We start from the raw sequence: 54,343 nt of genomic DNA on the forward strand, positions 1-54,343 counted from the left end.
CGCAGATCATCCAGACCAACGGCAACGAGCACGACCCCTTCGGCACCGGCGGCACCTGCTTCGGTGACTCGGGCGGGTCGCTGTGGCTCAACGGGAAGGTCGTCGCGGTGACGTCGTACGGCTACACGGACAACTGCCGCTACATCGACGGCTACCAGCGCATCGACATCCCCGTCGTCGCGGACTGGCTGGCGGGTTTCCTCGCGGACTGATCCGCCTCGATCCACGCGCGCGGGCCCACCGGGAACAATCCGGTGGGCCCGTGTCGTTGGGGCCCAGTAGACTCGTGCTGTTCACAACTCAAGAGGGGCTGATCGGTTTCGACTTGGGACGTTAGTTCCAGGGGAAGCGGGTCGAGAAGCCAGCGTCATCTCGTAAACGATCGCTGGAAACCAATAACTGCCAACGCTAAGCGCAGTTCCTTCGCTCTCGCTGCCTGAGCAGTGATCGAAGCGTCTGACCGGGCATCCGTCTCCGTCCCGGACCCAGGCGTCATCCAGGAGACTTGCTGATCCGCTGCTGTCAGGGTGGCTGATCGGGACTCAAACCTGACTGGGCCTGTCGGCGACGTGTCAGTGCGAGCGCCGGGGCCGAGAACACGCCAGCACTGACTGCACCCGGAGAAGACCTGGATCGACGCTCGAGGACCGGGGTTCGATTCCCCGCAGCTCCACCAGCGAGGTCGTCGCAGATGAGCGGAGATTCTTCGCATAATCGACGGCCGTTGCGGTGCTACCGCAGCGGCCGTCGCGCTGTCAGGGGTCCCCCGTACATCCGTCGGGGGGCCGCCGATAATCTCCCAGTGTGAAGGCCAGAGATCTGGCTCAAGGTCGGGCCACTCTCTAGACGCGCGGCGAGCCAACTTCTCGCTATCTGTGGGCAGTTCCGCGCAGCGATCTTCGGGCTGGTGCGCCCGGCGTACATCCCAACGGTTTCGACGAGATCGAACAGGAGGGCGTGGCCCTCAGCAAGGGTCGGACCGTGCACATGGAGCTCGACCCCTCGTCTTCAGAGCACGTTAGGGGCGTGGTGCTCGTCGGCGAGGTGAAGTACAAGGTCACCGGTTCCGGCATCGCCCGCAACGCCGATTATCGCCAGGTCCCCGCCTGCGCGACCGTCGGGAACCTCGAGCCGGGCATACTCATTGACCGCTAGGCTGACGAGGCGCCAGCGAAGCCATCACGATCGAGACGACGCCCGACGGCTGACTTGTCGCCGTGGTGTGCCGGGGGGGCTGGTCCCACGTCAGCAGCGGGGTCGTTCGGTCGATTCTGTTGGTCTACCTCCGGTCAGTTCTTGGCGCGCGCCCGACATCCACGATCGGCCCGCCAGGTCGACGTGGTCTGTGGACTGGCATGCCCAGCTAGCGATTATTGGCCTCCGTCGCCCGTCAGAGTCGGCGGTTCTAGCACGGACTTGCCCAGCAGGTGGCAAAGTGCGGTTGGGTCCGCGGCCGGGGGCATCGCGCGAAGGTCAAGAGGAGGCTTAACGTTGAGCGACAATCAAGGTCGGGTTTCGTTCGTGCCAGTCGAGCGAATGAAAGAACGTGCCCGCCTTGCGCGGGACGAGTCGGATACTTCGTACTTCTTCGACCTTCTGTACATGGGTGAGATGCTCTTGAAGGTCATCGTTGCGGATCTGGTTGCCGCAGTCGACGACGACCGAGATCACAACAGATATGCGCTCGAGTGCAGACTTGTCCGCGCCGATGGAATCGGTGAGTGGGCGGAGGTTCTCGACGAGGTTCTAACAGGACCACCAAGCCAACTCCTAATACCTGCTGCGCGCGAGACCCAGCGGGAGTTGAGTATGAATGTCGGGCCGCGGGCTGACAGTTGGCAACGGCGAGCCGTTGATCGTCTCAACGATGCTTGCCGTTGCCTCGACGATGCGATCGCCGAAACAGCGACGCAGAAGACATCGTTTCGTCAGTGGGGGCGAAGCTTCGCGTGGCTTCGCAATCGGACGCGGGGCCACGGTGCTCCGAAGGCCGCAACACTGTCGAGCGTCTGTCCCGCTCTGGCTGAGTCGCTGGATGCGGTCATCGAGGGTGTGCCGACCTTCGCGCGGGACTGGGTCCACTTGTCTCAAACGTTGTCTGGCAAGTACCGCGTTGCTTGTTTCGGGGGCCAGCGCGAGCCCTTTTCCCATTTGTCGCGAGAAGTTGGTCATTCGTTCCGCGATGGCGTCTACGTAGCCCTTCCCGCACCCCGCCACGTCACTTTGCTCCTCACCGACGCCGACCTAAGCGACTTCCTTCTCCCAAATGGGAACTTCCGAAAGCAGCGCTATGAAGCGATCTCGTACATCACCGATGAGACCCGGGCACAGGACGGGACCGAGTGGGCCATGCCGCTCGAGGCGCGGCCGCTGAGCGAGACGAGCGCGCAGCCCGACCTTGACGTCCTGGGTCACGTTTTCTCGAACATGCCCCCCAAGCGTGACGGTTACGTCTCGCGCCCTGCGCTTGAGAACGACCTACGAGTTGTACTCACCGACGAACGAAATCCTGTGGTCACGCTTCAGGGGCGGGGCGGAGTTGGTAAGACCTCTCTTGCGTTGGAGGTTCTCCATGGCCTCGCGAACATGCAGGAGTTCTTCGCTGTCGTGTGGTTTAGCGCACGGGACATCGACCTGCTGCAGGAGGGACCGAAGGTGGTCCGCGCCGACATCCTTTCGACTGAAGATGTTGCAAAGGAGTTCGCTGGACTTATGAGGCCGGGCGAGAATCTGAAGCCTTCTGAGGCACTGCAGTACTTCACGGACTGCTTGGCAGGACAGGCGGCCGACGGACCGTTCCTCTTCGTTTTCGACAATTTCGAGACGATTCGAGAACAGGCGAGCCTGTACGAATACGTCAACAATGCGATCCGCCTGCCGAACAAGGTCCTCATCACCACCCGAACCCGCGACTTCAAAGCCGATTACCCGATCGGCGTCGCGGGAATGGCGCGGGACGAGTTTCACGCGCTGGTCACGGAGACCGCCTCCGACCTGGGAGTCCGAGATCTCATCACGGCGGCATACGAGGACCAACTATACGAAGAATCAGACGGCCATCCGTACATCACCAAAGTTCTTCTTGGGGATAGCGCACGCGAGAACCGCAAGGTATCACTAAAGAGCGTTGTGGCAACGAAGGATGCGTTGCTAGATGCCCTGTTCGATCGCTCCTTTGCGTCGTTGTCGCTAGCGGCCCAGCGGGTGTTCCTCACCCTCTGCAGTTGGCGATCGTACGTTCCGAGGCTGGGACTCGAGGCCGTACTCTTGCGTCCCGGAAACGAGCGGCTAGATGTTGACGGTTCCATTGCGGAGCTCGAACGAGCTTCACTCGTCGAGGTCATCGAGGACGTCGAAGGGCAGACGTCATTCGTCTCGGTTCCGCTGGCTGCGGCTCTCTTCGGTAAGCGGAAGCTAGTTACCTCTCCGCTGAAAGTTGCCATTGACGCAGACTTGGAGCTCGTGCGGCATTTTGGACCGGTCAAGGCCGCTGACGTCGCGCTCGGTCTCGCCCCGCGGCTCGATCGGCTCACGAGGGCTGTCGCAAAGCGCCAGGCGGATGGCGTGGATGTCGGTCAGGAGATCGCTGTCCTCGAGTACATCGCGTCCGGATACCCGCCGGCATGGCTCAATCTTGCGCGTCTGCAACAGGAGATGGGTGAAACTCAGGGTGCACTGGTCTCCGTCAATCGCTACCTCGAGTCAGCGCCGGACGACCGAAGTGCGTGGCGAAGTCTTGTCACTCTCTACAGACGGCTCGGTGAGCCGCTCGGGGAGATGCACGCTCGCCTACAGCTTGCCGAACTGCCGGCCTCCGACTTCGAGGACCTGAGCAACGCGGCGGCACGACTCAACGGCCTCATCTCTCGTCGCGAGATCTCCTTGGACGCCGATGAGCGCCGCCTGATGTGCCAGCGGCTCCGGCGACTGATGGAATCACGATCGGCTGAAGCCGATGCCACGGATCTCTCGCGGCTGGCTTGGCTGTGCATGAACCTCCAAGACGTCGAGGCAGCTTCCCGCTGGGTCGACGCGGGGCTAGGCATTGATGAGGCCAACGAGCATTGCGTCAGCTTGCACGACCGTCTGGCAAGCCAGGATGCGTAGGGTTTGACGCGGCGGGACGACCTGAGCTCGGTGAGCTCACATAGGCCAACTCCTCTCGGCAAGCGCGTAGGCCCACGTGTCACAACCGCGATTCTCGATGTCGCCTGGAAGGAAGGGTCCCTGGTCCTCGAGGCACCTGCTGCCCGGGCTCGAGGGCCTGACGTCTGAACCGTCTATTGGTCTCTGGGCCTGGCGTCCTGGGCGTCGGGCGCTCGCGCCGACGGTTCGCAGCATGAATCGGACTTGCTTTGCCGGTCTCCGCCGACACCATGGGCGCGCGCCACTGGTGGCGGGGTGCTGATTCCGGCGGTGATCGGTGCGCGGCTAGGCCGCCCTTCGCAGAATGCAAGTTCGAGCGTGTTCGGCGACGCGACTTGAGCTCAAATCCTGGCGACCGCGTATCCGTTCGGGGCCGTTGTCAATCCCCGAACACCCCGCCAGCCACACCCTTAGGTGACGCAGCAGAGCCGCCCGTCGGGGCTGCTGCATTTCGTGACGTGGTCGGTCCGTGGCCAGTCCGTGGCCAGACCGCCGTCCGGCGGGCGTGGCCCATCGCGAGCAGGGACACCAGGTCGTAGGCGACGTGCGCGGCGGCGACGCCGGTCATCTCCGCGTGGTCGTACGCCGGCGCGACCTCGACGACGTCGCCGCCGACCACGTCGAGGTCGGCGAAGCCGCGCAGGATCTCCAGCAGCTCGCGGCTGGTGAGGCCGCCGGCCTCCGGCGTGCCCGTGCCCGGTGCGTGGGCCGGGTCGAGGACGTCGATGTCGATGGACAGGTAGACCGGCCGGTCGCCCACGCGCGCGCGGAGCCGGTCGACGACCTCGTCGACCCGCAGCCGGTAGACGTCGGCGGCGGTGACGATGCCGAAGCCGAGGCGGCGGTCGTCCTCGAGGTCCCGGGGTCCGTAGAGCGGGCCGCGGGTGCCGACGTGGCTGAGCGCCTCGGTGTCGAGGATCCCCTCCTCGACGGCGCGGCGGAACGGCGTGCCGTGGGTGTACTCGGCGCCGAAGTAGGTGTCCCACGTGTCCAGGTGGGCGTCGAAGTGGACCAGCGCGACGGGTCCGTGACGCTCGGCCGCGGCCCGCAGGAGCGGCAGGGAGATGGTGTGGTCGCCTCCCACGACGACCAGGCGCGCGCCGTCGGCGGTCAGCGCCGCCGCCCCGGCCTGCACCGACTCGACCGCCTCGTCGATGCGGAACGGGTTGGCGACGATGTCGCCCGCGTCCGCGACCTGCGCGACCTCGAACGGCGAGACGCCGAGGCCCGGGTGGTAGGGGCGCAGCAGGCGCGAGGACTCCCGCACGTGCGCGGGGCCGAACCGTGCGCCCGGGCGGTAGGAGACCCCGCTGTCGAACGGGACGCCGGCGACGACGATGTCGGCGGCGGGCACCTCGTCGATGCGGGGCAGCCGGGCGAAGGTCGCCGGGCCGGCGAAGCGGGGGACGAGCGAGCTGTCGGTGGGACCGATGGTGGTCACGGGTACCTCTCTGGATCGGCTGTGGATCGGCTCTGGATCAGGTCTGGGTCAGGCGACGGCGACGGCGGGGCCGTCCGCGGCGACGATGGGCGTCGCGCCGGCGGTCCCGGTGGGGACCAGGCGCGGACCGTCGGGGCCGAAGGCGTCCTCCGGCTCCGGGAAGATCCACAGCAGCGCCGGGTAGAGCAGCGCGGCGAGGCCGAGACCGACCGGGATGCTCAGGTCGACGCCGTTGGCGAGGTCGCCGAGTGGGCCGACGAACTGGCCGGGCACGTTGACGAAGCAGATGCTGAGCGCCGCGGGCACCAGCCAGCCGACCAGGCCCCGGAAGTTCCAGCCGTGCGCGAACCAGTAGTGGCCCCCGCGCTGGCGGCGGTTGAACACCTGGAGCGAGTCGGAGTCGTACCAGCCGCGGCGCACGACCCAGCCGATCGTCATCACGACCATCCACGGGACCGTGCAGGTGATGATCAGGATCGCGAAGGTGGAGATGCTCTGGACGACGTCGAGTGCGAACCGGCCCACGAAGATGAACGCGATCGCGAACACGCCGATGAAGACGGTCGCCTGGACGCGGGTGAACCGCGGGAACACGCTGGAGAAGTCGAGCCCGGTGCCGTAGAGCGACGTGGTCCCGGTCGACATGCCGCCCACCAGCGCGATCAGGCACACGGGGACGAAGTACCACTCGGGCGCGACGGCGAGCAGCCCGCCGACGTAGTCGCCGGCCGTGATGTAGTCACCGGCGTCGGTCGCGATCACGGTCGCGGTGACGAGGCCGAAGCCGAACGGGACCAGGGTCGCGAGCTGGGCGAGCACGGTCGCGAGCATCACCCTGCTGCGCGGGGTCTCCCGCGGGATGTAGCGCGACCAGTCGCCGAGGAAGGCGCCGAAGGAGACGGGGTTCGACATCACCACCAGCGCCGCTCCGACGAAGGAGGGCCAGTAGAGCGCGTTGGTCGCGGCGTCCGCGCCGGGACCGTAGATGCCCGCGTAGCCCGGGTCGAAGGCCCCGCCGAATGCGACGATCCCCAGCAGGAAGAGTGCCGTGGCGGCGGCCACGGCCACCTTGTTGACGAGCAGCATGAAGCGGAAGCCGTAGATGCAGACCACGAGGACCAGCACGGCGAAGATGCCGTAGGCGATCGCGAGGACGGCGTCGTTGACCGGTACGCCGACGGCGCGGTTCGCTGCGCCGACGAGGACGTCGCCCGACGACCAGACGGAGATCGAGAAGAACGCGAGCGCCGTCAGCAGCGACAGGAACGAGCCGACGACCCGGCCGTGCACGCCGAGGTGGGCCGAGGACGAGACCGCGTTGTTGGTGCCGTTGCGCGGCCCGAAGACCGACATCGGCGCCAGGATCAGCGCGCCGACGCCGAGGCCCAGCAGCGTGGCGAGCAGGGCGTCGCGGAAGCTGAGGCCGAACAGGATCGGAAAGCTGCCCAGCACGACGGTCGCGAAGGTGTTGGCGCCGCCGAAGACGAGCCGGAACAGGTCGAGCGGGCGGGCGCTGCGCTCGGCGTCGGGGATGGCGTCGACGCCGTGCGTCTCGACCTCGGTGGCCTTCGGGGGCGCTGCGATCTCGGACATCGGGTTCCTTCCTACGCCACCGGGCAGGGTGACAGGTGCTCGTGGACGCCGACCACGCGGTCGCCGTCGAGGACGAAGACGATGGACTCGCGCTCGTCGGTCTCGGTGCGCTCGCCGTCGACGACCGTCACGGTGTGGACGCGGTGGGTCAGGACGCCGGTGTCCCCGTGGACCTGGACCAGCCGGTCGGTGCTGGTGCACGACTCCACGCGCCAGCCGTCGGCCAGCCAGCCCGCCCACAGCCGTTCGTACGCCGCCCGGTCGTCGAGCCGGTCGGGCTCGGGGTGGAACACGAAGGTGGCCGACGGCGCGAAGCAGTCGAAGTAAGCGGCCGTGTCGGTCGCCGCGAACGCGGCCACCAACCGGTCGGTCGCCGCGAGCACCTGCTCGGTGGTCAGTGCCGCCATCGTTCCTCCGTCGTCCTCGGTCGTCGTGGTGGCCGCACCGTAGGCGTGATCTGGGACACCCGGCAAGCACTACGTGCGTTACAGAGCCGCAACATGTCACGATCGTCCAAGGCTCCGGCCTACTATGACGACAACGGCTTCGCGTGAGTGGTCAGTGGTGATCGAAACGCCACCGTGGGAAGTCCGAAAGAAGTCGGAAAAATCTTCGAGGGGCGAGACGGTGGACGAGGTCGACGAGGCGATCGTGGAGCTGCTCGAGCACGACGGCCGGATGTCGCACCCGGCGATCGCCCGGGCGGTCGGCACCTCGCGGTCGGGAGCCGCCGCCCGGGTGCAGCGGCTGCTCGGGTCGGGCCAGGTCGAGGTGCGCGGGGTGGTCCACCCCGCGGTCCTCGGCCAGGGCGCCCTCGCCTACGTCACGCTGACCGTCCAGGGTCCGGTGGCACCGGTCGCCGCCTGGGTCGCCGAGCGCGAGGACGTGCCCTTCGTCTCCCTGCCCACCGGGCGGCAGGTCGTGCTGGTGGAGGTGCGGGCCGGGTCGACGCAGGACGTCGACCGCGCGGTCACCGAGCTGCGCTCCCACCCGTCGGTGCGCGCCGTCGAGGTGCTGACCTACGTCGAGGTCGTGCGCGACGTGGTCGGCCCCACGGGGGACGTCGACGGTGACGTCGACGAGACCGACCTGACGCTGCTCCGCGCACTCGAGGAGGACGGGCGGGCGTCGTACGTCGACCTCGCGCGGCTGGTCCGCCTCTCGCCCGCAGGGGTGCGCCGCCGCGTGCTGCGGCTGCTCGACGACGGGCTGGTCCGGGTCGGGGCGATCGTGCGGCACTCAGGCCGCGACCGGCAGCCCACGATGGGCCTGGGCCTGCGACTCTGCGGCGATCCCGCGCCCGTCGTGGACCGGCTGGCCGGCGACCGCGAGGTCATCTTCCTCGCCCGGACGCTGGGTCGGTTCGACCTGCTGCTGACGCTGCGGGCCCATGCCGGCGCCGACCTCGCCGAGCGGATCGACCGCGTGCGGTCCCTGCCCGGCGTGGAGGACGTCGAGTGCTGGAGCCACCTGCACATCGTCAAGGAGACCTACGCGGCGGTCCGGGTCGGCGGCGCGCCGCGTTCCTGACCCGGCGACCGGCCCGCCGCCGGCCGCCGCTCTGGCAGGATCGCCGCATGGAGCCGACGGTGGACCTCTTGCCCAAGCTGCGCGGCAGTCTCGCGACCGGTGCGACGGCCTACGGCGCGACCGCGATCGGGGCGGCGGCGCTGGGTGCCCTGGCGATCGGCGCCGTCGCCGTGGGTGCGGTCGCGATCGGGCGACTCACCCTGGGGGAGGGCCGGATCAGCCGGCTCGTCATCGACGAGCTCGAGGTGAAGGTGCTGCGGGTCGGCTCGGTCGAGCCGCTCGACTGACGGGGCGTCTGGTCCACGCGGTCGGGGGTACCTCCCGGAGATCCCACTCCGCGTGGGCGAAAGAAAGGAACCGCCATGGGTACGCTCCTGTGGATCGCCGCAGTCGTCCTCGTCATCGCCGGAATCGTCACGTTGATCCAGGGCAGCATCCTGCTCGGCATCGTGCTGATCGTCGTGGGGCTCCTGGTGGGGCCCGGAGGTGTCTCCATCTTCAACGGGCGCGGCAACACCGTCTGACCGCAGCACGCTGACCGGGAGAGCCCTCTAGGCTCGGGCGGCGGCGTCCAGCGCTTCGTCGAGCGGGACGTCGCCGCCCACCAGGTTCCACTGCTGGCCGACCGTGTCGGGACGGTCGAGCACGGCCGCGAGGACGGCGGCCACGTCGGCCCGGGTCACCGGGCCGCGCGGGACGTCCGGTCCGATCGCCACGTGCCCGGTCGCCGGGTCGTCGGTGAGCCGGCCCGGACGCAGGATCGTCCAGGCGAGGTGGCTCGCGCGCAGGGCCGCGTCGGAGTCGCGCTTGGCCGCGACGTACGCCGCCCAGACCTCGCCCGCATCGGGAGCGACCGGCTCGTCGACGTCGATCGCGGAGACCTGCACGAAGCGGCGGATGCCCAGACGGGTCGCCGCCTCGATCGACTTCAGCGAGCCCTCGAGGTCGACGGTGCGCTTGCGCTCGATGTTGCCGTCGGGTCCGCCGCCCGCGCTGAACACGACGGCGGAGCAGCCCTCGAAGGCCGCGGCGAAGTCGTCGACGCCGGCGTTCTCGATGTCGAGCAGGCGCACCTCCGCCCCGAGCTCCTCCAGCGCGGCGCGCTGCTCCTCCGAGCGGACGAGCGCGACGGGCGTGTGGCCCTGGGCGACGACGAGGGGGTGCAGCAGCCGGGCGATCTGGCCGTTGCCTCCGACGATGGCGACGAGCATGCACCCAATCTACGTGCGACCCCCACGGCCCCTACGGGCGCACCGTCAGGGTCTGCGCGATCGTGCCGAGCGGCCCGTCCTCGTCGTGCATCTTCGAGCTGGTGACGCCGATGCCGCCGGGGCCGTACGACTGGGTCGTGTCGAGCCCGAGCCAGCCCTCGGCCGGGGCGTGCAGGAAGTGGGCGGTCAGGTCGAGGTTGGGGAAGGCCACCTCGCCGGGGTCGGCGCGCACCGCGATGCCGTTCGTGACGTCGACCAGCCCCGCGACCGCGGCCAGCCGGCTGACCGGCTCGTCGGCGACCAGCGCGTGCGGCGTGCGGACCCAGACCATCGACCGGCCGGGACCGAGCTCCTTGCGGCGGACCTCGAGCGACGCGATGAACCCGCCCCGCCACAGGCCGGCCATGTCCCACGGCTCCATCTCGTCGGCGGACGGGATGGAGGGCAGGTCGGTCCCGGCGAGCGGGGTCGTGTCGTAGGGCTCCGCCAGCCACGCCCTGAGTACGACGACCGTGCGGCCACCGTGCGACGCGGTCGCCTGCACCAGCTCGATCGTGCGGCCCGGCCGCAGCACCTCGACGGACACGTCGATCGGCTCGATCGGCACGGTGCCGAAGATGTCGTAGGACAGCCGGCTGACCACGAGACCGTCCTGGCGGCGCCGGTCCCGGTCGGTCTCCACCTCGTGCGCCAGCACGCCGAGCGCGGGCGCGATGTGCTGGGTCGCGAGGTCCCACGCCCCGCCCACGTGCTCGGTGGGGGTGAAGGTGTGCGGTGCGGTCCGGTGCCAGTACGCCACGGGCCCATTGTCCCGGGGGCCGGTCGGGCGTCGTACCCCCGATCGGAGGGGCGGGCCACTTGATCGGCGCGCCCAGTTCACCTCCGGCCCACCGCGCCGCCACCTGCGGCTGGTCGGGTGGCCCCCATGACCCGGAACACCACCCTCCTCCCGAGGACCCTGCTGGCCCTCGCCACCTCGGCCGCCGTCACGCTCGGCGCCGCCACCGTCCCCGCCGAGGCCGCGCCGGCCGGCCACGGCAAGCCGGCCGCCGACGAGACCACCCCGCTCGTGTTCGCCCACCGGGGCGCGTCCGGCTACCGGCCCGAGCACACGCTCGCGGCCTACCGCCTCGCGATCCGGATGGGCGCCGACTACATCGAGCCCGACCTGGTCTCGACCAAGGACGGCGTCCTCGTCGCCCGGCACGAGAACGAGATCAGCGGCACCACCGACGTCGCCGCGCACCCGGAGTTCGCCGGGCGCCGCGCGACGAAGGTCATCGACGGCGTCACGGTCACGGGCTGGTTCACCGAGGACTTCACCCTCGCCGAGCTCAAGACGCTGCGCGCCAAGGAGCGGCTGCCCCAGGTCCGCCCGGACAACACCGCCTACGACGGCCGGTTCGAGATCCCGACCCTGGATGAGGTCATCCAGCTCGCGAAGCGTGAGTCGGGCCGCACCGGCCGGACCATCGGCATCGCGCCGGAGACCAAGCACCCCACCTACTTCGACTCGATCGGGCTCTCGCTCGAGGAGCCGCTGGTGCGCGCCCTGCGCCGCAACGGCCTCGACCGCGCCAACGCCAGGGTCGTCATCCAGTCCTTCGAGACCGGCAACCTGCGCCAGCTCGACACGCTGACCCGGGTCCCGCTGGCTCAGCTGGTCGACGCCGCCGGGGCGCCGTACGACCTCAAGGCCGCCGGCTCGACCACGACCTACGCCGACCTGGTGAAGCCGGCCGGGCTCGCCGAGGTCGCGACCTACGCCGACTGGGTCGCCCCGAACAAGAGCCTGATCCTGCCGCGGGACGCCTCCGGCGCCATCGGTACGCCGAGCGCGGTCGTGGCCGACGCCCACGCCGCCGGGCTCGAGGTCGTCACCTGGACGATGCGTGTCGAGAACCAGTTCCTGCCGACGAACCACCGCATCGGCACCGACCCGAATGCGAAGGGCGACCTCGCCGGCGAGATCGACGCCTTCCTCGACGCCGGGGTCGACGCGCTCTTCTCCGACAACGCCGACATCGCGGTCGCCGCCCGCGACGCGTGGGTGGCCGACAACGACTGAGGCGTCTTCTTCGCCCGGCAGGGGGCACCATGGCGACATGCGCCTGGGCCCCCTGCTGGCATTTCTCGCCGTCGTGCTCGCTGCCGGACTCCTGGCGCCGCCACCGGCTGGCGCCGCGGACGGGCTGACGCTCACCGCTCCCGCGCAGTACGCCGACCGCGACACCCCGTTGACGATCGCCGGTGCGCCGCCCGGCGCCGCGGTGGTCCTCGAGCGCTTCGACGGCACGGACTGGCAGCCCGCAGGCTCCTTCGTCGCCGGTGAGGACGGCACCGTGACCACGCCGGTGCGCGTGCTGCGGGTGCCCGCGCGCAACCTGGTCCGCGCCACCGCCGCCGGTGCCACGGGAGAGCTCCGGCTGCCGCTGCGCGCGATCGGCACGACCACCACGCTGACCGGCCCCCGGCAGGTCGTCGACGAGCGGTCGATCACGTTGACCGTCGTACGACGGACGGCGGAGGGGACGGCGGTCCCCGGCCCGGTCCTGCTGCAGCGCATCGTGGCGGGATCGTGGAGCACGGCCCGCACCCTCACCCTGGGCGCGACCGGTACGGCGACCACCTCGGTCACGCCTCGCAGCGACAGCACCTGGCGGGTGGCCAGCCCCGCGCAGCCGTGGGCGGCCTCCTCGGTCAGCGCCCGGCTGGCCGTCGACAACCTGCCGCCGGGACGCCCGGTCGCGTTGCCGGAGGCGGCGCCGCGTCCGCGGGTCGCGCTGCCCGCCGCACCCCGGGCCACCGGCGCCGGTGCGAACGCCGCGATCTACCGGATCCCGGACCGGGTCTGGCGCTCCATGGTCGGGCGCAGCTGGCACCGCGGCTGCCCGGTCGGCCGCTCGGGCCTGCGCCTGCTGCGGATCAACTACTGGGACTACGCCGGCTACCGCCGCCGCGGGGAGCTGGTCGCGGCCGCGTCGGTCGTCCGGCAGATGGCCGGCGCCCTCGCCGACATGTACCGCGCGGGCCTGCCGATCCGCTCGATGTACCGGGTCGACCGGTTCGGCTGGTCGAAGCGGCTGCAGGGGGCCGACGACTACCGGTCGATGGCCGCCGGAAACACCTCGGCCTTCAACTGCCGGTGGGTCGTCGGCCGGCCCGGCGTCCGCAGCCCGCACACCTACGGACGGGCGCTGGACCTGAACACCTGGGAGAACCCCTACCTGTCGCGCCAGGGCTGGGAGCCGAACTCGTGGTGGCCTTCGCGCTCGCATCCCCGCGCCGCCTGGCGCAGCCGCAGCCACGCCGTCGTGGCGATCATGCGCGCCCGCGGCCTGCGCTGGACCTACGGCACGTCGGACAGCCAGCACTTCGACGCCGTGCCCCCGGGTGGCCGACCGGTCGTCGTACCCGGTTGCGCGGACGTGGTCTGTCACTAGCCTGACGTCGTGGCGGACTGCATCTTCTGCGCGATCGTCGCCGGCGACGCCGAGGCCGACGTCGTCCTCGACGAGCCGGGGTTCCTGGCCTTCCTCGACCGGCGCCCGGTGTTCAAGGGCCACGTCCTGCTCGTGCCCCGCGAGCACGTGGTCACGCTGCCCGACCTCCCGGCGAGCGAGCGCGACGGCTTCCTCGCCGCCGCCCAGCGCCTCGCCACCGCCGTCGTCGAGGGCCTCGCCGCGCAGGGCAGCTTCGTCGCGATGAACAACGTCGTCAGCCAGTCCGTCCCGCACCTGCACCTGCACGTCGTGCCGCGGACGAAGGGCGACGGGCTGCGCGGCTTCTTCTGGCCCCGCCACACGTACGCCGACGGGGAGTCCGCGGAGTATGCCGCCCGCCTGCGGGCGGCGCTCTCCGCGTAGGCTGCCGCCGATCGTGTACCGAGTTGAGAGGTCAGCACCCATGGGTCGTTTCGACGGGCGAGTCGCCGTCATCACCGGAGCAGCGCGCGGGATCGGGTTCGGCACCGCCACCCGCTTCGCGGAGGAGGGCGCGTCGGTCGCGATCGTCGACCTCGACGAGACCGCGGCCGCGGAGGCCGCCGCGAAGCTGCCGCTCACCGAGGGCGCGAAGGCGATCGGCGTGGGCGCCAACGTCTCCGACGGCGCGTCGGTCGACGCCGCCGTCGAGCGGGTCGTCACCGAGCTGGGTGGGATCCACATCCTGGTGAACAACGCGGGCATCACCCGCGACAACCTTCTCTTCAAGATGACCGAGGAGGACTGGGACCTGGTGATGGGGGTGCACCTCAAGGGTGCTTTCTTGATGACCAAGGCCGCGCAGAAGCACTTCGTGGAGCAGAAGTACGGCAAGGTCGTGAACATCTCCTCGATCTCGGCGCTGGGCAACCGGGGGCAGGCCAACTACTCGGCCGCGAAGATGGGCGTGCAGGGCTTCACCCGCACTCTGGGCATCGAGCTGGGCCCGTTCGGGATCAACGTCAACGCGGTCGCGCCGGGCTTCATCGCGACCGAGATGACCGACGCCACCGCGGCCCGGCTGAAGATGGACGTCGACGAGTTCCGCCGCCTCAACGCGGAGGCGAACCCGGTCCGCCGCGTCGGCCTGCCCGACGACATCGCGGCCGCGGTCACCTTCCTGTCGGCCGACGAGTCGTCGTACATCACCGGCCAGACGCTCTACGTCGACGGCGGGATCAGCCTCGGAACCTGAGCACCCTGCAATGCAGCACATGGAGCCGCTCCCGCGACACGCGGGGGCGGCTCCGTCGTCCTCGGGGCCTCTGGGCCAGACTGGTCGGGTGCGTGTGAAGACTCTGCGATCTGCCCTGCCCGCCTCGCTCGTCGTGATGAGCCTCGTGCTCGCCGGATGCGGCGGGGGAGACGACGACTCCGCCGACAAGCCCAAGAGCGACGAGACCCCGTCGCAGAGCCAGGCGCCCGAGGAGCCGGCCACCTGGCCGCTGACGGGTGAGCTGACCAAGGGCGGCGCCTCGGCGGAGCTCACCCACCCGGCGTACATCGTCAAGATCGACAACTCCCAGGACAGCAACCCGCAGATCGGTGTCGGCAAGGCCGACCTCGTGGTGGAGGAGCTGGTCGAGGGCGGCATCACGCGCCTTGCGGTCTTCTACTACGAGAACCTGCCCAAGCAGGTCGGCCCGGTCCGCTCGATGCGGCTGACCGACATCGGCATCGCCAAGCCGCTCGGTGCCTCGATCGTCACCTCGGGTGCGGCGCCGGTCACGCTCGACGGCCTGCGGAAGGCCGGCATCAAGTTCCTCGACATGAACAACCCGCACGTCGTGCGGGTCAGCGACGGCACCCACGACTCGCTGCACAGCGTGATGGCCAACCTGAAGAAGATCGGCGCCGACGCGAAGCAGGACCCCGCGCGTCCCGCCGACTACCTGCCCTTCGGCGACGAGGCGCTCCCCGCCGGCAAGCCGGCGACCACGATCGACGTCAAGCTCTCCGGCTCCCGGACGTCGCACTGGAAGTTCGAGGGCGGGAAGTACGTCCTGCAGAACGGCTACATGCCGCAGGGCGACGTCTTCACCCCGGACACCGTCATCGCGGCCACCGTGCGCACGACGCTCGCGCCCTACTCCGACCCGGCCGGCAACCCGGTCCCGGTCTCCCACTTCGAGGGCAGCGGCAAGGCGCTGATCTTCCACGACGGCGAGGTCGTCGAGGCGACCTGGGAGAAGGCCGACGAGGGCGCCGAGATCACCTTCAAGGATGCCGACGGCAAGGAGCTCGACATCCCGGTCGGGCGCACCTGGCTCGAGCTGGTGCCCGGCAAGGGCGCCGCGGCGACCGGTGGGGTCACCTACGGCAAGTGAGCCGTCCTTGAGCCCGCGCTGACCGGTCGGCCCCGCCAGGGGCCGGCCGGTCGGCCATTTCCGGCGGCTCAGTCGCTCTCGTCGGCCTCGGGCAGCTCGACGGTGTCGAAGGCACTGGGCATGTCGATGCCCTTCTCCACGAGGCTCTGCACGCCGGCGAGGAGGAAGCCGATGGCGTTCTCGACGCGCCGCGCCGCCGCCTCCGGGTCGTCGGAGGTGGCGACGGACTCGCCGGCCGACGACATCGCGCCGAAGAAGATGCGCGAGAAGGTCTGCAGCATCGGCTCGTCGAGCTCCCAGGAGCCGGCGTCGAGCGTGGCGCGGACGATCTCGACGATGTTCGCGTACGTCGAGCGCTCCTCCTGCTCGCGGAACCGCTCGTAGCCCAGCACGGCCGGGCCGTCCTGGATGACGATCCGTCGGTAGCGCATCTCCTGCACCACCTGGAGGAAGGAGCGCAGGCCCTCGGTCGCCTTGCGCCACGGGTCCTTCTCGTTGCGCAGGGCCTTCTGGATCCGCTTCGCCGACTCCTGCTCGACCCGCTCGAAGACGGCCTCGAAGAGCGCCTGCTTGCCGGAGTAGTGGTGGTAGAGCGCGCCCTTGGTCACCCGCGCGCCGGCGACGATGGCGTCCAGCGAGGTGGCGGCGTACCCCTTCTCGGCGAAGAGCTTCTCGGCGACGTCGACCAGGGCCCGCTTGGTGGAGGCGGAGTACGCCGCCCTCCGGGTCGCTCCCGCGACCCCCGGAACCTTGGGGACCAGCTTGGAGACGGACGCCTTTGCCACCGGTTCAGCATAGGCAACCCGCATTCCGGATCGTGACACCGGTCACCCCCGGAGGTGGGCGGGATCACGGTGTCGTGCCGTTTGGCATACCCCCGGTCTGCGCCATACTCGTAGTACGTACCAGCGGTATGTCAGGTACCCCCAGTCTTCCCTCCCGAGGCCTGGCAGCCGCCGAGAAGCAAGGAGCTGACCATGACCTGGAAGGCCTACCACAACCGGGGCGAGACCCTCCGCGCCGTCATCAACACGTCCTCCGTCCGCCGTGACGGCGTCCTGCCCATGGACGTCGCCGGCGTCGCGGAGACCTTCCGCGACGAGCTCGACCTGCTCGCCGCGCTCACGCTCAAGTGGCACACCCGCCTGTCCGGCAACATCGAGCAGATGCTGGCCCACCAGCCGGTCGACCTCGACGAGGCCGTCACCGTCGCCTGGAGCAACACCGCGCACGAGCTCGCCGGTGTGCGGATGATCATCGACAACTACCGCACCAACCCGCTCGACGACGCGATGGCCCGGGCCATGGCGACCGCCGCGGACAAGGAGCACTACCTGCTGGCCGTGATGGCCGGCCGCTCCAGCCTGCTGAGCGAGGAGGCCGCGCTGCGCATCGGCGCCGACCTCGAGGAGCGGGCCCGCCTGCTCCACCGCGGCATCCCGGTGATCACGCCGGACGCCGCCTACGAGGAGCCGGAGGTGCGGGGCTCGCTCCTCGAGCGCCTGCGCGCGGTGCTCGCCGCCTGACCGAACCCCCCGCCGAGTCCGACCCCGGACCTGACGCACCCTCCCTCCCAACGCGTCGGGTCCGGGGTCGCTCCGTGTCCGGATACCGGCGCCGCGTGGGTCGAGGTGGGATGATGGGGACATGTCGAGCGCAACCGGCCACGGCACGGGGGAGATCGCGGTCGGGAGCCTGCTCCTGGCCAGTCCGGCGCTGCTGGACCCCAACTTCGTCGACACGGTGGTGCTGCTGCTCGACGTGAACGACGAGGGCGCGCTCGGCGTCGTCCTCAACCGGCCCTCGGCCCTGCCCGTCTCGGAGGTGCTGGGGGAGTGGGGAGACGTCGTCGACGAGCCGGAGGTGCTCTTCCAGGGCGGCCCGGTCTCCACCGACGGTGCCCTCGCAGTGGCGCTGGCCTCGCCCGACGGCCTCGACTCCGCCGGCTTCAAGGCGATGTGGGGCCGGATCGGCCTGCTCGACCTCGACACCCCGCGCGAGCTGGTCGACGGCACGGTCGACCGGCTGCGGATCTTCGCCGGCTACGCCGGCTGGGGCGCCGGCCAGCTGCAGGCCGAGGTCGCCGAGGGCAGCTGGTACGTCGTCCCGGGGCTCGTCGACGACGTGTTCGCCGGCGAGGTCCCCGACCTGCGCCGGCAGGTGCTGCGCCGCCAGCCCGGCGACCTCGCGATGCACGCCACCCGGCCGGCCGACCCGGAGCTGAACTGACTTGAGACATTGATGTCTCGTGTGAGACAGTGAAGTCTCACAATAGGAGGCTTCCCATGTCCACCCGGGACACCGTGCTCAGCGCCGCCCAGCGCCTGCTCACCACCGACCCCACCGCGTCCATGGCGCAGATCGCCACCGCCGCCGGCGTGGGCCGCGCGACCGTGCACCGCCACTTCGCCAGCCGCGAGGAGCTGCTCCGGGAGATCGGCGGCCGCTCGCTCGACCGCTGGTCGGAGAGCCTGGGGCTGGCCGACGTCGAGGGGGCGATCGCGTCGGGCGACCCCACCCGGATCCGGGCCTGCCTCGAGGAGCTGCTGCGCCAGTTCGTGGCGGACACCGAGGACTTCGGCATCGCTCTGACCGACGTCACCGTGCTCAACGATGCCGAGCTCAAGGCCAGGGCGGACGTCTGCTTCGCCCGGGAAGTCGCCCTCTACGCCGCCGCGCAGGCCGCGGGAGTGCTGCGCGCCGACGTCCCGGCCCGTTGGCTGGGGCACACGGTCTGCGGGCTGCTCATCGCGATCCGCGACGCACTGGTCGCGGGCGACGTGGCCCGTCGGGATGCCGCCGACCTCGTGCTCTCGACCTTCCTCGAGGGAGGTGTGGCCCGATGACCGCCGTAGCGCCGACACCGACACCGGCGGCGAGCCGTCGCCGGTGGGCGGGCCTCGCCGTGCTCGCGGCGAGCCTGCTGGTCGTGGTCATGGACATGACCGTCCTCAACGTGGCGCTGCCGGAGCTGACCGCCGACCTCGGAGCCGGCGCGCTCGCGCAGCTGTGGGTCGTCGACGTCTACTCGCTGGTCCTCGCCGGTCTGCTGATCCCCGTCGCGGCGCTGGCCGACCGCTGGGGCCGCCGCCGGATGCTGGTGACCGGTTTCGCGATCTTCGCCCTCGCCTCGTTCGCCGCCCTGTTCGCCCGCTCCGCGGGCGACGTCATCGCCCTCCGCGCGCTGCTCGGCGTCGGCGGCGCGATGATCATGCCGGCGACGCTCTCGCTCATCCGCGCGCTGTTCCCCGACGCCCGCGAGCGCGCGTTCGCGCTCGGCCTGTGGGCGTCCACGGCCGCCGTCGGTGGCGCCGTCGGACCGATCGTCGGCGGTGCGCTGGTCAGCGCCTTCAGCTGGCACGCGGCCTTCCTCGTCAACGTGCCGCTCATGGTCGTCGCCTTCGTCGCCGGCCGTGCCCTGCTCCCCGAGAGTCGCTCGGACCGCCCGGGCGTCGTCGACGCCGCCGGCGTCCTGTTGTCGGTGGGCGGCATGGTCGCGGCCGTGTACGGCGTCAAGCACCTCGGCAAGGAGGGCGTCGAGCCCTCGGCGGTGCTGGCCCTCGTGGCCGGGGTGGCGCTGCTGGTGGCCTTCGTCCGGCGCTGCCTGCGCCAGGACGACCCGATGCTCGCGGTCGGCCTCTTCGCCGACCCGGTCTTCCGGGCCGGTGTCCTCACGGCGCTGGCGAGCAGCACGGCGATGATCGCGCTGCTCTTCGTCGGCTCGCAGTGGCTGCAGCTGGTCCAGGGGTGGTCGCCGCTCGTCGCCGGGGTAGCACTGCTGCCGATGGCCCTGGGCGGACTGGTCGGCCCTCCGCTCGCGCCGGCCGTCGCCGCGCGCCTCGGTGCCCGCAGGGTCGTCGTCGCCGGGCTGCTCGTCCTCGCGCTCGGCCTGCTCGTGCTCGGCGTCCTGCCGCGCCCGATGCCGTACGCCGGGGTCGCGGTGGCCCTGTTGCTGGTCGGCTTCGGCACCGCCGCGCTCGGGCTGGCGTCGGCGCTGATCATGGGGGCCGCGCCCGCGCACCAGGCGGGATCCGCGGCCGCGGTCGAGGAGATGTCCTACGAGGTCGGGGGAGTCCTGGGCGTCGCGCTGCTGGGCAGCCTCGCCGGCCTGGTCTACCGGGCCGGGCTCCCGGCCGGGGCGCCGGCCGAGGCGGTCGAGTCGCTGTCGGGGGCGCTCGGGACGCCGGTCGAGCCGTCCGCGCTGGCGGCGTACACCGACGCGTTCGGAGCCGTCGGACTGGCAGGCGCGGTGATCACGCTGGTCGTCGCGGCGATCGTGTGGAGGGGCCTGCCGGAGGACGTCGATGTCGCGGTGAGCCACTAGAGTGTCCTGGTGACCACGATCGGCTTCTCGACAGAAACGGATGTCCGCGAGGACCGCCGTACCGTCCCGACCGACGAGGGCGACCACGAGCGTTTCTCGCACTACGTGGACAAGGACAAGCTCACCGAGGCGATGGTCATGGGCACCCCCGTGGTGGCCCTCTGCGGCAAGGTCTGGGTGCCCAGCCGCGCGCCGGAGAAGTTCCCGGTCTGCCCGGACTGCAAGGAGATCTGGGAGAGCATGTCGGACGACGAAGGGTCTGGTCCGGACGCATGACGTCGCTCGGTCCGGCCTGGCCGGAGCGGGCAGCCTGGGGCACGGCGCCGTCGCTGCGTGCCTGGCAGTCCGCCGCGCTCCAGGACTACCTCGCCCGCAACCCCCGGGACTTCCTCGCCGTCGCGACGCCCGGCGCCGGCAAGACCACGTTCGCGCTGACCGTGGCCGCCGAGCTGCTCGGCCGCCGCATCGTCGACCGGCTCGTCATCGTCGCGCCCACGGAGCACCTGAAGCTGCAGTGGGCCGAGGCGGCCGCCCGCGCGGGGATCCCGGTCGACCCGACGTACTCCGCGGGCGCCGGCAAGATCGCCAGCGACTTCGTCGGCGTCGCCGTCACCTATGCGGGTGTGGGCGTCAACCCGCTCGCGATGCGCATCCGCACCGAGCGGTTCCGGACGCTGGTCATCCTCGACGAGGTGCACCACGCCGGTGACTCGCTGAGCTGGGGCGAGGGTGTCCGCGAGGCGTTCGAGCCCGCCGCCCGCCGGCTGGCGCTGACCGGCACGCCCTTCCGCTCCGACATCAACCCGATCCCGTTCGTCACCTACGCCCCCGGCGAGGACGGCGTCCCGACCTCGGTCGCCGACTACACCTACGGCTACGCCGAGGCGCTCAAGGACCACGTCGTGCGCCCCGTGCTCTTCCTGGCGTACTCCGGGCAGATGAGCTGGCGCACCCGCGCCGGCGACGAGGTCGCCGCCTCGCTCGGCGAGCCACTGACCAAGGACATGACCTCGCAGGCGCTGCGCACGGCCCTCGACCCGAAGGGCTCGTGGATGCCGTCGGTGCTCGCCGCGGCCGACAAGCGCCTCTCCGAGGTACGCCGCCACGTCCCCGACGCGGGCGGCCTGGTCATCGCCACCGACCAGGACAGCGCACGCGCCTACGCCAAGCTGCTCAAGCAGATCACCGGCGAGTCCGTGACGGTCGTCCTGTCGGACGAGAAGGCCGCGTCGAAGAAGATCTCCGCGTTCAGCGCCGACGACAGCCGCTGGATGGTCGCGGTCCGGATGGTGTCCGAGGGCGTCGACGTCCCGCGCCTGGCGGTCGGCGTGTGGGCGACCACCACCTCGACGCCGCTCTTCTTCGCCCAGGCCGTCGGCCGCTTCGTGCGTGCCCGGACCCGCGGCGAGATCGCGTCGGTCTTCCTGCCGTCGGTCCCCAACCTGCTGACCTTCGCCGCGGAGCTCGAGGCCCAGCGCGACCACGTCCTGAAGCGCAAGGTCAACAACGACGGCGACATCTTCGCCGCCGAGGAAGACCTGATGAACCAGGCCAACGCCGGCGACGCCGCCTCCGACGAGCTCGACGCCGTGCCCTTCGAGGCGCTCGGGTCCGAGGCCCGCTTCGACCACGCGCTGTACGACGGCGCTCAGTTCGGCCACGAGGGCGAGGTCCACGTGGGCTCCGAGGAGGAGATGGACTTCCTCGGCATCCCGGGCCTGCTCGAGCCCGACCAGATGCGGAGCCTGCTGCGGCAGCGGCAGGAGGACCGGCGTCGTACCCGGTCGAAGGCGGTGGAGGTCGAGGAGGCGCGCCCCGCGGACACGCTCGCCGACGTCACCACCCACGAGCACCTCGCCGTCCTGCGCCGCGAGCTCAACGGGCTGGTCGCCTCGTGGAACCACCGCACCGGGCAGGCGCACGGCATCACCCACGCCGCGCTCCGCAAGGAGTGCGGGGGACCGGCCGCGGCCGTCGCCAACGCTGAGCAGCTGCAGAAGCGGATCGACCGGATCCGGGAGTGGTCGGTCCGCAAGACCTCCTGAAGGTCCCGGGTCAGCCCTCGAAGGGGCGGACGCCCGGGCCGGGGCGGGTGGCGACGTGGCGGGGGTCGTCGACGTGGTGGCCGGCGGCGCAGCGGACCTCGACGTGGACCGGCTCCGCGCACTCGCCGCGGTGCACGAAGACGGTCGGCGGGCCGCCGGGGTCGGCGAGGTGGCGGTCGCCCCAGTGGCTGATCGCGAGCAGGATCGGCTGCAGCTCGAGGCCCTTGTCGGTCAGGCGGTACTCGTGCCGGACCCGGGAGCCCTCCTGCTGGTAGGGCTCGCGGCGCAGGATGCCCTCCTCGACCAGCGAGGCGAGCCGGTTGGAGAGCACCTGGCGGGGGATGCCGGAGTGGCGGCGGATGTCGTCGAAGCGTCGTACGCCGAGGAAGACCTCGCGCAGCACGACCACCGTCCAGCGCTCGCCGAGGATCGCCATCGCCCGGCCGAGGGTGCAGTTGTCGACCGACCAGGCGAGTGCCGGCGGCGAGGTGGCCACGGTGCTCATGGGGCCAGCATAGGCGCCCCTAGGTCTCATTGACAGACCCAGCGTGGCCCGCGACGATGGGGCCATGACTGAGTCCGCGATCCAGACCCAGCTCGACCCGAGCACGCTCGACGGCTTCGAGCAGCTGCACGCGATCCTCGACGGCCACCTGCCGCCGGCGCCGATCGCGGAGACCCTCGGCTTCGTGGGCTTCGAGGTGCCCGAGCGCGGCACCGCGATCTTCGAGCTCGACCCCGAGCTGCGCCACTACAACCCGATCGGCAGCATGCACGGCGGCGTCTTCGCGACCCTGCTCGACTCCGCCTGCGGGTGCGCGGTCCACTCGACCCTCGCGGTGGGGGAGGCCTACACCTCGCTGGACCTCACGGTGAAGTTCCTCAAGGCGGTCACCGTCGACTCCGGCCGGCTGCGCGCCGTCGGCACGGTGATGCAGCGCGGCCGCCGTACCGCCCTCGCCGAGGCGAAGCTGTACGACGGCCGCGGCCAGCTGGTGGCCTACGCCTCGAGCTCGTGCCTGATCATCGCGTGATCAGCTGAGGTCGCCCAGCGCCTCGGCCTCCGCCTCCTCGGCGGAGTGCGGGGCCGGGGCGCCGTGCAGGGCGGTCGCGATGGTCCGGCCGCCGGCCAGCATCACCACGACGCCGACCGCGACGGCGATCCCGCCGAACCAGAACGGCGCGGCCGAGCCCTGGTGCTCGGCGAGCTTGAGCGCCACGTACGGGCCGACGGCGCCGCCGGTGAACCGCACGAACGAGTACGCCGCCGACGCGACCGGCCGCTCGACCGGTGCCGCGCCCATGACGGCCTCGGTGACCAGCGTGTTGATGACGCCGAGGAAGGCGCCGGCGACGACGATGCCGACGATGACGACGCTGCTGGTGTCCGCGCCGAGCGCCATGAGGAGCAGGTCGAGCGCGAAGAGCGCGAGGGCGCCGACCAGCGCGGGCACGGTGCCGACGCGGCGCTGCACCCACGGGGCGAGCGCGACGGACGCGACCGCGAGCAGCACGCCCCAGCCGAAGAAGATCCAGCCGATCTCCATGATCCCGGCCTCCGGCAGCGCGAACGGGCCCGCCGCGAGCAGCGAGAAGAAGCCCAGGTTGTAGCAGACCGCGACCGCGGCCATGATCGCGAGCGCGGGGTGCGCCAAGGCCTTGAACGGGTCCGCCAAAGTCGTGCGACGGGCCGCCGGCGGGGTGGCCGGCAGGAAGACCGCGGTGGCGACGAGGGCGATGGTCATCAGCACCGAGACCCCGAAGAACGGGCCGCGCCACGACTGCTCGCCGAGCAGGCCGCCGACGAGCGGGCCGGACGCGATGCCCAGGCCGAGGGCGGCCTCGAACAGGATGATCGCCTGCGCCAGGGAGCCCCTCGACGCGCTGACGATCGTCGACAGTGCGGTCGCGATGAACAGGGCGTTGCCCAGGCCCCAGCCGGCGCGGAAGCCGATGACGGCGCCGACCGAGCCGGACAGCCCCGCCAGCCCGGCGAACATGATGATGAGGAAGAGCCCCAGCAGGAGGGTCCTCTTGGCGCCGATCCGGGTCGAGACCACGCCGGTGACGAGCATCGCGACGCCCATCACGGCCATGTAGCTGGTGAACAGCAAGGAGACCTGGCTCGGGCTCGCCTCGAGCTTCGCGGCGATCTCCTTGAGGATCGGGTCGACGAGGCCGATGCCCATGAAGGCGATGACGCAGGCGAAGGCGACGGCCCAGACGGCGCGCGGCTGGTGGAGGAACGAGCCTCCGGTGGCGGTCTCCTCGGTGGTGGGGTGGGCGGTGGCGGTCACATGCTTCCTTCCGTGCTGGTGCTGCTGCTGGGGTCGACGACGGCCCGGAGCACGGCCACGGCGGTCGCGAGGTCGTCGGCGGAGAGGTCGGGGTGCCGGGCGAGCCGCTCGGCCACGAGCGAGGCGCTCAGTGCGCGCACCCGACGCAGCTCGGCGCGGCCCGCGTCGGTGAGGGTGACCAAGCTGCTGCGGGCGTCCGCCGGGTTCGGCGTCTTCGCCACCCAGCCCTGGTCGGTGAGCTGGCTGACCTGGCCGGTCATCGTCGGCTGCGAGCAGCGGTCTGCCTGGGCCAGCGCGGTCACCGACTGCGGGCCGAGCTCGTCGAGGATCGACAGCACGCGCACGCCGGCCGAGGGGGCGTGGCTGCGGCGGACCAGCCGGACGAGGCGGGCGGCGTACACGGTGAGGTCGCTGCTGAGGGCGGCAGTGTCGGGCGTGCTCACGTCCGCCGACTATACATCGGAAACCTATGTAAAAGTCGAGTGTCCGTGGGGCACGCCACACTGGGGCCATGCCGAAGTACGTCGCGTTCCTGCGGGCCATCAACCTCGGGGCCAAGCGCAAGTTCCCCAAGGCCGACATCGTCACCGCCACCGAGGCGGCCGGCGGCACGGACGTGGAGACGCACATCAACACCGGCAACGTGCTGCTCACGACGAGCCTGCGCTCGCGGGCGAAGGTCGAGTCGGCGCTGGAGGCGGCCTACGAGGAGCAGGCCGGCTTCGTCGTACCGACCATCGTGTTCGCGCCCGCCGAGCTGGTCGCGATCGCCGACGACGCGCGCGAGCTGACCGGTGCGCGCCCGGACCTGGAGCGGCACTACGTCTACCTGCTCAAGGACGAGCCGGACCCGGCGCTGGCGAGGGCCGTCGAGGAGCGCAGCGACGCGGTCAACGAGGTCGTCGTGCGCGGCCGGGCCGCCCACATCCTGCTCGGGCCGGGCTACGAGGCCGGCGGCGTCGACCCCTACCGGGTGGAGAAGTCGCTGGGGGTCGTGGCCACCAACCGCAACTTCAACGTCGTCACCACGCTCGCCGACAAGTGGTGCTCGTGAACGACGCGAGGCCCTGTGCCACCATGGAGCCGTGACGACTGCCAGCCCGGAGAAGGTCGATCCGGGAGTCCAGAAGGACCTCACCCCGGACGAGATCACGCTGGCGGACACCCCCTGGGTGACGCTGGTGTGGAACGACCCCGTCAACCTGATGTCCTATGTCACCTTCGTCTTCCAGAAGCACTTCGGCTACGGCAAGAAGAAGGCCGAGAAGCTGATGATGGAGGTCCACGAGGACGGACGCTCGGTCGTCAGCAGCGGCAGCCGCGAGGAGATGGAGCGCGACGTTCAGGCGATGCACGAGTACGGGCTCTGGGCGACCCTCTCCAAGGCCGAGTGACCACGGCCGAATGACAACGGCCGAATGACAAGGGACTGTCCGTGACCTCCTCCACGACCGGCTTCGTCCGGCACCGCCGCAGCAAGCGCGCCATCGCGACCTTCTCGGTCTTCGAGGCCGACCTGCTGCGCTCCCTGGCCGCGCAGCTCGTCGAGCTGCTGCACAACGAGTCGGCCGTCGTCGTCACCGAGCGCGACCCGCTCGAGGCGCTCCTCGACTTCTCCGGCCCGACCACCGAGCCCGAGGACCCGGTGCTGCGCCGGCTCTTCCCCAACGCCTACCGCGGCGACGACGAGTCGGCAGCAGAGTTCCGGCGGTTCACCGAGGGCGGCCTGCGCGACGGCAAGGCACGCGCCGCCGGCACCGTCATCGACGTGCTCGAGGAGGCGGGGCTGCCGACCGAGCCGACCGACGAGGACATGGTCATCGACGTCGAGCTCGACGACGAGACCGCCCTGGTCTGGCTGCGCAGCCTCACCGACCTCCGCCTGGCGCTGGGCACCCGGCTGGAGGTCGAGGAGGGCGACGAGGACTACTGGTACTCGCTGCCGGACGAGGATCCCCGTGCGCAGGCCCACCACATCTACGAGTGGCTGGGCTTCCTGCAGGAGACCCTCGTCCGATCGGTGCACTGACCCCAGCGGTCAGGCGGCGGGCTTCACCGCCAGCACCGGGCAGTGCGCCTCGAGGATGATCCGCTGGGCGACGCTGCCGAGCAGCAGCTTGCCGACCGGCGAGCGGTGCCGGATGCCGACCACGATGAGGGTGGCCCGCTCCTCGTCGGCCGCCGCGATCACCGCGTCGGCGACGTCGTCCACCAGGTCGTGGCGTACGACGACCTCCAGCCCCTCCGCGGCGAGCCTCTCCTGCAGCGCGGTGATGTCCGCGTCGTGGGCGAAGCGGTCGTCGACCAGCTTGTTGCCCAGCGTCGCGTTGACCACGACCAGCCGGGTGCGCTCCTTGCGGGCCTGCTCCGCGGCGTGGGTGAGGGCGGCCTCGCCGTAGCGGTCCGCGCTGTAGGCGACCACGATGCTCATCGCTCGACCAGCTCCTTCTCGTTGTCGGTGGGGTTCATCTCCGCGGCTGCGGGCCTGCGGACGCCGCGGACGGCCATCGCGAGGAGCAGGAGCCCCATCACGGCGTACACGACGACGGCGACGGGCTCGCTCCACAGGGTGCTGACGTCGCCCTGCGAGATCTTCAGCGCGGTGGTGAGCTGCTCCTCGAGCTTCGGGCCGAGGATGACGCCGATGAGCAGCGGCAGCACCGGGACCCCGAAGCGGCGCATCGCGAAGCCCAGCAGGCCGATGCCCAGCAGCAGCGCCAGGTCGAAGGCCTGGAAGTTCACGCTGTAAGCGCCAAGCGAGGCGAAGAAGAGGATGCCGGCGTAGAGGTAGGGCCGCGGGATCCGCAGCAGCTTCGCCCAGATCGGGGCCAGCGGCAGGTTGATCAGCAGCAGGAGGCAGTTGGCGACCAGCAGGCTCGCGAGCAGGGCCCAGACTAGGTCGGGGTGCTCGTCCATCAGCGTCGGGCCGGTGTTGAAGCCGTAGCCCTGCAGGGCGACCAGCATGATCGCGGCGGTCGCGGTGGTCGGGAGGCCGAGCGCGAGCAGCGGCACTAGCGTGCCGGCGGCCGATGCGTTGTTGGCGGCCTCCGGGCCGGCGACGCCCTCGATGGCGCCCTTGCCGAACTCCTCCGGGTGCTTCGTCAGCTTCTTCTCCGTCGCGTACGACAGGAAGGTCGGGATCTCCGCGCCACCGGCGGGCAGGGCGCCGAACGGGAAGCCGAAGGCGGTGCCGCGCAGCCACGGCTTCCACGAGCGCCGCCAGTCCTCCTTGCTCATCCAGGGCTGGCCGACGGGGATGATCTCCAGCGGCTTGCGACGCAGGTGGGCCGCGACCCACAGCGCCTCGCCGATCGCGAAGACGGCCACCGCGACCACGACGATGTCGATGCCGTCGGCGAGCAGCGGGTCCCCGAAGGTGAGCCGGGCCTGGCCGGTGTTGGTGCCGACGAGGCCGAGGGTCAGGCCCAGGAAGAGCGCGATGAAGCCGCGCAGCTTCGACGAGCCCAGCACGGCCGTCACGGCGAAGAGTGCGAGCAGCATCAGCGCGAAGTACGACGGAGAGCCGAGCGTGACGACGAGGTCGGCGACGGTCGGGGCGACGATCCACAGCGCGACCGTCGCGATGGTGCCGGCCACGAACGAGCCGATCGCAGCGGTGGCGAGGGCCTGGGCGGCCCGGCCGGCCTTGGCCATCTTGTTGCCCTCGATCGCGGTGATCACCGATGAGGACTCGCCGGGGGTGTTGAGCAGGATCGAGGTCGTCGACCCGCCGTACATGCCGCCGTAGTAGATGCCGGCGAACATGATGATCGCGCTGTCCGCGCCGACCGTGTAGGTGACGGGGAGCAGCAGGGCCAGGGTCATGGCCGGGCCGATGCCGGGCAGCACGCCGACCGCGGTGCCGAGCAGCACGCCGATGGCGGCGAAGAAGAGGTTCTCCGGCGTGAGCGCGGTCTGGAAGCCTTCGAGCAGCAGGTCCATCAGAGGACTCCGTCCAGGATGCCGGCGGGGATCGGGATGCCGAGGCCGACGTAGAAGCCGTACCAGGTGCCGACCGAGAGGGCGGCGCCGACGGCGAGGTCACGGACCCAGGTGCGGCTGCCGAGGGCGAACGCCGACCCGGCGAAGAGCAGGGCGCCGGTGATCGCCCACCCGAGGAGGTCGATCAGCGCGATGTTGACGACGAGCACGCCGGCGAGCAGCGCGACGGTGCGGACGTCGGTGCCCTGGGTGAGGTCGATGTCCTCGCCCTCCTCGGCCTCCGGCCGGTCGCCGCGCGCGGTGGCGATCCCGAGCAGGATGCCGAGGACGACCAAGCCCGCGCCGACGACGTACGGGATGGCGTAGGGCTGGACCGGCTGGTCGGCGAACGCAGGCTCGAGGCTCCAGGCGTCGTACAGGACGTAGCCGCCGACGACGACGAGGAAGCCGGCGAGGCCGTACTGCGCCCTGTCGACGAGGGTGGCCGGCGGGGTGCCCGCCGGTGCTTCGGTGGTGGTGGTCATGCCAGTCCCAGCTCCTTCAGGGTGTCGGCGACGCGGGCGTCCTGCTCGGCGAGGAAGTCCTCGAACTCCTCGCCCGTGGCGAAGTTGTCGGTCCAGCCGTTGGCGGCCAGCGCTTGCTTCCACTCCTCGGTGGTGTGCATCTTCTTGAGCAGGCCGGTGAGGTAGTCCCGCTGCTCCTCGGAGATGCCGGGCGGCGCGAGGACACCGCGCCAGTTGGTGAAGACGAGGTCGACGCCGGACTCGGTCAGCGTCGGGGCGTCGACGGTGTCGAGCCGCTCCTCGCCGGAGACCGCGAGGACGCGCAGCTTGCCGTCCTTGATCTGGTCCTCGAACTCGCCCAGTCCGGACATGCCGACGTCGATCTTGGCGCCGAGGAGCGCGGTCGTGAGCGGGCCGCCGCCGTCGTACGAGATGTAGTTGACCTTCTTCGGGTCGACGCCGATGGTGTCGGCGAGCTGCATCGGGAAGAGGTGGTCGGGGCCGCCGTTGCCGGAGCCGCCGCCGACGGTGAGACCGGCCGGGTCCTTCTTCCACGCGGCGACGAGGTCGTCGAGCGTCTCGAAGGGGGAGTCGGCGGGCACGAGGATGCCCTCCTGCTCCTCGACCAGCCGGGCGATCGGGGTCATCTTCAGCGGCTTGGCCTCGGACTTGTTGGTGTAGACCGCGCCCACGACGCCCAGGCCCATCAGCATCATCAGGTCGTCCGCGCCCTCCTCGTTGAGGAGGCGCTGCATGGCGACGGTGCCGCTCGCGCCCTGGACGTTGGTGATCTTGAAGCGGCCGGTCAGGTCGTTGTCCTGCATCGCCCGCGCAGCGGCGCGGCCGGTGAGGTCGTAGCCGCCGCCGACGCTGTTGGGGATCATCATCCGCAGCCGCCGGTTGTTCGGGTCGTCCGAGCCCCGGGTGACGCCGCAGCCACTGGCCAGGGCGAGGAGCGCGAGCGCGGCGATGAGAGCGACGAGGGTCCGCCCCGCGAAGGGGCGCCTCGCTCGGCTCGGGTGCATGGGAACCTCCGTGCGGGTTGGGTCGTGACCGTCGTCACGTGCGATCCGTGCCAGCATGTCCACCGGGTGTGGCGGCCGTCACGCTTGCGGACGCAAAGGAGGTTGTGGTCGTTGTGGTCGCGCGCCTCCTGAGGTGGCGGAGCGGCGAGCTGACGCTCGCCGCCAAGGTCCTCCTGCTCCAGCTCGTCGTGATCGTGGTGCTCCTCGTCGCGGTCGGCGTGCTGAGCATCCGCCAGTCCAACGCCGACTTCGCCGAGGAACGCGGCGACCAGATGGCCTCGGTCGCCGAGTACGTCGCCGTGCAGGACCTCGTGCGGACCCGGCTCGAGGAGGTGCGTGACGGCGCGGAGCGCTGGCAGGTGGCGGCCGACCTGACGTCGTACGCCGAGCGGGGGGTGCGCCTGTCGGGCGCCACCGACGTGCTGGTCCTCGGTCCGGACGGCACCGTCCTCGCCGCGACCGACGCGAGCCGCGTGGGGGAGCGGGCCGACCTCGGTGGGGGCGAGGTGCGCAACGGTCGCAGCGGCACGGCCGACGTCGAGCCGGGCGGCGAGCGCCGGGTGGCGGCGTACGCGCCGGTCATCTCGGACGCCCGCGGCGACAACGGCGCGGTGGGTGCGGTCGTCGCCGAGGTGGCCTACCCGTCCGTGGCCGACCAGCTCTCCGAGGCGGCCCCGGAGCTGGGGCTGTTCCTGGGGCTCGGCGCGGTTCTCGGCCTCGCCGGCACGTGGGTCGTCTCCCGCGTCGTACGACGCTCGACGCGGGGCCTCGGCACGACCGAGCTCGCCAACCTGGCCGACCAGCGCGAGGCGCTCCTGCACGCGATCCGCGAGGGTGTCGTGGGGGTCGGCACCGACGGCCGGGTCACGGTCATGAACGACGCCGCCCGCGCCACGCTGGGCCTCGAGGACGCCCCCGACCCGGTCGGCCGGCCCGTCGACGCGCTCGGCCTCGACCCGCACGTGGTCGCGCTCCTGACCGGCGAGGGCGGTGCGGACGCCCGTGACGCGCTGGCCCTCGTCGGCCACCGGGTCGTCGTCTTCAACAGGGGGAGGGCCTCGACCGGCGGGCGCGGCATCGGCACGGTCACCACCCTGCGCGACCGCACCGAGCTGGTCTCGCTGCAGAGCCAGCTGAGCTCCAACCTGTCGATCACCGACACGCTGCGCGCGCAGACCCACGAGTTCGACAACCGCCTCCACACGATCTCCGGGCTGGTCCAGCTCGGTGAGTACGACGAGGTGGCGACCCTGGTCGGCACCCTCACCCGGCACCGGGCGGAGGTGGGGGAGCACGTCGCGAAGCGCCTCGCCGACCCCGCCGTCGCCGCGCTCGTCGTCGCCAAGCACGCGGTCGCCGAGGAGCGCGGCGTCACCCTCGAGCTCGACCCCGGGTCCCGCCTGCCCGCGCTCGCGCCCGACCTCGCCGCCGACCTGACGACCGTCGTCGGCAACCTCGTCGACAACGCCGTCGACGCGTCGGCCGGCGGGGCCGAGCCGGCCGTGGAGCTGTGGATCCACGCCGACGACGACGCCGTCCACGTCCGGGTCCGCGACAACGGCCCGGGCGTCCCGGCCGACCTGCGCGACGCGGTGTTCGTGCGCGGCTGGTCGACGAAGGGGGAGGTGCTCGGCGGGCGCGGGATCGGCCTGCCGCTCGTCCGGCTGATCTGCACCCAGCGCGGTGGCGAGGTCGTCGTCGATGACGCCGAGGCGGACGGCGGCGGGGGCGCCGAGTTCCGGGTGGTGCTGCCCGTCGGCGGCGCGGTCCGTCAGGATGGGCGACCGTGAGCAGCCCCGACCTCCGCGTCCTCGTCGTCGACGACGACTTCATGGTCGCCCGGATCCACGGCCGCTTCGTCGAGCAGACCGACGGCTTCGAGGTCGTCGGCACCGCCCGGACCGGCGCCGAGGCGCTCGAGCTCGTCGACTCCCTGCACCCCGACCTGCTGCTGCTCGACGTGCACCTGCCCGACCTGTCCGGCCTGGAGGTCCTCGAGCAGCTGCGCGGGCGCGGCCAGGACGTCGCCGTCGTGATGGTGACCGCCGAGCGCGGCGCCGCCGCCGTCCGCTCCGCGCTGCACGGCGGCGCGTTGCAGTACCTCGTCAAGCCCTTCGAGTACGACGACCTGGCCGACCGCCTGCGCCGGGTCGCGGTGACCCTGGCCAGCCTGGCCGACGAGGTGGACCAGGCCACGATCGACCAGGCCTTCGGCACGGGCCGGCCGGTCGACGTACCCGCTGTGCTGCCGAAGGGGCTGAGCCCGGAGACCGCGGACCTCGTGCTCGAGGCGGCGCGCGGGACCGGCGAGATCTCGGCGTCGGAGGCCGCCGAGGCGGTCGGCCTGTCGCGGGTCACGGCCCGGCGCTATCTCGAGCACTTCGTCGACACCGGCGCGGCCGAGGTCCGGTTGCAGTACGGGGGGACTGGACGTCCCGAACGGCGGTACCGGGTGGTCAGGTGAGCCGACAGCGGGCTTAGGCTTGCCTGAGCAGGCCCGCCGATGCCCAGGGAGCACCCCATGACTGCGATCGACGACCGTCCCGAGCCGACAGTGCGCGCCACGATGAGCGGCGACCACCAGTCGTGGGCCGAACGGTTCGCGCTCGCGCTCTTCATCGCGGTGCCCTTCATCGCCTTCGTCGCGGCCATCCCGGTGGCGTGGGGCGGCTGGCTCGGCTGGAGCGACATCGTCATCACCTTCGTGATGTACGCGCTGACCCTGCACGGCGTCACCGTCGGCTACCACCGGCTCTTCACCCACAAGTCCTTCAAGCCCAACCGGGCCGTCAAGATCACCTTCGCGATCCTCGGCTCGATGGCGGTCGAGGGCCCGGTGATCCGCTGGGTCGCCGACCACCGCAAGCACCACAAGTACTCCGACAAGGACGGCGACCCGCACTCGCCGTGGCGCTACGGCAACAGCCTGCGCGGGCTCACCAAGGGCTTCGTCTGGGCCCACGTCGGCTGGCTGTTCGACCCCGAGCAGACCCCGATCGAGAAGTACGCCCCCGACCTCGCCAAGGACCGCGACCTGGTCCGGATCTCGCGCACCTTCTGGGTCTGGGTGCTGACCTCGATCTTCCTGCCGCCGGTGCTCGGTGCGCTGCTGACCTGGTCGTGGCAGGGCGCGCTCACCGCCTTCTTCTGGGGCACGGTCGTGCGCATCGGCCTGATCCACCACGTCACCTGGTCGATCAACTCGATCTGCCACACGCTGGGGGAGCGGCCCTTCGCCTCGCGTGACTTCTCCGGAAACGTGTGGTGGCTGGCCATCCCGTCCGGCGGCGAGTCGTGGCACAACCTGCACCACGCCGACCCGACCTCGGCCCGCCACGGCGTCAAGCGCTTCCAGCTCGACACCTCCGCCCGGGTGATCTGGGTGCTGGAGAAGCTCGGCTGGGTCCGCGACGTCCGCTGGCCCACGCCCGAGCGGATCCGCGCGAAGTCGGTCAGCCCCGCCGCCTGAGGCCTCCCCACCGTCCCGCGCACCGGCCCGATTCCGGCGCGGCGGCCCCGACGCAATACGCTGGAGCGCGTGTTGCGGATCGGTCAGGCGACGTACGACGCCCTCGTGGAGCACGCCAAGCGGGACCACCCGGTGGAGGCGTGCGGCATGGTCGTGGGCCCGATCGGCAGCGACCGGCCCGAGCGGCACATCGAGATGGTGAACGCCGCGGGCAGCCCGACGTTCTACGAGTACGACTCGACGGACCTCCTCCAGCTCTACAAGGAGATGGACGACCGCGACGAGGAGCCGGTGGTGATCTACCACTCGCACTCCGCGACCGAGGCCTATCCGAGCGTCACCGACATCAACCTCGCCGGCGAGCCGGGCGCGCACTACGTGCTCGTCAGCACGCGTGAGCACGGGAATAACCCGGGCCCGGTGGAGTTCAGGTCCTACAGAATCATCGACGGCGTCGTGACCGAGGAAGAGGTCACCGTCATCCCAGAGGAGAGCAGCTGACATGGCCATCGAGGTCCGGATCCCGACCATCCTGCGCACCTACACCGGTGGCGAGAAGGCCGTCGACGCCGACGGCGCGACGCTGAGCGCCCTCATCGACTCCCTCGACGCCAACCACCCCGGCATCAAGGACCGCCTGGTGGAGGACAAGGGCAACGGCGTCGAGCTGCGCCGCTTCGTCAACGTCTACATCAACGACGAGGACGTCCGCTTCATCGGCAGCCTCGAGGCCGAGCTGTCCGACGGCGACCAGGTCGTCATCCTGCCGGCCGTCGCCGGCGGCGCCCGCTGAGCCGATGGTGCGTTACGACAGTCTCCTGACCTCGGTCGGCAGCACGCCGCTCGTGGGGCTGCCGCGACTGTCGGCACCGTTCAACTCCCCGGGCGCACCGGAGGTGCGGATCTGGGCCAAGCTCGAGGACCGCAACCCGACCGGCTCGATCAAGGACCGCCCCGCCCTGAAGATGATCGAGGAGGCGGAGAAGGACGGCACGCTCCGTCCCGGCTGCACGATCCTCGAACCGACGTCCGGCAACACCGGCATCTCGATCGCGATGGCGGCCAAGCTCAAGGGCTACCGCACGGTCTTCGTGATGCCCGAGAACACCTCCGAGGAGCGGCGTCAGCTGCTGCGGATGTGGGGCGCCGAGATCGTCTCCTCGCCCGCAGCCGGCGGCTCCAACGAGGCCGTGCGCGTCGCGAAGCAGATCGCCGCCGAGCACCCCGACTGGGTGATGCTCTACCAGTACGGCAACGCGGCCAACGCGCTCGCGCACGAGGAGGGCACCGGGCCCGAGATCCTCGCCGACCTGCCGTCGATCACCCACTTCGTCGCGGGCCTGGGCACGACCGGCACGCTGATGGGCGTCTCCCGCTTCTTCCGCGGCGCGAAGCCGGACGTGCGCATCGTCGCCGCCGAGCCGCGCTACGGCGAGCTCGTCTACGGCCTGCGCAACCTCGACGAGGGCTTCGTGCCCGAGCTGTACGACGCCGAGCTGATCGACAGCCGCTTCTCGGTCGGCCCCCGCGACGCCGTACGCCGCGTCCGCGAGCTGCTCGAGCTCGAGGGCATCTTCGCCGGCATCTCGACGGGCGCGATCCTGCACGCGGCGCTGGGCCAGGCCGCCAAGGCGGTCAAGGCCGGCGAGTCCGCCGACATTGCCTTCGTGGTCGCCGACGGTGGCTGGAAGTACCTCTCCACCGGCGCCTACGAGGGCACCATCGACGAGGCCGAGGACCGGCTCGAGGGCCAGCTCTGGGCGTGAGGCCCCTCCTCGTGGCTCCTCGTGGCTACTCGTGCCAGGTGAGCCGCTGGGCCTTGTTCCACAGGCTGCCCGGCACCGGCCCGAGGCCGAGCACCCGCGTCGCGAGGTTGGCCAGGTCGCCGTTGCGGATCGGCTGGACGCCGGTGAACAGCGGGCGGGTCATCCCCGGGTCGCGGAAGTACGTCGGGTTCAGCTGGTAGAGGTTGCCGTGGTCGACGCCGCGACCCCACACGACGAAGGGGATGCGGTAGTTGTCGTAGCGCGTCGCGACGTCGTGGCCCGTCGTACCCGGTGTGCCGCCGTGGTCGGCGGTGAGGATCACGAAGGTCGTGCGGCGCAGCGTCGTGTTGCCCCGGATCGTCGCGAGGATCTGCCCGACGAGCTGGTCGAGGCGGACGACGGCGTTGAGGTAGGCCGTGCTCATCCACCCGCTCGCGTGGCCCACCTGGTCGGCGAGGCCGAGGTGCAGGAAGGCGAACGAGCGCCGGTTGGCGACGATGTCCTGGCGGAAGATCGTGGTCAGCGCGGTGTCGTCCTCCTCGCGGATGACGGTGCGGTCGACGGCGGCCGGCCAGGACCGGGTGAAGAGCGAGAACTTCGTCTTCGTGGAGAAGAGCGACGTGCGCCCGCCGGCGGCGTGGACGGCGCGGAACACCGAGGACACGTCGTGGCCGGCGGCCTGCTGGACCGTCGTACCGGCCCGGTCGGTGTTCCAGGTGACGCCGTGCCCACCGTGGTCCGCGTCGATGCGACGTCCGGTGACCATGCTCGTGTGGTTGGGCAGGGTCACCGTCATCTCGACCTGGGCCCGCGCGTTCAGGGTGAAGGCGCCCTCCGCGAGCATCCGGTAGAGGTTCGGCAGGCGGGTGCGCCCCAGCTGCGTGATCGCCTTCGGGTTGAGGCCGTCGAGCGAGATCGCGACGACCCGCGTGTCGGTGATCGCCGCCACCTGGGCGAGCTGGGGCCGCTCGTGCGCCGCCTGCGGCGAGCCGGAGCAGGCCGCGAGGAGGGGCAGGAGGAGCGCGAGGACGAGGGCGGGGACGATGGCGGCGAGTCGCCCGAGCCGGCTACCGGAGGTCACGCGACCACGCTAGGACATCCGCGGGCGTGACGCCCGCCATGACGTGATCTGGGTCCCGGAATGCCGACCGCGCGGGTACCGACGCCGTAGTCTGGGCGGGTGCGGCACCTGGACCACCCCGACGCTGGCGTCCCCCTCGACGTCGATGCCCCCATCGGGATCTTCGACTCCGGGTTCGGTGGGCTCACCGTCGCGCGGTCCGTGATCGACCAGCTGCCGCACGAGTCGATCACCTACGTCGGCGACACGGCGCGCCAGCCCTACGGCCCCAAGCCGATCGGCGAGGTCCGCGAGTACGCCCTCGAGTGCCTCGACCACCTCGTCGAGCAGGGCGTCAAGGCCCTCGTCATCGCCTGCAACTCCGCGTCGGCCGCGATGCTGCGCGACGCCCGGGAGCGGTACGACGTCCCGGTGGTCGAGGTGATCTACCCCGCCACCCGGCGCGCCGTGGCCGCGAGCCGCAACAACCGGATCGGTGTCATCTGCACGCGCTCCACCGCCGAGTCGATGGCCTACGACGACGCCTTCGCCGCGGCGCCCCAGATCTCCCTCGCGACCCGCGCCTGCCCGCGCTTCGTCGACTTCGTCGAGGCCGGCGTCACCGGTGGTGACGAGCTGATCGCCGTCGCACATGAATACCTCGACCCGCTGAGCGAGCTCGGCGTCGACACCCTGATCCTCGGCTGCACCCACTACCCGCTCCTCACCGGTGTCATCTCCTACGTCATGGGCGACGAGGTGACCCTGGTGAGCAGTGCCGAGGAGTGCGCGAAGGACGTCTACCGGATGCTCGCCGACACCGGCCTGATGCGGCCGGGCGGCGATCCGTCGTACACCTTCGCGACCACGGGCTCCCCGGCGGAGTTCGAGACGATCGGGCGCCGGTTCCTCGGCCCCGAGCTGGTGGCGGCCGGACAGTTCGCAGGGGGACTCGCATGAGTGAAGACGTGGCACCGGAGACGACCCGGCTCCGGCTCGCGGCCCAGCCCGACGACCACCAGGTCAAGGTGACCGTCGTCGGCTGCTCGGGCTCCTACCCGGGCCCGGACTCGCCCGCGAGCTGCTACCTGGTCCAGGCGACCGACGCGCTGCGCACCTGGAGCCTGGTGCTCGACATGGGCAACGGGGCGCTCGGCGTGCTGCAGCGCTATGTCGACCCGCTGCAGGTCGATGCCGTCTTCATCAGCCACCTGCACGCCGACCACTGCGTCGACATGACCAGCTACTACGTCCTGCGCAAGTACCACCCCACCGGCACCCAGCCGCGGATCCCCGTCTGGGGCCCGAAGGGCACCGCGAAGCGGCTCGCGAAGGCCTACGACCTGCCGCGCAAGCCGGGCATGCGCGAGGAGTTCTCCTTCCGGGTCTACGACAAGCCGATCACGATCGGCCCGTTCACCGTCGAGCCGTTCGAGGTCGACCACCCGGTCCCGGCGTACGGCCTGCGCGTCAGCGCCTTCGGCAAGGTGCTCGCCTACAGCGGCGACACCGGTCCGACCGCCGCGCTCGACTCGATCGCGGCGGACGCCGACCTCTTCCTGTGCGAGGCGTCCTTCCGCTCCTGCGACGACAACCCGCCCCACCTGCACCTCACCGGCGAGGAGGCCGGCGAGGTCGCGACCAGGGCCGGCGTCAAGCGCCTCGTCGTCACCCACGTGCCGCCGTGGCACGACGCGCAGACGATGCTCGCCGAGGCCAACAAGACCTACGACGGCCCGACCGAGCTCGCCGCGATGGGCGCCGTCTACGAGCTGTAGCTGCCGTCGACCGGGTGGCCGGCATCGCGGATGGTGAGCGCGATCTGCACCCGATTGGTCGTCTCCAGCTTCTCGAAGAGCCGCGACACGTGGCCCTTCACCGTCGGCACCGACAGGTGCAGCTCGCGGGCGATCTCCGCGTTGGACAGGCCCCGGCCGACGGCGGTCGCGACCTCGAGCTCGCGCTCGGTGAGCCGCTCCAGCCGGCGCTGCGCCTCGGCGGCCCGGCCGCTGCCGGAGTCGGTGCGGACCCGCTCGATGAGCGTGCGCGTCACCGACGGCGAGAGCATCGGGTCGCCGTCGGCGACCTTGCGGATCGCGGCGACGATCTCGCCCGGCGGCGTGTCCTTCAGCAGGAACCCGTCGGCTCCGGCGGCGAGTGCCCCGACCACGTAGTCGTCCGCGTCGAAGGTGGTCAGCACGATGACCCGCGGCGGGCGCGGCTCGGCGTGCAGCTGGCGGGTCGCGGCGAGCCCGTCGAGCACCGGCATCCGGATGTCCATCAGGACGACGTCGGGGCGCAGCTCGCGCGCCAGCGCGACGCCCGCGCGCCCGTCGGCCGCCTCACCCACCACCGCGATGTCGGGCTGCCCGCCGAGCATCAGCGCCAGCGCCGAGCGCACCAGCGGGTCGTCGTCGACGACGAGGACCCCGGTCACGTCACTCATTCCGGCTCACCTGTCGGCCTCCCGCCCGTCTCGTCGGAGGACCACGGTAGCCACGCCCGCAGCACGAACGACCCCTGCGCGGGGCCGCCCGGCGACTGCTCCTCGACCCCGTGGGCCAGCCAGCCGCCGCGCAGCTCGGCGCGCTCGGCCAGGCCGACCAGGCCCAGGCCGGCGCCCGGCGTCCGGGTCGGGCCGAAGCCCAGCGCGTTGCGCAGCACGACGTCGACCCCCTCCGTCGGCGAGCCGCCGACCTCGACCCGCAGCGTGGCCGCGGGCGCGTGCTTCGTCGCGTTGGTGATGCCCTCCTGCACGATCCGGAAGACGGTGCGGCCCACCGCCGCGGGCGGCGGATCGTGGCCGGCCAGCCGGTCGTCGTACTCGATGACGGCGCCGGCGGCGCGGGCGTCCGCGACCAGGCGGCCGAGGTCGTCGTACGTCGGCTGGGGGCCCGTCAACGGAGCGGCTGCCTCGTCGTCGCGCAGCACGCCCAGCACCTCGCGCAGGTCGGTGAGCGCCTCGTGCGCCTTGTCCTGGATGACGGCGAGGCTGCTGCGCATCTCGTCGGCGGACAGGTCGTCGCGGAAGGTGAGGGCCCCGGCGTGCATCGAGATCTGGGAGATCCGATGGGCGAGCACGTCGTGCATCTCCCGGGCGATCCGGGCGCGCTCGGTGGAGCGGGCCTGGCTGGCCCGCAGGTCGCGCTCGGCCTCGGCGGTCTCCGCGCGCTGGCGCAGGGTCCACAGCAGCTCGCGGCGCGAGCCGATGAACATGCCCCACGCGGTGATCGCCAGCACCACGGCGACGGTGACGGCGAGGTTGAGCCACCAGGGGTCGACCGAGTCGGCGTCGCTGGGCTGGACGGCGTAGTAGACGAGGCTGAACACGACGTTGAGCACGCCGACGGTGATCACCTGCCACCAGCGCCGCCGGGTCGCGAGCGACACCGTGGCGAGGGCCGCCGGTCCCGCCGAGAGCGAGCTGAGCGGAGCCATCAGGATCGTGACCACGGCGATCGCGAACGGCCAGCGACGCCGGAAGGCGACGAGCACGAACGCCAGCAGGCCGACGAGGAGGTCGGTCCAGAACAGCAGCGGGTGCCGGTCGAGCTGGGCATCCATCACGGGTGACCAGACGAGGAGGCCCAGCGCGAGCGCCAGCGCGTAGCGCCACAGGTGCCCGTACCAGCGCAGCCGCGGCTGGTACTCCTCGGGCACGGGCTGGTCCATGGGTCGAGCCTAGGGTCCCGACGGCGGGTGGGGGAGCGTCCCCGGGACGTCGTGCCCCCTACTTAGGTCGGGGTGGGTTCGGGCCGCGGGTCCGATGTTTGGCGAGCCGTCATCGGGCAGGCTGGGGCCATGATCACAGTCGACCGACTCACGGTCTCGTACGGCGCGTTCACCGCCGTCGACGACGTCAGCTTCGTCGCCCAGCCGGGCCGCGTCACCGGCTTCCTCGGGCCCAACGGCGCCGGCAAGTCCACCACGATGCGGGTCATGGTCGGCCTGACGCCGCCCACGCGCGGCCACGTCACGATCGGCGGCCTGCTCTACCGCGACATCCCCAACCCGGGTCGCCACGTCGGCGTCCTCCTCGACGCGGGCGCGCAGCACGCCGGCCGCACCGGCCGCGAGATCCTGGCCATCGGCGCCGAGACCATGGGCCTGCCGAAGACGCGTGTCGACGAGATGCTCGCGCTGGTCGGCCTGACCGACTCCGAGGCCAAGCGCCGGCTGCGCAACTACTCGCTCGGCATGAAGCAGCGTCTCGGCATCGCGCACGCGCTGCTCGGCGACCCGTCGGTGCTGATCCTCGACGAGCCGGCCAACGGCCTGGACCCGGCCGGCATCCGGTGGATGCGCGGCCTGCTCAAGGGGTACGCCGACCGCGGCGGCACCGTGCTGCTCTCGAGCCACCTCCTGCACGAGGTCGAGCAGATCGCCGACGAGATGATCCTCATCGGCCACGGCCGGATCGTCGCGCAGGGCGACAAGCAGACCCTGCTCGCCAACGCCGGCGGCGCCGACGTCGCGCTGGTGACCTCGCTCGACAACGCAGCGCTCGGCGCGGCGCTCACCTCGGCCGGTCACGCGGTGGAGCCTGCGGGCAGCGGCCTCAAGGTCGCCGCCTCGACCGAGCAGGTGGGGCGTGCCGCCCTCGCTGCCGGCGTCGTGCTGACCGACCTCCGGTCCGGCGGCGCCGGGCTGGAGGACCTCTTCCTCGAGCTCACCTCGTCGACCCAGCGCGACGCCTTCCCGAACGGAGTCCCGGCATGAGCAGCCTCGCCGCACCCCCGCAGACCCTCGACGTCTCGAACACCCCGGCGGTGCCGTTCGGCCGGCTGGTCAAGGTCGAGTGGCGCAAGATGCTCGACACCCGCGCCGGGCTCTGGCTGCTGATCATCTCCGCGGGCCTGCTCGCGCTGATCTCCGGCATCGTGCTGCTGGTCGTCGCGCTCGCCGACGTCACCCCGCCGAGCGCCAACGACTGGCTCAACATCATGACCATCCCGGTCTCGATGCTCGTCCCGGTCATGGCGATCACCATCGTCACCCAGGAGTGGAGCCAGCGGACCGCCATGGTCACCTTCGCGCTGGAGGCCAGCCGGCTCCGCGTGGTCCTCGCCAAGCTGGTGGCGGTCATGGCGCTCGGCGCCGCGACGATCGTGCTCGCGGCGGTGCTCGGCCTCGTGGGCAACGTCGTCGGCGCCGCCATCGCCGGCACGGACGCCGACTGGAATGTCACGGTCGGTGCCTTCGGCTGGGCACTGGCGACCCAGGTCCTCTACCTGCTGATGGGCTTCGGCTTCGGCCTGCTGCTCCTGAGCAGCCCGGCCGCGCTCGCGCTCTACTACGTGTACGTGTGGATCCTCGAGGGTGGCGTGATCATCCCCGGCATCATGTACGTGCTGTGGTTCTCGTTCGACTGGGCGCAGTCGATCCTGCCGTGGATCAGCATGCGGCTCTCGATGCTGCCCTTCCAGCTCAGCGACGACGACGTCCGCACGATCGAGCAGGACCTCGGAGCGACCCTCGACACCGGCGCCCTCGGGATCGCCCGCGTCATCACGTCCGTCCTGATCTGGGTGGGGATCCCGCTGCTGCTCGGCACCTGGCGACTGCTGCGCGCCGAGGTGAAGTAGCCCCAGCACTTCACCCACCATTGCCGGACACGTCACCGTGGCGGAGCCTGCTGCTAGCAGGCTCCGCCACGGTTTCTGTCGTGGGCAACGGATACCTGCGCTTCGCCGCCCTCGGCGACAGCACCACGGTCGGCCTCGGAGACCCGGTCCCCGGCGGAGGCTGGCGGGGCTGGGCCCGCCTGCTGAGCGAGGCCCTGCAGGCGTCGTACGACGTCTCCTTCTGCAACGTGGCGATCTCCGGCGCGACGGCCGCGGTCGTGCGCGAGCAGCAGCTGGCCGAGGCGGTCGCGCACCGGCCCGACCTCGCGTCGCTGCTCGTGGGCGTCAACGACACCTTGCGGTCGACCTGGGACCCCGCGCGGCTGCGGGAGGACCTCCTGCACGTCGCGGCCGAGCTGAGCGGTGCCGGCGCGACCCTGATGACGGTGCGGTGGCACGACCACGGCAGCATCCTCGGCTTGCCGCGCCTGGTGGTGCGGCCGATCACCGAGCGGATCGAGGTCGTCAACGAGGTGTACGACGAGGTGCACGCGACCTTCGGCGGCCTCCGGCTGGACCTCGCGCTGATGCCCGAGGTGCTGGACAGGGCGAACTGGTCGATCGATCGCTTCCACCCCTCCGAGGTGGGTCACCGGGCCCTGGCCCGGGCGTGGGCCGAGCGGCTGCGGGCCGCCGGCTTCGAGCTGCCGCTGCCCGGTGCGACGCCGGAGGGCGGCTGCCCGCCGAGCTGGCGGCGCGACGTGGCGTGGATGGTGGCCGAGGGCGCTCCGTGGGTGGGGCGTCGCGCGCGCGACCTCGGCCCGTGGGCCGTGCGCAGGGCTGTCGTGGCGATGCGGTGACGCCTCGGTAGGTTGGGGCCCATGAGCACCCGCGAGGACGGCCGCGCCGACGACGAGCTGCGACCCATCACGATCACCCGCAACTGGCTCGACCACCCGGCCGGCTCCGTGCTGGTCGAGTTCGGCCGGACCCGCGTGCTGTGCGCGGCGTCCGCCTCGGAGGGTGTCCCGCGCTGGCGCAAGGGCTCCGGCCTCGGCTGGGTCACCGCCGAGTACGCCATGCTCCCGGCGGCCACCAACACCCGCTCCGACCGCGAGTCGGTCAAGGGCCGCATCGGCGGTCGCACCCACGAGATCAGCCGCCTGATCGGCCGCTCGCTGCGCGCGGTCATCGACAACAAGGTGCTCGGCGAGAACACCATCCAGATCGACTGCGACGTGCTCCAGGCCGACGGCGGCACCCGCACGGCCGCGATCACCGGTGCGTACGTCGCGCTGGCCGACGCCTGCGCGAAGCTCGGCGTCCCCGGCGCGCTCACCGGGTCGGTCGCCGCCGTCAGCGTCGGCATCATCGACGGCGTCCCGCGCCTCGACCTGCCCTATGTCGAGGACGTCCGCGCCGAGACCGACATGAACGTCGTGATGACCGGCGACGGCAAGTTCGTCGAGGTGCAGGGCACCGCGGAGGGCGCGGCCTTCGACCGCGCCGAGCTCGACGCCCTGCTGGCGCTGGCCGAGAAGGGCTGCGCCGACCTCACCCTCCTGCAGCGCCAGGCCCTGGGATCGTGAAGGTCCTCGTCGCCTCGCGCAACGCCAAGAAGCTCGAGGAGATGCGGCGGATCCTGGCCGCGCACCTGACATCCGTCGAGGTCGTCGGCCTCGACGACGTCGAGCCGTTCGAGGAGCCGGTCGAGGACGAGCCGACCTTCGAGGGCAACGCCCTGCTGAAGGCCCGCGCGGGAGTGGCCGCCACCGGCCTGCCGACCATCGCGGACGACTCCGGCCTGTGCGTCGACGCGCTCAACGGCATGCCCGGAGTCCTGTCCGCCCGCTGGTCCGGCCCCCCGAAGGACGACGACCGCAACAACCAGCTGCTGCTCGCGCAGCTGGCCGACGTCCCGGACGAGCGGCGTACCGCCCACTTCGCGTGCGCCGTGGCGCTCGTCCACCCCGACGGCCGTGAGCTGGTCGTCGAGGGGCGGATGGACGGCACCGTCATCCGCGAGGTGCGCGGCAGCGGCGGCTTCGGGTACGACGTCCTGTTCGTCGCCGACGAGCAGCCCGGCCGTACGACGGCCGAGCTGAGCCGCGAGGACAAGGACGCGATCTCGCACCGCGGTCGGGCGCTGCGCGAACTGGCACCGCTGGTCGCCGACTTCCTCGGCTGAGACTTGCGCGTGCCGGAGGCGGGACTCGAACCCGCACACCCGAAGGCACGGCATCCTAAGTGCCGCGTGTCTGCCAGTTCCACCACTCCGGCTCGAGCGCGCCCGAGTCTAGGGCTTCGGCGCAACGACAGCGGGCGAGGCCCGGAGGCCACGCCCGCTGTGCGCTTCGATCAGGGAGGACCCGGTCAGCTGGTCCACACCCAGGTGCTGAGGATCTTGTCGAACTGGTCGAGCACGTCGTCGTCGCCCTCCTTGAGGGAGACGGTGATCGAGTAGCCCTTGTCGCCGCTGATGACCAGGTGCGAGCGCTGGACCACGTTGACACCGCCGTCGTTGGTGCGGGCGATGTTGACCGTCAGCGCGGTCTGGCCGCCGATGGAGACGTTGGCGCCGTCGTTGACCTCCGCGGTGGAGTCGCCGGAGACCAGCGCCTTCTTCCAGTTGTCCTTGAGGTCGTTCGGGTCGGTGTAGCCGTAGGACGACTGGGTCTCGACGATCACGTTGCCGCGGGCGGTGTTGAACGTGTCGCCCCACAGGAAGACCTTGTCGAGGGTCTCGAGGTCGGAGTTCTGCGCCTTGAACTCCTCGGTGCCGTCGGTCCAGCCCTTCGGCACCTGCAGCGTGTAGCCGAGTCCCTCGAAATGGTCGCCGCCGATGTCGGGGACACTGCTGCCGTCGTCCTTGCCGTCGTCCTTGCCGTCGTTGCCGGACGAGGTGTTCTTGTCGTCGCCGCCGGCCTTCTTGTCGTCGTCGCCGCCGAGCGCGACCGCGGCGATGATGCCGCCGACGACCAGCACCAGCACCGCGACGACGGCCGCGATGATGATGCCCGTCCTGCCCTTCTTCTGCGGGGCCGGCTGGGACCAGCCGCCGCCATAGGGCTGCTGGGGCGCGCCGTAGCTGCCCGCGACGGGCTGCACCGCCGGCGCCGGCTGGTGCGGCGGCGACACGATGGGCTGCTGCGGGTGGGCGACCGGCGAGGTGACGGGCGACTGCAGCGGGGGCTGGACCGGCGACTGGACCGGCGGGCCGGGCGGAGGCGGCGGCGCCGCCGTACCGGCGTCCGGGTCGAGACCGGTGACGAGGCCCTCGGGGACCTTGCCGAGCGCGTAGCCGAGCACGGCCACGGCCCACTGGCAGCCGCGTACGTCGGCGCTGCCCCGGTCACGCGCCAGGCGCTGGCCCGCCGACTCGACGGCGTCGGCAGGGTTGGCGCCGCTGTCGAGCATGGTGACCATGCCGTCGAGCGCGCCGAGCCGGACGGCGTCGGTGAGCAGGTTGATCGTCCCACTGGAGGCCTGGCCCTCGTCGAGGTAGTCGTCGAGGGAGCCGCGGAACGCGGTCGCGTCACGGAACAGGTCGTGGCCGTGGTCGCGGGCGAGGTCGGCGAGCGCCTGGTGCAGCTTCATGGATGTCCTTCGGGTGGGTCAGGGAGCTCAGGCCGACAGGCCGAGGTCCCTGCGGAGCTTGGCGACGTGGCCGGTCGCCTTGACGTTGTACTGCGCGAGCTCGATCGCACCGTCGGCACCGACGACGAAGGTGGACCGGATGACGCCCTCGACAATCTTGCCGTAGAGCTTCTTCTCCCCAAAGGCGCCGTAGGCCTTGTGCACGGCCAGGTCGGGGTCGGAGAGCAGGGTGATGGTCAGGCCGTCGCGATCGCGGAACTTCGCGAGCTTCGCCGGGGCGTCCTTCGAGACGCCCACCACCGTGTAGCCGGCGGCCTGCAGCGAGTCCAGCGAGTCGGTGAAGTCACAGGCCTGCTTGGTGCACCCGGGCGTCATCGCCGCCGGGTAGAAGTACACGATCACCTTGCGGTCACCGGAGAGCAGCGACGCGAGGCTCACCTGCTCACCGGTGTCGGAGGTGAGGTCGAAGGCAGGGGCGGTGTCGCCGGGGGAGAGGCGGGCCTGGTCGCTCATGGGATGGGAACTCTCCTGATGGGCAGGTGCTGTTGCAAATGGCATGCAATAAGGTGGTCGTCGTTCGTGACCATCCAACTACATCCATGCCGATGATGTGGGACAGCCTTCCCCGAACAGGAGCAGCGCCATGCACGTGCCTGACGGATTCCTCGACGCGCCGACCTCGGTCGCCACGGGGGTGGTCGCGGCCGCGGGCGTGGGGGTCGCGCTGCGCAAGGCGCGTGCCGAGCTCGACGACCGCACGGCGCCCATGGCCGGGCTCGTCGCGGCCTTCGTCTTCGCGGGACAGATGATCAACTTCCCCGTCGGCGCGGGCACGAGCGGCCACCTGCTCGGAGGGGCCCTGGCCGCCGTGCTGGTCGGGCCGTGGACCGGAGCGCTGTGCATCAGCGTCGTCCTGCTCGTGCAGTCGCTCTTCATGGCCGACGGCGGGCTGACCGCGCTCGGCACCAACATCACGCTGATGGCGATCGTGGGTGCCTTCGTCGGGTACGCCGTCTTCCGGCTCGTGCTCGCCGTGCTGCCCCGTAGGGCGGGGTCGGTCCCGGTGGCCGCGGCGGCCGGCGCGTTCGTGTCCGTCCCGACCGCGGCCGCGGTCTTCACCCTCCTCTTCGCGATCGGCGGCACCGCCGACGTCGCGACCGGCAAGGTGCTGGCCGCGATGGTCGGCTGGCACGTCGTGATCGGGATCGGCGAGGCGATCGTGACCGGCCTGGTCGTCAGCGCCGTGATCGCCTCCCGCCCGGACCTCGTCCACGGCGCGCGGGGCCTGGCCACGCGCGCACCGCTCGTCACCTCGGAGGCAGCCGCATGAGGGGCACCATGACCCGCCAGCGCAGGTTCCTGGCCATCGGCCTGCTCGTCGCCCTGCTCGTCGCGGGCGTCGGCAGCTACTACGCCAGCAGCCACCCCGACGGCCTCGAGTACGTCGCCGGCAAGACCGGCTTCCTCGACAGCGCCGACGACCCGGTCGACACCGGCAGCCCCTTCGCCGACTACGGCACGAAGGGCGTCGACGACGAGCGGCTCAGCGGCGGCATCGCCGGCGTGGCCGGCGTCGGCCTGACCCTGCTCATCGGCGGCGGCCTGTTCTGGGTGCTGCGGCGGCGCCCGGCGCCGCAGCGGCAGGACTGACGGCCCGGCCATGGGCGCAGGTCACGGCCACCGGCTGCACTTCCACGGCCACTCCGTGGTGCACCGCGCGCCGGCGCACCTGAACGTGCTGGCGCTCCTGGCCTTCGTCCTGGTCGTCGTCGCCACGCCCCGCGACTGGTACGCCGCCTACGCGGTCCACCTCGCGGTCCTGGTCGGCGTCATCGTGGCCGCGCGGGTGCCGTTCGGCTACCTGCTGCCACGGATGGTCATCGAGGTGCCCTTCCTGCTGTTCGCGGGGCTGATCCCGTTCATCGCGGAGGGCCCGCGCGTCGCCGTACCGATGCCGGGCGGGTGGGAGCTGAGCCTCTCCGAGTCGGGGCTGGTCGCGGCCTGGGGACTGGCAGTGAAGGGCACGCTCGGCGTCCTCGCCTCGCTCACGCTCGCCGCGACGACGGAGCCCACCGACGTCCTGCGCGGCCTCCAGCGCCTGCACGTCCCCGACCTCCTCGTGCAGATCATGTCGTTCATGGTCCGCTACCTCGACGTGGTCACCGGCGACCTCGGCCGGATGGTGACCGCGATGCGCTCGCGCGGCGTCGACCCACGCTCCCCGCGGCACTGGCCGGCCCTCGCGCGCACCCTGGGCGCCCTCTTCGTGCGCTCCTACGAGCGCGGCGAGCGGGTGCACCTCGCGATGCTCTCCCGCGGGTACGACGGCCGCCTCCCCGATCCCGAACCGACTGCTGGAGCCGCGCGATGACCCCCGTCCTCGACCTGCAGGGAGTGGCCTTCGCCTATCCCGACGGCCACCAGGCCCTGTTCGGCGTCGACCTGCACGTGCACCCCGGCGAGCGGGTCGCCCTGCTCGGCCCCAACGGAGCCGGCAAGACCACGCTGGTGCTCCACCTCAACGGCATCCTGTCGGCGGAGTCCGGCCACGGCGAGGGCAGCGTGTCGGTCAGCGGGCTGCCGGTGACGAGGAAGAACCTGCTCGAGATCCGCCGCCGCGTCGGCATCGTGTTCCAGGACCCCGACGACCAGCTCTTCATGGGATCCGTGCGGGCCGACGTCGCCTTCGGCCCGGCCAACCTCGGGATCAAGGGCGCGGCCCTGGAGAGGCGGGTGATGGACGCGCTCGAGCAGGTCGGCATGGCCGGGTTCGCCGACCGCCCGCCCCACCACCTGTCCTTCGGGCAGCGCCGCCGGGTGGCCGTCGCGACCGTGCTGGCGATGGAGCCCGAGATCCTGGTGCTCGACGAGCCCAGCTCCAACCTCGACCCGGCCTCGCGCCGCGAGCTCGCCGACATCCTGCGCGGGCTCGACGTGACGCTGCTGATGGTCACCCACGACCTGCCCTACGCGCTGGAGCTGTGCCCCCGGTCCGTGGTCCTCAGTGGCGGCCGCGTCGTCGCCGACGGACGCACGTACGACGTCCTCACCGACGACGAGCTGATGCGTGCCCACCGGCTGGAACTCCCGTGGGGCTTCGACCCGCGCACCGTGCCGGTTGATAGCCTGCCCGGGTGAGTGACACTCCCTCTGACATCGAGCGTGAGATCGAGGAGGCGCGCGAGCGCCTCGCGGGCACGATCGACCAGCTGCTCTACCGCTCGCACCCCAAGACGATCGTCGGTCGCGAGGTGGCGCAGGTGAAGGCGTACTACGTCGACGCCGCGACGGGGGAGCCGCGCACCGACAACATCCTGAAGACCGTCGGCGGCGTGGTGGGCGTCATCGCCTTCTTCGTGGCCGTCCGCGCGATCACGCGCACCCGCTGAGGTGTCCGACAAGACCCCCATCAAGATGCTGCACGACCGCATCTTGTGCGAGACCGACACCGAGGCCGGCGAGCGCCGCTCCTCGGGCGGCATCGTCATCCCGGCCACGGCCGCCATGGGCGCTCGGCGCCTGGCCTGGTCGCGCGCCGTCGCGGTGGGCCCGCACTGCCGCGCCGTCGTGGCGGGGGACCGGGTCCTCTACGACCCGGAGGACAAGGCCGAGGTCGAGGTCTCCGGTGACGTCTACGTCGTGATGCGCGAGCGCGACATCCACGCGGTCGCCGCCGACCGGCTCGGGGACGAGTCGACGGGGTTGTACCTGTAGCCGTCGTGGGAGTTTCACCGGCCGGCCGGTGAAACTCACGCTTGGACGAGGAAACTTCGTCGTCCAAGCGTGAGTTTTGTCGTCCAACTTCGGGAGAATCACCGGCCGGCCGGTGAAACTCCCGCCCCGCTGTGACGTAACCCACAACCACTGGAACACGTTGCACCCGCATGCGCTCCCCCCGCGTGCTGGCCCTGCTCGCTGCGTCCCTCGCCCTGCCCGCCCTGGCGCTCGCCGGGCCCGCTGGCGCCGGGCCCGCTGACGCCAGCCCCAGCCCGTCGGTGGAGGCCCCGGCGCCGTACGACGCGACGATCCGGATCACCGCGCACGGCATCCCGCACATCACCGCGTCCGACTGGGGGTCGCTGGGCTACGGCAGCGGCTACGCGACGGCGTCCTCGTCGATCTGCAACCTCGCAGACACGGTGCTGACCGCGCGGGGCCAGCGTTCGCGGTACCTCGGCGGTGAGGAGCGCTACCGCGACGGCGTCTCGCTGGACGCCACCAACCTGCAGGTCGACGCGTTCGTCACGGACCTGCACAACCGCAAGGTCGTCGAGACGCTGCTGGCCTCGCCTGCCGGTCCCACGACGCGGGCGCGGGCGATGGTGAAGGGCTACACGGCGGGCATCAACCGCTGGCTGCGCGAGAACGAGATCACCGACCCGGCCTGCCGGGACGAGGACTGGATCAAGCCCGACGCGACCGAGCTCGACCTCTGGTACGGCGTCTACATGGCCAACCTGATCGCCTCGTCGGGCAACTTCCTCAAGGAGATCGTCGAGGCGGACCCGCCGACGCTCGACGACCCCGGCCTGCCCGACCTCGGCATCGACCTGCCGCTGCCGACGACCAAGGAGGAGGTCGCGGCCTACGCGAAGCAGGTCGACAAGCAGGCGCTGCTCGAGTCGTTCGGCCAGGACGACGACTTCGGCTCGAACGCCACCGCGATCGGCGGCGACAAGAGCTCGACCGGTCGCGGGCTGCTGCTGGGCAACCCGCACTTCCCGTGGGTCGGCCGCTACAAGTTCACCCAGCAGCACCTCACCATCCCCGGGCGGTACGACGTCGCCGGCGCCTCGCTCATCGGCTCGCCGGTCGTCAACATCGGCTGGAACAAGGACGTCGCCTGGAGCCACACCGTGTCGACGGCGTACCGCTTCACGCCCTACGAGTACCTCACCGTCGGCCCCGGCCCGCTCTACCTGACCGCCAGCGGGCTGCTCCGCAAGGCCGAGCGCCGCTTCGTCGACGTCCAGGTCAAGCAGGCGGACGGCTCGCTGGCGACCGTGCGCGAGGACCTCTGGCGCACACCGCAGGGCTACGTCATCGACAGCCCCTCGCAGTTCATGGGCTGGTCGCCGCTGAGCTTCTGGGCGATCCGCGACGCCAATGCCGAGCACCTGCGCACCATCGACACCTTCCTCGCGATGGGCGAGGCGACGAGCAGCCGCGACCTGCTCGCGAAGCAGGACGCCGGCGGCGGCATGCCGTGGGTCAACACGACCGCGGCCGACCGCCGGGGCGAGGTCCTGTACGCCGACCACAGCGTGGTCCCGCACGTCACGAACGCGATGGCCAACCGCTGCCTCACCCCGGTCGGGCTCCTGCTCAAGACGGTCGCCGGACTGCCCGGCCTCAACGGCCTGCTGGCCGACGGGCTGTGCAGGTGGGGGACCGACGCGGATGCACAGCGGGCGGGGATCCTCGGCCCGGCGAAGCTCCCTGCCGTCGTACGACGTGACTGGGTGATGAACGCCAACGACTCGTACTGGACGCCCAACGACAAGGTCCGGCTCGAGGGCTACGCCACCATCATCGGCTGCGAGAAGTGCGCGCGGACGATGCGGACCCGGATGGTCCAGCAGTACGTCGTGGACCGGCTCGCCGTCGGCAAGGAGACGCCGGCGACGCTGCGGGGCCACGAGTTCGAGAACAGGGTGCGTGCCGCCGAGGTGATGCGGGCCGGCGGCAGGCTCGACGAGGTCTGTGCCAGGACTGGGGAGACAGAGGCCTGTGCCGTGCTGAAGGCGTGGGACGGCCATTCCGACACCACGTCGGTCGGCACGCACCTGTTCGAGGCGTTCGTCGAGAGGGCGCCGACCGGGACGAACCTGTGGTCGGTCCCCTTCGACCCGAAGGACCCGCTCAACACCCCGCGGGGCCTGAAGACCGGGACGGCGGTGGTGAAGGCGATGCAGGAGGCCATCGACGCGGTCCGCGACGCCGGTGTGCCCTTCGATGCTGCGTGGGGCACGCTGCAGGTCGCCGGTGACCGGGGCGCGCCGCCGCTGCCGATCAGCGGCGGCAACGGCGACCTGGCCGGCAACGCCAACGCGGTCGCCTCCCGCAACCCGGCGTCCAACACCGACCGCTACAAGCCGATCAGCTACGGCTCGTCGCACATCCAGGCGGTCAGCTACCTGGCCGACGGCTCCGTCGACGCCCGCACGCTGCTGACCTACAGCCAGTACGAGGACCCCGCCTCGCCGTGGTCGTGGGACCAGACGAAGCTCTACTCCCAGGAGCAGTGGGTGCGCTTCCCGTGGACGTCCGCGCAGATCGACGCGGCACTCGTCCGGACGGTGAGCCTCGCCGGGAGCTAGCCTCCACCCCATGTCCGTCGAGGTCGAGAAGCACGGTCTGGTCACCGTCGTCACGCTGTCGCGCCCGGAGGTCCGCAACGCGGTCGACGCCGAGCACGCCCGCCTGCTGACGGAGGCCTTCACGGAGTTCGACGCGGACGAGTCCGCCTCCGTCGCGATCCTGTACGGCGCGCACGGGGTCTTCTGCGCCGGCGCCGACCTCAAGGCCGTCTCCGAGGGGCGGGTCGACGTCGGCGCTCCGGGCGAGGGCCCCGACGCCGGGCCGGCCGGGATGGGGCCGACCCGGATGCTGCTCTCGAAGCCGGTGATCGCCGCCGTGGAGGGGTACGCCGTCGCGGGCGGCCTCGAGCTCGCCGTCTGGTGCGACCTGCGGGTCATGGACCCGGAGGCCGCCTTCGGCGTCTTCTGCCGCCGCTGGGGAGTGCCGCTCATCGACGGCGGCACGGTCCGCCTGCCGCGGCTGATCGGCCACTCGCACGCCCTCGACCTGATCCTGACCGGCCGGGAGGTCGGTGCCGACGAGGCGCTGCGGATGGGCCTCGCCAACCGGGTCTCCGCCCCCGGCCGGGTGCTGGAGGAGGCGCTGGCACTGGCTGCCCAGCTCGCCGCCTTCCCGCAGACCTGCCTGCGCCAGGACCGCCTGTCGTCGTACGGGCAGCACGGGCTGGACCTCGACGCGGCGCTCGCGCTCGAGTGGAAACACGGGCTCGTGTCGCTGTCCGCCGATACCCTCGACGGTGCCTCGCGCTTCGCGGGCGGCGCGGGCCGCCACGGCGCGTTCGAGTAGACATTTCGGGAGGGACGACGTGGTCAAGGGACCCGGGCGCGACCAGCGTGGCCCGATGGAGCGGCTGGTGCGGATCGCGGCCTACCTGCAGGCCCACCCCGAGGTCGGGGTGCTGGGGGAGGAGCTGATCAAGGTCGCCGGGTTCGAGGGCGGCCGCGACGCCGGCACCCAGCTCAAGCGCGAGCTGGGCCACCTGGAGGCCCAGGGCTGGCAGATCGAGAACGTCAACGGTCCCGGCGAGCCGGCGCGCTACCGGATGACCACGGTCGACAACCGGTTGCGGGTCCGGCTCACGCCCGGCCAGCAGGCCGAGCTGCGCCGCGCCGTGCTGCTCGCCCGGCGCGAGGACCTGGTCCAGCGACTGGGTCTGCCGGCGGGGTCCGCCGGTGACGAGCTGCCCGTCCCGGCCGCCGTACGGGCTGCGACGCCGGACGCGCTGCCCCTCGTGGTGGACGCCGTGCGCGACCACCAGCTGCTGTCCTTCACCTACAAGGGCACCCGGCGCACCGTGCACCCCGAGTCGGTGCGCAACCAGAACGGCACCTGGTACCTCCGTGCCGTCGAGGACGCGGACCTCGCCGAGCCCGTCGTGAAGGCGTTCGTCGTCTCCCGGATGTCGGGTGCCGAGGCGCACGCCCCGGGGAGCGCGCAGCGGGTCCCGGCCGTGCGCCACACCGGGCTGCACCCGATGTCGTGGGAGATCGACCCGCCCGTCGAGGTCACCCTCCGCACGCCCGCGCACTACGAGGACGACGTGCGGCGCTGGCTCGGCGAGCCCGAGGGCGTCGAGCCCGACGGCGACGGGGCGGTCCGGATGCGCTACCGGGTCACCCACCGCGCGGCCCTGCGCACCCGCCTCAACGAGCTCGGCGACCGGGTCCGCATCGTCGAGCCCGAGGAGGTCCGGGCCGAGGTGATCGCGGCCCTCGACGCCGCACGCGGAGGTTCCACCCGATGAGCACGCCCAAGTACGTCGAGCGGTTCGCCCGCCTGCCCAAGGTCTTCGAGCGCCTCCAGCGCCACCCCGACGGCCTGCCGCTGGAGGAGCTCGCCGCCGACTTCGACGTCTCCGTCCCGGCGCTGCGCGAGGAGCTGCTGGCCTTCTACACCGCCGACATCGGCGGCCGGTGGCTGCTGACGCGACCGGAGGTGCTGGAGTTCCTCGGCCCCGACGGCGACACCGAGGACCCGGGCACCGCCGGGATCGTCCGCATCGTCGCCGAGGTGCCGGCCGACATCGGGGTCGAGTACGTCGACGCCGGCGAGCTCGGCCTCGCCTACACCGCCGCGCTGGCCCTCCTCGAGACCGAGCCGGACAACGAGGAGCTGGGCCAGGCCATCGACGTCCTCACCGAGACGATGTTCGGTCCGTCCGCGGCAGCAGGCGGGCCGACGCCCTCCGTCCCGAGCTGGAACCGGCTGCTGCCCGTCTTCCGTGAGGCGCTGTCCGCCGGTCGCGCGGTGCGCATCGTCTACTCCCGCGCCTGGCACCCGGGGGTGACCGAGCGTGAGATCGAGCCCTACCAGCTGGTGCAGACCCGGCGCGGCTGGGAGGTCGACGCCGGTCCCGCCGACGACGAGGGCCGGCTGCGGACCTTCCTGCTCTCGAACATCCGGTCCGCCGAGATCGTCGACCGGTCGTTCACGGCGCCGGACGACGTGGCGCAGCGGCTCGCCGAGCAGCGGGCGACCACCCGGGTGCGGGTGCTGCTGCCGCAGAGCGCCCGCTGGGCGGCCGACTTCTACGCCGAGCAGGTCACCCTCGTCCAGGACGACGAGGAGGACGTGGTCGTCGACCTGGAGCTGCTGCCGCCGGTCGAGCGGCGCGTCGGGCGGCTGCTGCTCGCCTCCGGGCCGCTCGCGACGGTGATCGACCCGCCCGAGCTGGACTCGGCGGGCGTCGTCCTCGCCGAG

62 protein-coding genes, 1 tRNA gene and 1 other RNA gene (2 of these 64 running past the window's edge) are annotated in these 54,343 nt (G+C 71.5%); 45 read left to right on the forward strand and 19 right to left on the reverse strand.

Features of this window, described 5'->3' with window-relative positions; all coding sequences use genetic code 11:
• The 4 genes from AC2YHB_RS18525 to AC2YHB_RS18540 form a co-directional block, all read left to right on the forward strand.
• Positions 1–212 carry the end of a trypsin-like serine protease gene (locus AC2YHB_RS18525; protein WP_487354487.1) on the forward strand. The gene continues 352 nt to the left of window position 1, outside the view, so only the last 212 of its 564 coding nucleotides appear in the window; its start codon lies off the left edge, out of view; the stop codon is at positions 210–212.
• A 94-nt stretch (positions 213–306) separates the two neighbouring features.
• Positions 307–676: a transfer-messenger RNA gene (gene ssrA, locus AC2YHB_RS18530) on the forward strand.
• 305 nt (positions 677–981) lie between these two features.
• Positions 982–1,155 carry a hypothetical protein gene (locus AC2YHB_RS18535; RefSeq protein ID WP_487354450.1) on the forward strand — a complete coding sequence of 58 codons (174 nt, stop codon included), beginning with the start codon at positions 982–984 and terminating at the stop codon, positions 1,153–1,155.
• 447 nt (positions 1,156–1,602) lie between these two features.
• On the forward strand, positions 1,603–4,107 hold the full coding sequence (locus AC2YHB_RS18540; RefSeq protein WP_487354451.1) for a hypothetical protein: 2,505 nt from the start codon (positions 1,603–1,605) through the stop codon (positions 4,105–4,107).
• A 418-nt stretch (positions 4,108–4,525) separates the two neighbouring features.
• Here the strand turns inward: AC2YHB_RS18540 and speB are convergent, their stop codons facing one another.
• From speB to AC2YHB_RS18555, 3 genes are read right to left on the reverse strand one after another with little or no spacing between them, the layout of a single operon-like run.
• Complete coding sequence (gene speB / locus AC2YHB_RS18545; RefSeq protein ID WP_487354452.1) at positions 4,526–5,587, reverse strand: agmatinase; 1,062 nt, start codon at positions 5,585–5,587, stop codon at positions 4,526–4,528.
• 48 nt (positions 5,588–5,635) lie between these two features.
• Positions 5,636–7,180 carry a purine-cytosine permease family protein gene (locus tag AC2YHB_RS18550; RefSeq protein ID WP_487354453.1) on the reverse strand — a complete coding sequence of 515 codons (1,545 nt, stop codon included), beginning with the start codon at positions 7,178–7,180 and terminating at the stop codon, positions 5,636–5,638.
• Positions 7,181–7,191: 11 nt separating this feature from the next.
• The gene (locus AC2YHB_RS18555) at positions 7,192–7,587 is read right to left on the reverse strand and encodes a YybH family protein (protein WP_487354454.1); all 396 of its coding nucleotides are present in this window, start codon (positions 7,585–7,587) and stop codon (positions 7,192–7,194) included.
• A 220-nt stretch (positions 7,588–7,807) separates the two neighbouring features.
• Here AC2YHB_RS18555 and AC2YHB_RS18560 point away from each other — a divergent pair, with 220 nt between their 5' ends.
• The 3 genes from AC2YHB_RS18560 (at position 7,808) to AC2YHB_RS18570 (ending at position 9,234) form a co-directional block, all read left to right on the forward strand.
• Entirely contained in the window at positions 7,808–8,710 is a 903-nt protein-coding gene (locus AC2YHB_RS18560) for an Lrp/AsnC family transcriptional regulator (protein WP_487354455.1), read from the forward strand.
• Between the two features lie 47 nt (positions 8,711–8,757).
• Positions 8,758–8,997, forward strand: coding sequence for a hypothetical protein (locus AC2YHB_RS18565; protein WP_487354456.1), 240 nt, complete (start codon positions 8,758–8,760; stop codon positions 8,995–8,997).
• 75 nt (positions 8,998–9,072) lie between these two features.
• Positions 9,073–9,234, forward strand: coding sequence for a GPGG-motif small membrane protein (locus AC2YHB_RS18570; RefSeq protein WP_179650184.1), 162 nt, complete (start codon positions 9,073–9,075; stop codon positions 9,232–9,234).
• 27 nt (positions 9,235–9,261) lie between these two features.
• Here AC2YHB_RS18570 and AC2YHB_RS18575 read toward each other — a convergent pair whose 3' ends face one another.
• Both AC2YHB_RS18575 and AC2YHB_RS18580 read right to left on the reverse strand, forming a co-directional pair.
• On the reverse strand, positions 9,262–9,921 hold the full coding sequence (locus tag AC2YHB_RS18575) for an SDR family oxidoreductase (RefSeq protein WP_487354457.1): 660 nt from the start codon (positions 9,919–9,921) through the stop codon (positions 9,262–9,264).
• 31 nt (positions 9,922–9,952) lie between these two features.
• The gene (locus AC2YHB_RS18580) at positions 9,953–10,720 is read right to left on the reverse strand and encodes a thioesterase family protein (protein ID WP_036540715.1); all 768 of its coding nucleotides are present in this window, start codon (positions 10,718–10,720) and stop codon (positions 9,953–9,955) included.
• 126 nt (positions 10,721–10,846) lie between these two features.
• Here AC2YHB_RS18580 and AC2YHB_RS18585 point away from each other — a divergent pair, with 126 nt between their 5' ends.
• The 5 genes from AC2YHB_RS18585 to AC2YHB_RS18605 all read left to right on the forward strand — a co-directional run bounded on the left by AC2YHB_RS18585 (position 10,847) and on the right by AC2YHB_RS18605 (position 15,730).
• Positions 10,847–11,989: a glycerophosphodiester phosphodiesterase gene (locus tag AC2YHB_RS18585; RefSeq protein WP_487354458.1), complete on the forward strand. Its 1,143-nt coding sequence runs from the start codon at positions 10,847–10,849 to the stop codon at positions 11,987–11,989.
• A 37-nt stretch (positions 11,990–12,026) separates the two neighbouring features.
• Positions 12,027–13,364 (forward strand): M15 family metallopeptidase, encoded by a 1,338-nt coding sequence (locus AC2YHB_RS18590; protein WP_051931372.1) that lies wholly within the window; start codon positions 12,027–12,029, stop codon positions 13,362–13,364.
• 9 nt (positions 13,365–13,373) lie between these two features.
• Complete coding sequence (locus AC2YHB_RS18595; protein ID WP_487354459.1) at positions 13,374–13,787, forward strand: HIT family protein; 414 nt, start codon at positions 13,374–13,376, stop codon at positions 13,785–13,787.
• Positions 13,788–13,827: 40 nt separating this feature from the next.
• Positions 13,828–14,598, forward strand: a complete 771-nt coding sequence (locus tag AC2YHB_RS18600; RefSeq protein WP_487354460.1) for an SDR family NAD(P)-dependent oxidoreductase — start codon at positions 13,828–13,830, stop codon at positions 14,596–14,598.
• Between the two features lie 88 nt (positions 14,599–14,686).
• On the forward strand, positions 14,687–15,730 hold the full coding sequence (locus AC2YHB_RS18605; RefSeq protein ID WP_487354461.1) for a DUF3048 domain-containing protein: 1,044 nt from the start codon (positions 14,687–14,689) through the stop codon (positions 15,728–15,730).
• Between the two features lie 68 nt (positions 15,731–15,798).
• On the opposite strand, the gene AC2YHB_RS18610 is transcribed toward AC2YHB_RS18605, so the two are convergent.
• Entirely contained in the window at positions 15,799–16,515 is a 717-nt protein-coding gene (locus AC2YHB_RS18610) for a TetR/AcrR family transcriptional regulator (protein WP_051931376.1), read from the reverse strand.
• 192 nt (positions 16,516–16,707) lie between these two features.
• On the opposite strand from AC2YHB_RS18610, the gene AC2YHB_RS18615 reads away from it, so the two are divergent.
• The 6 genes from AC2YHB_RS18615 (at position 16,708) to AC2YHB_RS18640 (ending at position 22,099) form a co-directional block, all read left to right on the forward strand.
• A complete protein-coding gene (locus tag AC2YHB_RS18615; RefSeq protein ID WP_179650193.1) occupies positions 16,708–17,256 on the forward strand; it encodes a hypothetical protein in 549 nt (182 codons plus the stop codon).
• Between the two features lie 121 nt (positions 17,257–17,377).
• Entirely contained in the window at positions 17,378–17,959 is a 582-nt protein-coding gene (locus tag AC2YHB_RS18620; RefSeq protein ID WP_036540725.1) for a YqgE/AlgH family protein, read from the forward strand.
• Between the two features lie 56 nt (positions 17,960–18,015).
• Entirely contained in the window at positions 18,016–18,576 is a 561-nt protein-coding gene (locus AC2YHB_RS18625; RefSeq protein WP_487354462.1) for a TetR/AcrR family transcriptional regulator, read from the forward strand.
• Entirely contained in the window at positions 18,573–20,054 is a 1,482-nt protein-coding gene (locus AC2YHB_RS18630) for an MFS transporter (protein ID WP_487354463.1), read from the forward strand. The genes AC2YHB_RS18625 and AC2YHB_RS18630 overlap by 4 nt, the downstream gene beginning before the upstream one ends.
• Before the next feature lie 18 nt (positions 20,055–20,072).
• Positions 20,073–20,330: a DUF3039 domain-containing protein gene (locus tag AC2YHB_RS18635; RefSeq protein WP_036541073.1), complete on the forward strand. Its 258-nt coding sequence runs from the start codon at positions 20,073–20,075 to the stop codon at positions 20,328–20,330.
• Positions 20,327–22,099 carry a DEAD/DEAH box helicase gene (locus tag AC2YHB_RS18640; protein WP_036540733.1) on the forward strand — a complete coding sequence of 591 codons (1,773 nt, stop codon included), beginning with the start codon at positions 20,327–20,329 and terminating at the stop codon, positions 22,097–22,099. The genes AC2YHB_RS18635 and AC2YHB_RS18640 overlap by 4 nt, the downstream gene beginning before the upstream one ends.
• A gap of 10 nt (positions 22,100–22,109) precedes the next feature.
• Here AC2YHB_RS18640 and AC2YHB_RS18645 read toward each other — a convergent pair whose 3' ends face one another.
• Positions 22,110–22,604 (reverse strand): winged helix-turn-helix transcriptional regulator, encoded by a 495-nt coding sequence (locus AC2YHB_RS18645; RefSeq protein WP_036540735.1) that lies wholly within the window; start codon positions 22,602–22,604, stop codon positions 22,110–22,112.
• Positions 22,605–22,668: 64 nt separating this feature from the next.
• On the opposite strand from AC2YHB_RS18645, the gene AC2YHB_RS18650 reads away from it, so the two are divergent.
• Entirely contained in the window at positions 22,669–23,133 is a 465-nt protein-coding gene (locus AC2YHB_RS18650) for a PaaI family thioesterase (protein WP_036540738.1), read from the forward strand.
• On the opposite strand, the gene AC2YHB_RS18655 is transcribed toward AC2YHB_RS18650, so the two are convergent.
• Both AC2YHB_RS18655 and AC2YHB_RS18660 read right to left on the reverse strand, forming a co-directional pair.
• A complete protein-coding gene (locus AC2YHB_RS18655) occupies positions 23,134–24,396 on the reverse strand; it encodes an MFS transporter (protein WP_487354464.1) in 1,263 nt (420 codons plus the stop codon).
• Entirely contained in the window at positions 24,393–24,839 is a 447-nt protein-coding gene (locus AC2YHB_RS18660; RefSeq protein WP_487354465.1) for a MarR family winged helix-turn-helix transcriptional regulator, read from the reverse strand. The genes AC2YHB_RS18655 and AC2YHB_RS18660 overlap by 4 nt, the downstream gene beginning before the upstream one ends.
• A 68-nt stretch (positions 24,840–24,907) precedes the next feature.
• Here AC2YHB_RS18660 and AC2YHB_RS18665 point away from each other — a divergent pair, with 68 nt between their 5' ends.
• From AC2YHB_RS18665 to AC2YHB_RS18675, 3 genes are read left to right on the forward strand one after another with little or no spacing between them, the layout of a single operon-like run.
• Entirely contained in the window at positions 24,908–25,450 is a 543-nt protein-coding gene (locus tag AC2YHB_RS18665; RefSeq protein WP_179650199.1) for a DUF1697 domain-containing protein, read from the forward strand.
• Between the two features lie 31 nt (positions 25,451–25,481).
• On the forward strand, positions 25,482–25,790 hold the full coding sequence (gene clpS, locus AC2YHB_RS18670; protein WP_036540746.1) for an ATP-dependent Clp protease adapter ClpS: 309 nt from the start codon (positions 25,482–25,484) through the stop codon (positions 25,788–25,790).
• A gap of 41 nt (positions 25,791–25,831) precedes the next feature.
• Positions 25,832–26,425: a DUF2017 domain-containing protein gene (locus AC2YHB_RS18675; protein ID WP_036540748.1), complete on the forward strand. Its 594-nt coding sequence runs from the start codon at positions 25,832–25,834 to the stop codon at positions 26,423–26,425.
• Positions 26,426–26,434: 9 nt separating this feature from the next.
• Here AC2YHB_RS18675 and AC2YHB_RS18680 read toward each other — a convergent pair whose 3' ends face one another.
• Genes AC2YHB_RS18680 through AC2YHB_RS18695 form a run of 4 tightly spaced genes read right to left on the reverse strand, consistent with a single transcriptional unit; the run spans position 26,435 to position 29,866 of the window.
• The gene (locus AC2YHB_RS18680; RefSeq protein WP_487354466.1) at positions 26,435–26,827 is read right to left on the reverse strand and encodes a universal stress protein; all 393 of its coding nucleotides are present in this window, start codon (positions 26,825–26,827) and stop codon (positions 26,435–26,437) included.
• Positions 26,824–28,338 (reverse strand): tripartite tricarboxylate transporter permease, encoded by a 1,515-nt coding sequence (locus AC2YHB_RS18685; RefSeq protein WP_487354467.1) that lies wholly within the window; start codon positions 28,336–28,338, stop codon positions 26,824–26,826. Before AC2YHB_RS18685 ends, AC2YHB_RS18680 begins: the two co-directional genes overlap by 4 nt.
• Complete coding sequence (locus AC2YHB_RS18690) at positions 28,338–28,862, reverse strand: tripartite tricarboxylate transporter TctB family protein (protein ID WP_179650205.1); 525 nt, start codon at positions 28,860–28,862, stop codon at positions 28,338–28,340. Before AC2YHB_RS18690 ends, AC2YHB_RS18685 begins: the two co-directional genes overlap by 1 nt.
• A complete protein-coding gene (locus AC2YHB_RS18695) occupies positions 28,859–29,866 on the reverse strand; it encodes a Bug family tripartite tricarboxylate transporter substrate binding protein (protein ID WP_487354468.1) in 1,008 nt (335 codons plus the stop codon). Before AC2YHB_RS18695 ends, AC2YHB_RS18690 begins: the two co-directional genes overlap by 4 nt.
• 113 nt (positions 29,867–29,979) lie before the next feature.
• On the opposite strand from AC2YHB_RS18695, the gene AC2YHB_RS18700 reads away from it, so the two are divergent.
• The 6 genes from AC2YHB_RS18700 (at position 29,980) to AC2YHB_RS18725 (ending at position 35,101) form a co-directional block, all read left to right on the forward strand.
• Positions 29,980–31,656, forward strand: a complete 1,677-nt coding sequence (locus AC2YHB_RS18700) for a sensor histidine kinase (protein ID WP_207009665.1) — start codon at positions 29,980–29,982, stop codon at positions 31,654–31,656.
• Positions 31,653–32,330 (forward strand): response regulator, encoded by a 678-nt coding sequence (locus AC2YHB_RS18705; protein ID WP_242530549.1) that lies wholly within the window; start codon positions 31,653–31,655, stop codon positions 32,328–32,330. The genes AC2YHB_RS18700 and AC2YHB_RS18705 overlap by 4 nt, the downstream gene beginning before the upstream one ends.
• 57 nt (positions 32,331–32,387) lie before the next feature.
• Positions 32,388–33,335: an acyl-CoA desaturase gene (locus AC2YHB_RS18710; protein ID WP_242530550.1), complete on the forward strand. Its 948-nt coding sequence runs from the start codon at positions 32,388–32,390 to the stop codon at positions 33,333–33,335.
• A 69-nt stretch (positions 33,336–33,404) separates the two neighbouring features.
• Complete coding sequence (locus AC2YHB_RS18715) at positions 33,405–33,836, forward strand: M67 family metallopeptidase (RefSeq protein WP_036540757.1); 432 nt, start codon at positions 33,405–33,407, stop codon at positions 33,834–33,836.
• A gap of 1 nt (position 33,837) precedes the next feature.
• Positions 33,838–34,128: a MoaD/ThiS family protein gene (locus tag AC2YHB_RS18720; RefSeq protein WP_036540760.1), complete on the forward strand. Its 291-nt coding sequence runs from the start codon at positions 33,838–33,840 to the stop codon at positions 34,126–34,128.
• A gap of 7 nt (positions 34,129–34,135) precedes the next feature.
• The gene (locus AC2YHB_RS18725) at positions 34,136–35,101 is read left to right on the forward strand and encodes a PLP-dependent cysteine synthase family protein (RefSeq protein WP_487354488.1); all 966 of its coding nucleotides are present in this window, start codon (positions 34,136–34,138) and stop codon (positions 35,099–35,101) included.
• A 25-nt stretch (positions 35,102–35,126) separates the two neighbouring features.
• On the opposite strand, the gene AC2YHB_RS18730 is transcribed toward AC2YHB_RS18725, so the two are convergent.
• Complete coding sequence (locus AC2YHB_RS18730; RefSeq protein WP_487354469.1) at positions 35,127–36,182, reverse strand: alkaline phosphatase family protein; 1,056 nt, start codon at positions 36,180–36,182, stop codon at positions 35,127–35,129.
• A gap of 108 nt (positions 36,183–36,290) precedes the next feature.
• Here AC2YHB_RS18730 and murI point away from each other — a divergent pair, with 108 nt between their 5' ends.
• Together murI and AC2YHB_RS18740 are read left to right on the forward strand one after the other, a co-directional pair.
• Positions 36,291–37,121: a glutamate racemase gene (gene murI / locus AC2YHB_RS18735; protein WP_036541086.1), complete on the forward strand. Its 831-nt coding sequence runs from the start codon at positions 36,291–36,293 to the stop codon at positions 37,119–37,121.
• Complete coding sequence (locus AC2YHB_RS18740; protein WP_179650215.1) at positions 37,118–37,939, forward strand: MBL fold metallo-hydrolase; 822 nt, start codon at positions 37,118–37,120, stop codon at positions 37,937–37,939. Before murI ends, AC2YHB_RS18740 begins: the two co-directional genes overlap by 4 nt.
• Here AC2YHB_RS18740 and AC2YHB_RS18745 read toward each other — a convergent pair.
• Positions 37,927–38,607, reverse strand: coding sequence for a response regulator (locus AC2YHB_RS18745; protein ID WP_487354470.1), 681 nt, complete (start codon positions 38,605–38,607; stop codon positions 37,927–37,929). The two genes, AC2YHB_RS18740 and AC2YHB_RS18745, sit on opposite strands and share 13 nt — an antisense overlap.
• The gene (locus AC2YHB_RS18750) at positions 38,604–39,833 is read right to left on the reverse strand and encodes a sensor histidine kinase (RefSeq protein WP_487354471.1); all 1,230 of its coding nucleotides are present in this window, start codon (positions 39,831–39,833) and stop codon (positions 38,604–38,606) included. Before AC2YHB_RS18750 ends, AC2YHB_RS18745 begins: the two co-directional genes overlap by 4 nt.
• A 129-nt stretch (positions 39,834–39,962) precedes the next feature.
• Here AC2YHB_RS18750 and AC2YHB_RS18755 point away from each other — a divergent pair, with 129 nt between their 5' ends.
• The 5 genes from AC2YHB_RS18755 (at position 39,963) to rdgB (ending at position 43,913) form a co-directional block, all read left to right on the forward strand.
• The gene (locus AC2YHB_RS18755) at positions 39,963–40,880 is read left to right on the forward strand and encodes an ABC transporter ATP-binding protein (RefSeq protein ID WP_036540766.1); all 918 of its coding nucleotides are present in this window, start codon (positions 39,963–39,965) and stop codon (positions 40,878–40,880) included.
• On the forward strand, positions 40,877–41,746 hold the full coding sequence (locus tag AC2YHB_RS18760) for an ABC-2 transporter permease (RefSeq protein WP_036540768.1): 870 nt from the start codon (positions 40,877–40,879) through the stop codon (positions 41,744–41,746). Before AC2YHB_RS18755 ends, AC2YHB_RS18760 begins: the two co-directional genes overlap by 4 nt.
• An 80-nt stretch (positions 41,747–41,826) precedes the next feature.
• Positions 41,827–42,585 carry an SGNH/GDSL hydrolase family protein gene (locus AC2YHB_RS18765; protein ID WP_487354472.1) on the forward strand — a complete coding sequence of 253 codons (759 nt, stop codon included), beginning with the start codon at positions 41,827–41,829 and terminating at the stop codon, positions 42,583–42,585.
• A 21-nt stretch (positions 42,586–42,606) separates the two neighbouring features.
• Complete coding sequence (gene rph, locus AC2YHB_RS18770; RefSeq protein WP_179650223.1) at positions 42,607–43,314, forward strand: ribonuclease PH; 708 nt, start codon at positions 42,607–42,609, stop codon at positions 43,312–43,314.
• Positions 43,308–43,913 (forward strand): RdgB/HAM1 family non-canonical purine NTP pyrophosphatase, encoded by a 606-nt coding sequence (gene rdgB / locus AC2YHB_RS18775; RefSeq protein WP_487354489.1) that lies wholly within the window; start codon positions 43,308–43,310, stop codon positions 43,911–43,913. Before rph ends, rdgB begins: the two co-directional genes overlap by 7 nt.
• A 10-nt stretch (positions 43,914–43,923) precedes the next feature.
• Here rdgB and AC2YHB_RS18780 read toward each other — a convergent pair.
• The 3 genes from AC2YHB_RS18780 to bcp all read right to left on the reverse strand — a co-directional run bounded on the left by AC2YHB_RS18780 (position 43,924) and on the right by bcp (position 45,835).
• Positions 43,924–44,005 (reverse strand) — tRNA-Leu (locus AC2YHB_RS18780).
• A gap of 93 nt (positions 44,006–44,098) precedes the next feature.
• Complete coding sequence (locus AC2YHB_RS18785; protein ID WP_179650225.1) at positions 44,099–45,322, reverse strand: hypothetical protein; 1,224 nt, start codon at positions 45,320–45,322, stop codon at positions 44,099–44,101.
• A gap of 27 nt (positions 45,323–45,349) precedes the next feature.
• On the reverse strand, positions 45,350–45,835 hold the full coding sequence (gene bcp, locus AC2YHB_RS18790) for a thioredoxin-dependent thiol peroxidase (RefSeq protein WP_179650227.1): 486 nt from the start codon (positions 45,833–45,835) through the stop codon (positions 45,350–45,352).
• A gap of 130 nt (positions 45,836–45,965) precedes the next feature.
• Here bcp and AC2YHB_RS18795 point away from each other — a divergent pair, with 130 nt between their 5' ends.
• The 10 genes from AC2YHB_RS18795 to AC2YHB_RS18840 form a co-directional block, all read left to right on the forward strand.
• The gene (locus tag AC2YHB_RS18795; RefSeq protein WP_036540780.1) at positions 45,966–46,652 is read left to right on the forward strand and encodes an energy-coupling factor ABC transporter permease; all 687 of its coding nucleotides are present in this window, start codon (positions 45,966–45,968) and stop codon (positions 46,650–46,652) included.
• Entirely contained in the window at positions 46,649–46,972 is a 324-nt protein-coding gene (locus tag AC2YHB_RS18800; protein ID WP_218864735.1) for a PDGLE domain-containing protein, read from the forward strand. The genes AC2YHB_RS18795 and AC2YHB_RS18800 overlap by 4 nt, the downstream gene beginning before the upstream one ends.
• Positions 46,973–46,982: 10 nt before the next feature.
• Positions 46,983–47,693, forward strand: a complete 711-nt coding sequence (cbiQ, locus tag AC2YHB_RS18805; protein WP_487354473.1) for a cobalt ECF transporter T component CbiQ — start codon at positions 46,983–46,985, stop codon at positions 47,691–47,693.
• Positions 47,690–48,460, forward strand: a complete 771-nt coding sequence (locus AC2YHB_RS18810) for an energy-coupling factor ABC transporter ATP-binding protein (RefSeq protein ID WP_036540787.1) — start codon at positions 47,690–47,692, stop codon at positions 48,458–48,460. Before cbiQ ends, AC2YHB_RS18810 begins: the two co-directional genes overlap by 4 nt.
• Positions 48,457–48,711 (forward strand): DUF3618 domain-containing protein, encoded by a 255-nt coding sequence (locus AC2YHB_RS18815; protein WP_036540789.1) that lies wholly within the window; start codon positions 48,457–48,459, stop codon positions 48,709–48,711. Before AC2YHB_RS18810 ends, AC2YHB_RS18815 begins: the two co-directional genes overlap by 4 nt.
• 25 nt (positions 48,712–48,736) lie before the next feature.
• Positions 48,737–49,036 carry a GroES family chaperonin gene (locus AC2YHB_RS18820; RefSeq protein WP_179652394.1) on the forward strand — a complete coding sequence of 100 codons (300 nt, stop codon included), beginning with the start codon at positions 48,737–48,739 and terminating at the stop codon, positions 49,034–49,036.
• 170 nt (positions 49,037–49,206) lie between these two features.
• Positions 49,207–51,642 (forward strand): penicillin acylase family protein, encoded by a 2,436-nt coding sequence (locus AC2YHB_RS18825; protein ID WP_487354474.1) that lies wholly within the window; start codon positions 49,207–49,209, stop codon positions 51,640–51,642.
• Between the two features lie 10 nt (positions 51,643–51,652).
• Positions 51,653–52,429: a crotonase/enoyl-CoA hydratase family protein gene (locus tag AC2YHB_RS18830; RefSeq protein WP_487354475.1), complete on the forward strand. Its 777-nt coding sequence runs from the start codon at positions 51,653–51,655 to the stop codon at positions 52,427–52,429.
• Positions 52,430–52,448: 19 nt separating this feature from the next.
• Positions 52,449–53,387 carry a WYL domain-containing protein gene (locus tag AC2YHB_RS18835; protein ID WP_036540797.1) on the forward strand — a complete coding sequence of 313 codons (939 nt, stop codon included), beginning with the start codon at positions 52,449–52,451 and terminating at the stop codon, positions 53,385–53,387.
• Positions 53,384–54,343, forward strand: the 5' portion of a protein-coding gene (locus tag AC2YHB_RS18840; protein ID WP_487354476.1) for a WYL domain-containing protein. 27 nt of this gene lie beyond the right edge of the window; the window shows 960 of its 987 coding nt (coding positions 1–960); it begins with the start codon at positions 53,384–53,386; the stop codon falls past the right edge of the window. Before AC2YHB_RS18835 ends, AC2YHB_RS18840 begins: the two co-directional genes overlap by 4 nt.

This window comes from Nocardioides sp. SRI_004 (genome assembly GCF_057586415.1).

Coding starts and splice junctions, on each gene's coding strand:
- AC2YHB_RS18540 (WP_487354451.1), top strand. CDS start 1,603: ATGGGTGAGATGCTCTTGAAGGTCATCGTTGCGGATCTGGTTGCCGCA.
- AC2YHB_RS18550 (WP_487354453.1), bottom strand. CDS start 7,180: ATGTCCGAGATCGCAGCGCCCCCGAAGGCCACCGAGGTCGAGACGCAC.
- AC2YHB_RS18555 (WP_487354454.1), bottom strand. CDS start 7,587: ATGGCGGCACTGACCACCGAGCAGGTGCTCGCGGCGACCGACCGGTTG.
- AC2YHB_RS18565 (WP_487354456.1), top strand. CDS start 8,758: ATGGAGCCGACGGTGGACCTCTTGCCCAAGCTGCGCGGCAGTCTCGCG.
- AC2YHB_RS18570 (WP_179650184.1), top strand. CDS start 9,073: ATGGGTACGCTCCTGTGGATCGCCGCAGTCGTCCTCGTCATCGCCGGA.
- AC2YHB_RS18575 (WP_487354457.1), bottom strand. CDS start 9,921: ATGCTCGTCGCCATCGTCGGAGGCAACGGCCAGATCGCCCGGCTGCTG.
- AC2YHB_RS18585 (WP_487354458.1), top strand. CDS start 10,847: ATGACCCGGAACACCACCCTCCTCCCGAGGACCCTGCTGGCCCTCGCC.
- AC2YHB_RS18590 (WP_051931372.1), top strand. CDS start 12,027: ATGCGCCTGGGCCCCCTGCTGGCATTTCTCGCCGTCGTGCTCGCTGCC.
- AC2YHB_RS18600 (WP_487354460.1), top strand. CDS start 13,828: ATGGGTCGTTTCGACGGGCGAGTCGCCGTCATCACCGGAGCAGCGCGC.
- AC2YHB_RS18615 (WP_179650193.1), top strand. CDS start 16,708: ATGACCTGGAAGGCCTACCACAACCGGGGCGAGACCCTCCGCGCCGTC.
- AC2YHB_RS18620 (WP_036540725.1), top strand. CDS start 17,378: ATGTCGAGCGCAACCGGCCACGGCACGGGGGAGATCGCGGTCGGGAGC.
- AC2YHB_RS18625 (WP_487354462.1), top strand. CDS start 18,016: ATGTCCACCCGGGACACCGTGCTCAGCGCCGCCCAGCGCCTGCTCACC.
- AC2YHB_RS18630 (WP_487354463.1), top strand. CDS start 18,573: ATGACCGCCGTAGCGCCGACACCGACACCGGCGGCGAGCCGTCGCCGG.
- AC2YHB_RS18640 (WP_036540733.1), top strand. CDS start 20,327: ATGACGTCGCTCGGTCCGGCCTGGCCGGAGCGGGCAGCCTGGGGCACG.
- AC2YHB_RS18645 (WP_036540735.1), bottom strand. CDS start 22,604: ATGAGCACCGTGGCCACCTCGCCGCCGGCACTCGCCTGGTCGGTCGAC.
- AC2YHB_RS18650 (WP_036540738.1), top strand. CDS start 22,669: ATGACTGAGTCCGCGATCCAGACCCAGCTCGACCCGAGCACGCTCGAC.
- AC2YHB_RS18665 (WP_179650199.1), top strand. CDS start 24,908: ATGCCGAAGTACGTCGCGTTCCTGCGGGCCATCAACCTCGGGGCCAAG.
- AC2YHB_RS18680 (WP_487354466.1), bottom strand. CDS start 26,827: ATGAGCATCGTGGTCGCCTACAGCGCGGACCGCTACGGCGAGGCCGCC.
- AC2YHB_RS18685 (WP_487354467.1), bottom strand. CDS start 28,338: ATGGACCTGCTGCTCGAAGGCTTCCAGACCGCGCTCACGCCGGAGAAC.
- AC2YHB_RS18690 (WP_179650205.1), bottom strand. CDS start 28,862: ATGACCACCACCACCGAAGCACCGGCGGGCACCCCGCCGGCCACCCTC.
- AC2YHB_RS18695 (WP_487354468.1), bottom strand. CDS start 29,866: ATGCACCCGAGCCGAGCGAGGCGCCCCTTCGCGGGGCGGACCCTCGTC.
- AC2YHB_RS18710 (WP_242530550.1), top strand. CDS start 32,388: ATGACTGCGATCGACGACCGTCCCGAGCCGACAGTGCGCGCCACGATG.
- AC2YHB_RS18720 (WP_036540760.1), top strand. CDS start 33,838: ATGGCCATCGAGGTCCGGATCCCGACCATCCTGCGCACCTACACCGGT.
- AC2YHB_RS18740 (WP_179650215.1), top strand. CDS start 37,118: ATGAGTGAAGACGTGGCACCGGAGACGACCCGGCTCCGGCTCGCGGCC.
- AC2YHB_RS18745 (WP_487354470.1), bottom strand. CDS start 38,607: ATGAGTGACGTGACCGGGGTCCTCGTCGTCGACGACGACCCGCTGGTG.
- AC2YHB_RS18750 (WP_487354471.1), bottom strand. CDS start 39,833: ATGGACCAGCCCGTGCCCGAGGAGTACCAGCCGCGGCTGCGCTGGTAC.
- AC2YHB_RS18755 (WP_036540766.1), top strand. CDS start 39,963: ATGATCACAGTCGACCGACTCACGGTCTCGTACGGCGCGTTCACCGCC.
- AC2YHB_RS18760 (WP_036540768.1), top strand. CDS start 40,877: ATGAGCAGCCTCGCCGCACCCCCGCAGACCCTCGACGTCTCGAACACC.
- rph (WP_179650223.1), top strand. CDS start 42,607: ATGAGCACCCGCGAGGACGGCCGCGCCGACGACGAGCTGCGACCCATC.
- AC2YHB_RS18785 (WP_179650225.1), bottom strand. CDS start 45,322: ATGAAGCTGCACCAGGCGCTCGCCGACCTCGCCCGCGACCACGGCCAC.
- bcp (WP_179650227.1), bottom strand. CDS start 45,835: ATGAGCGACCAGGCCCGCCTCTCCCCCGGCGACACCGCCCCTGCCTTC.
- AC2YHB_RS18795 (WP_036540780.1), top strand. CDS start 45,966: ATGCACGTGCCTGACGGATTCCTCGACGCGCCGACCTCGGTCGCCACG.
- AC2YHB_RS18800 (WP_218864735.1), top strand. CDS start 46,649: ATGAGGGGCACCATGACCCGCCAGCGCAGGTTCCTGGCCATCGGCCTG.
- cbiQ (WP_487354473.1), top strand. CDS start 46,983: ATGGGCGCAGGTCACGGCCACCGGCTGCACTTCCACGGCCACTCCGTG.
- AC2YHB_RS18810 (WP_036540787.1), top strand. CDS start 47,690: ATGACCCCCGTCCTCGACCTGCAGGGAGTGGCCTTCGCCTATCCCGAC.
- AC2YHB_RS18820 (WP_179652394.1), top strand. CDS start 48,737: ATGCTGCACGACCGCATCTTGTGCGAGACCGACACCGAGGCCGGCGAG.
- AC2YHB_RS18825 (WP_487354474.1), top strand. CDS start 49,207: ATGCGCTCCCCCCGCGTGCTGGCCCTGCTCGCTGCGTCCCTCGCCCTG.
- AC2YHB_RS18830 (WP_487354475.1), top strand. CDS start 51,653: ATGTCCGTCGAGGTCGAGAAGCACGGTCTGGTCACCGTCGTCACGCTG.